Source organism: Flavobacterium sp. GW821-FHT12A05 (genome assembly GCF_058807735.1).
The window spans coordinates 103,627-161,297 of record NZ_JBXAQY010000006.1 but is presented as its reverse complement, the minus strand read 5'-3'; the positions used below and the strand labels follow the sequence as shown (position 1 = coordinate 161,297).

54 protein-coding genes and 1 tRNA gene are annotated in these 57,671 nt (G+C 31.5%); 28 read left to right on the top strand and 27 right to left on the bottom strand.

The features are described from left to right. Positions 1 to 197: 197 nt before the first annotated feature. The 5 genes from AC1RRQ_RS15060 to AC1RRQ_RS15040 form a co-directional block, all read right to left on the bottom strand. Positions 198 to 425, bottom strand: a complete 228-nt coding sequence (locus AC1RRQ_RS15060; protein WP_253786544.1) for an AtpZ/AtpI family protein — start codon at positions 423 to 425, stop codon at positions 198 to 200. Continuing rightward, positions 406 to 834, bottom strand: coding sequence for a bactofilin family protein (locus tag AC1RRQ_RS15055; RefSeq protein WP_493023851.1), 429 nt, complete (start codon positions 832 to 834; stop codon positions 406 to 408). Before AC1RRQ_RS15055 ends, AC1RRQ_RS15060 begins: the two co-directional genes overlap by 20 nt. Positions 835 to 838: 4 nt before the next feature. Beyond that, on the bottom strand, positions 839 to 3,454 hold the full coding sequence (gene porW, locus AC1RRQ_RS15050; RefSeq protein ID WP_493023850.1) for a type IX secretion system periplasmic lipoprotein PorW/SprE: 2,616 nt from the start codon (positions 3,452 to 3,454) through the stop codon (positions 839 to 841). 89 nt (positions 3,455 to 3,543) lie between these two features. Beyond that, the gene (locus AC1RRQ_RS15045) at positions 3,544 to 4,239 is read right to left on the bottom strand and encodes an ABC transporter ATP-binding protein (protein WP_493023849.1); all 696 of its coding nucleotides are present in this window, start codon (positions 4,237 to 4,239) and stop codon (positions 3,544 to 3,546) included. Positions 4,240 to 4,354: 115 nt separating this feature from the next. Next, positions 4,355 to 5,815: a DUF5687 family protein gene (locus AC1RRQ_RS15040; RefSeq protein WP_493023848.1), complete on the bottom strand. Its 1,461-nt coding sequence runs from the start codon at positions 5,813 to 5,815 to the stop codon at positions 4,355 to 4,357. Positions 5,816 to 5,942: 127 nt separating this feature from the next. Between AC1RRQ_RS15040 and AC1RRQ_RS15035 the strand changes: the two genes are divergently transcribed. The 3 genes from AC1RRQ_RS15035 (at position 5,943) to AC1RRQ_RS15025 (ending at position 8,057) form a co-directional block, all read left to right on the top strand. Beyond that, a complete protein-coding gene (locus AC1RRQ_RS15035; RefSeq protein WP_493023847.1) occupies positions 5,943 to 6,995 on the top strand; it encodes a 2Fe-2S iron-sulfur cluster-binding protein in 1,053 nt (350 codons plus the stop codon). A 170-nt stretch (positions 6,996 to 7,165) separates the two neighbouring features. Beyond that, positions 7,166 to 7,474, top strand: coding sequence for a hypothetical protein (locus AC1RRQ_RS15030; RefSeq protein WP_493023846.1), 309 nt, complete (start codon positions 7,166 to 7,168; stop codon positions 7,472 to 7,474). A gap of 148 nt (positions 7,475 to 7,622) precedes the next feature. After that, a complete protein-coding gene (locus tag AC1RRQ_RS15025; RefSeq protein ID WP_493023845.1) occupies positions 7,623 to 8,057 on the top strand; it encodes a hypothetical protein in 435 nt (144 codons plus the stop codon). 49 nt (positions 8,058 to 8,106) lie between these two features. Here the strand turns inward: AC1RRQ_RS15025 and AC1RRQ_RS15020 are convergent, their stop codons facing one another. Next, positions 8,107 to 9,114, bottom strand: a complete 1,008-nt coding sequence (locus tag AC1RRQ_RS15020; RefSeq protein ID WP_493023844.1) for a glycosyltransferase family 9 protein — start codon at positions 9,112 to 9,114, stop codon at positions 8,107 to 8,109. 39 nt (positions 9,115 to 9,153) lie between these two features. Then, positions 9,154 to 9,759 (bottom strand): DUF4254 domain-containing protein, encoded by a 606-nt coding sequence (locus tag AC1RRQ_RS15015; protein WP_493023843.1) that lies wholly within the window; start codon positions 9,757 to 9,759, stop codon positions 9,154 to 9,156. A 112-nt stretch (positions 9,760 to 9,871) separates the two neighbouring features. Between AC1RRQ_RS15015 and upp the strand changes: the two genes are divergently transcribed. Next, entirely contained in the window at positions 9,872 to 10,525 is a 654-nt protein-coding gene (gene upp, locus AC1RRQ_RS15010) for a uracil phosphoribosyltransferase (RefSeq protein WP_493023842.1), read from the top strand. Here upp and AC1RRQ_RS15005 read toward each other — a convergent pair. Continuing rightward, complete coding sequence (locus tag AC1RRQ_RS15005) at positions 10,520 to 11,449, bottom strand: DUF6427 family protein (RefSeq protein WP_493023841.1); 930 nt, start codon at positions 11,447 to 11,449, stop codon at positions 10,520 to 10,522. The two genes, upp and AC1RRQ_RS15005, sit on opposite strands and share 6 nt — an antisense overlap. 136 nt (positions 11,450 to 11,585) lie before the next feature. On the opposite strand from AC1RRQ_RS15005, the gene AC1RRQ_RS15000 reads away from it, so the two are divergent. Next, complete coding sequence (locus AC1RRQ_RS15000; protein WP_041519835.1) at positions 11,586 to 11,816, top strand: DUF6341 family protein; 231 nt, start codon at positions 11,586 to 11,588, stop codon at positions 11,814 to 11,816. On the opposite strand, the gene purD is transcribed toward AC1RRQ_RS15000, so the two are convergent. After that, the gene (purD, locus tag AC1RRQ_RS14995; protein WP_493023840.1) at positions 11,808 to 13,082 is read right to left on the bottom strand and encodes a phosphoribosylamine--glycine ligase; all 1,275 of its coding nucleotides are present in this window, start codon (positions 13,080 to 13,082) and stop codon (positions 11,808 to 11,810) included. The genes AC1RRQ_RS15000 and purD overlap by 9 nt on opposite strands. A gap of 132 nt (positions 13,083 to 13,214) precedes the next feature. Here purD and AC1RRQ_RS14990 point away from each other — a divergent pair, with 132 nt between their 5' ends. The 3 genes from AC1RRQ_RS14990 to AC1RRQ_RS14980 are packed head-to-tail and all read left to right on the top strand — an operon-like array spanning position 13,215 to position 15,089. After that, the gene (locus AC1RRQ_RS14990) at positions 13,215 to 14,525 is read left to right on the top strand and encodes a phenylacetate--CoA ligase family protein (protein ID WP_493023839.1); all 1,311 of its coding nucleotides are present in this window, start codon (positions 13,215 to 13,217) and stop codon (positions 14,523 to 14,525) included. A 41-nt stretch (positions 14,526 to 14,566) separates the two neighbouring features. Then, positions 14,567 to 14,695 (top strand): ORF6N domain-containing protein, encoded by a 129-nt coding sequence (locus AC1RRQ_RS14985; protein ID WP_493023838.1) that lies wholly within the window; start codon positions 14,567 to 14,569, stop codon positions 14,693 to 14,695. 40 nt (positions 14,696 to 14,735) lie between these two features. After that, positions 14,736 to 15,089: an ORF6N domain-containing protein gene (locus AC1RRQ_RS14980; protein ID WP_493023837.1), complete on the top strand. Its 354-nt coding sequence runs from the start codon at positions 14,736 to 14,738 to the stop codon at positions 15,087 to 15,089. Positions 15,090 to 15,158: 69 nt separating this feature from the next. Here AC1RRQ_RS14980 and AC1RRQ_RS14975 read toward each other — a convergent pair whose 3' ends face one another. The 4 genes from AC1RRQ_RS14975 to AC1RRQ_RS14960 all read right to left on the bottom strand — a co-directional run bounded on the left by AC1RRQ_RS14975 (position 15,159) and on the right by AC1RRQ_RS14960 (position 19,213). Next, entirely contained in the window at positions 15,159 to 15,926 is a 768-nt protein-coding gene (locus AC1RRQ_RS14975) for a glycosyltransferase family 2 protein (protein WP_493023836.1), read from the bottom strand. A 33-nt stretch (positions 15,927 to 15,959) separates the two neighbouring features. Beyond that, positions 15,960 to 16,943 carry a UDP-glucuronic acid decarboxylase family protein gene (locus AC1RRQ_RS14970; protein WP_095952830.1) on the bottom strand — a complete coding sequence of 328 codons (984 nt, stop codon included), beginning with the start codon at positions 16,941 to 16,943 and terminating at the stop codon, positions 15,960 to 15,962. Between the two features lie 64 nt (positions 16,944 to 17,007). Next, entirely contained in the window at positions 17,008 to 18,132 is a 1,125-nt protein-coding gene (locus AC1RRQ_RS14965; RefSeq protein WP_493023835.1) for a glycosyltransferase, read from the bottom strand. After that, a complete protein-coding gene (locus AC1RRQ_RS14960; protein ID WP_493023834.1) occupies positions 18,113 to 19,213 on the bottom strand; it encodes a glycosyltransferase family 4 protein in 1,101 nt (366 codons plus the stop codon). The genes AC1RRQ_RS14965 and AC1RRQ_RS14960 overlap by 20 nt, the downstream gene beginning before the upstream one ends. A gap of 118 nt (positions 19,214 to 19,331) precedes the next feature. On the opposite strand from AC1RRQ_RS14960, the gene AC1RRQ_RS14955 reads away from it, so the two are divergent. Genes AC1RRQ_RS14955 through AC1RRQ_RS14940 form a run of 4 tightly spaced genes read left to right on the top strand, consistent with a single transcriptional unit; the run spans position 19,332 to position 22,970 of the window. Next, positions 19,332 to 19,580 (top strand): hypothetical protein, encoded by a 249-nt coding sequence (locus AC1RRQ_RS14955; protein WP_493023833.1) that lies wholly within the window; start codon positions 19,332 to 19,334, stop codon positions 19,578 to 19,580. Between the two features lie 42 nt (positions 19,581 to 19,622). Next, positions 19,623 to 20,861 carry an oligosaccharide flippase family protein gene (locus tag AC1RRQ_RS14950; protein ID WP_493023832.1) on the top strand — a complete coding sequence of 413 codons (1,239 nt, stop codon included), beginning with the start codon at positions 19,623 to 19,625 and terminating at the stop codon, positions 20,859 to 20,861. After that, the gene (locus tag AC1RRQ_RS14945) at positions 20,854 to 21,756 is read left to right on the top strand and encodes a hypothetical protein (RefSeq protein WP_493023831.1); all 903 of its coding nucleotides are present in this window, start codon (positions 20,854 to 20,856) and stop codon (positions 21,754 to 21,756) included. The genes AC1RRQ_RS14950 and AC1RRQ_RS14945 overlap by 8 nt, the downstream gene beginning before the upstream one ends. Further along, positions 21,753 to 22,970, top strand: a complete 1,218-nt coding sequence (locus AC1RRQ_RS14940) for an O-antigen ligase family protein (RefSeq protein WP_493023830.1) — start codon at positions 21,753 to 21,755, stop codon at positions 22,968 to 22,970. Before AC1RRQ_RS14945 ends, AC1RRQ_RS14940 begins: the two co-directional genes overlap by 4 nt. On the opposite strand, the gene AC1RRQ_RS14935 is transcribed toward AC1RRQ_RS14940, so the two are convergent. The 5 genes from AC1RRQ_RS14935 to AC1RRQ_RS14915 form a co-directional block, all read right to left on the bottom strand. Continuing rightward, positions 22,908 to 24,104 (bottom strand): O-antigen ligase family protein, encoded by a 1,197-nt coding sequence (locus AC1RRQ_RS14935; RefSeq protein ID WP_493023829.1) that lies wholly within the window; start codon positions 24,102 to 24,104, stop codon positions 22,908 to 22,910. The genes AC1RRQ_RS14940 and AC1RRQ_RS14935 overlap by 63 nt on opposite strands. 34 nt (positions 24,105 to 24,138) lie before the next feature. After that, a complete protein-coding gene (locus AC1RRQ_RS14930; RefSeq protein WP_493023828.1) occupies positions 24,139 to 25,119 on the bottom strand; it encodes a hypothetical protein in 981 nt (326 codons plus the stop codon). A gap of 7 nt (positions 25,120 to 25,126) precedes the next feature. Further along, on the bottom strand, positions 25,127 to 26,806 hold the full coding sequence (locus AC1RRQ_RS14925) for a DUF6909 family protein (RefSeq protein WP_493023827.1): 1,680 nt from the start codon (positions 26,804 to 26,806) through the stop codon (positions 25,127 to 25,129). A 134-nt stretch (positions 26,807 to 26,940) separates the two neighbouring features. Continuing rightward, positions 26,941 to 28,425: a GH3 auxin-responsive promoter family protein gene (locus AC1RRQ_RS14920; protein ID WP_493023826.1), complete on the bottom strand. Its 1,485-nt coding sequence runs from the start codon at positions 28,423 to 28,425 to the stop codon at positions 26,941 to 26,943. Between the two features lie 11 nt (positions 28,426 to 28,436). Next, positions 28,437 to 28,937 carry a peptidase gene (locus AC1RRQ_RS14915; protein ID WP_493023825.1) on the bottom strand — a complete coding sequence of 167 codons (501 nt, stop codon included), beginning with the start codon at positions 28,935 to 28,937 and terminating at the stop codon, positions 28,437 to 28,439. Between the two features lie 211 nt (positions 28,938 to 29,148). On the opposite strand from AC1RRQ_RS14915, the gene AC1RRQ_RS14910 reads away from it, so the two are divergent. Beyond that, positions 29,149 to 29,325 (top strand): Sec-independent protein translocase subunit TatA/TatB, encoded by a 177-nt coding sequence (locus tag AC1RRQ_RS14910; RefSeq protein ID WP_074660119.1) that lies wholly within the window; start codon positions 29,149 to 29,151, stop codon positions 29,323 to 29,325. 175 nt (positions 29,326 to 29,500) lie between these two features. On the opposite strand, the gene AC1RRQ_RS14905 is transcribed toward AC1RRQ_RS14910, so the two are convergent. After that, entirely contained in the window at positions 29,501 to 31,624 is a 2,124-nt protein-coding gene (locus tag AC1RRQ_RS14905) for a Tex family protein (RefSeq protein ID WP_493023824.1), read from the bottom strand. 116 nt (positions 31,625 to 31,740) lie between these two features. On the opposite strand from AC1RRQ_RS14905, the gene AC1RRQ_RS14900 reads away from it, so the two are divergent. Further along, positions 31,741 to 32,010: a DUF1294 domain-containing protein gene (locus AC1RRQ_RS14900; protein WP_493023823.1), complete on the top strand. Its 270-nt coding sequence runs from the start codon at positions 31,741 to 31,743 to the stop codon at positions 32,008 to 32,010. A gap of 147 nt (positions 32,011 to 32,157) precedes the next feature. Here the strand turns inward: AC1RRQ_RS14900 and rpiB are convergent, their stop codons facing one another. Continuing rightward, positions 32,158 to 32,589 carry a ribose 5-phosphate isomerase B gene (rpiB, locus tag AC1RRQ_RS14895; protein ID WP_493023822.1) on the bottom strand — a complete coding sequence of 144 codons (432 nt, stop codon included), beginning with the start codon at positions 32,587 to 32,589 and terminating at the stop codon, positions 32,158 to 32,160. Between the two features lie 783 nt (positions 32,590 to 33,372). Continuing rightward, positions 33,373 to 33,606, bottom strand: a complete 234-nt coding sequence (locus AC1RRQ_RS14890; RefSeq protein ID WP_493023821.1) for a putative signal transducing protein — start codon at positions 33,604 to 33,606, stop codon at positions 33,373 to 33,375. A 110-nt stretch (positions 33,607 to 33,716) separates the two neighbouring features. Between AC1RRQ_RS14890 and rnr the strand changes: the two genes are divergently transcribed. The 3 genes from rnr to AC1RRQ_RS14875 are packed head-to-tail and all read left to right on the top strand — an operon-like array spanning position 33,717 to position 37,281. Then, a complete protein-coding gene (gene rnr / locus AC1RRQ_RS14885; RefSeq protein WP_493023820.1) occupies positions 33,717 to 35,897 on the top strand; it encodes a ribonuclease R in 2,181 nt (726 codons plus the stop codon). Positions 35,898 to 35,920: 23 nt separating this feature from the next. Beyond that, entirely contained in the window at positions 35,921 to 36,589 is a 669-nt protein-coding gene (locus AC1RRQ_RS14880; RefSeq protein WP_493023819.1) for a head GIN domain-containing protein, read from the top strand. 14 nt (positions 36,590 to 36,603) lie between these two features. Further along, positions 36,604 to 37,281: a LysE family translocator gene (locus tag AC1RRQ_RS14875; RefSeq protein ID WP_493023818.1), complete on the top strand. Its 678-nt coding sequence runs from the start codon at positions 36,604 to 36,606 to the stop codon at positions 37,279 to 37,281. Between the two features lie 286 nt (positions 37,282 to 37,567). Here AC1RRQ_RS14875 and AC1RRQ_RS14870 read toward each other — a convergent pair. From AC1RRQ_RS14870 to AC1RRQ_RS14855, 4 genes are all read right to left on the bottom strand, one after another. After that, a tRNA-Cys gene (locus AC1RRQ_RS14870) sits at positions 37,568 to 37,638 on the bottom strand. Positions 37,639 to 37,732: 94 nt separating this feature from the next. Further along, positions 37,733 to 38,092 carry a dihydroneopterin aldolase gene (folB, locus tag AC1RRQ_RS14865; RefSeq protein WP_493023817.1) on the bottom strand — a complete coding sequence of 120 codons (360 nt, stop codon included), beginning with the start codon at positions 38,090 to 38,092 and terminating at the stop codon, positions 37,733 to 37,735. A gap of 2 nt (positions 38,093 to 38,094) precedes the next feature. After that, a complete protein-coding gene (locus tag AC1RRQ_RS14860; protein ID WP_493023816.1) occupies positions 38,095 to 38,391 on the bottom strand; it encodes a hypothetical protein in 297 nt (98 codons plus the stop codon). 2 nt (positions 38,392 to 38,393) lie between these two features. Continuing rightward, a complete protein-coding gene (locus AC1RRQ_RS14855) occupies positions 38,394 to 38,612 on the bottom strand; it encodes a hypothetical protein (RefSeq protein WP_493023815.1) in 219 nt (72 codons plus the stop codon). Positions 38,613 to 38,754: 142 nt separating this feature from the next. On the opposite strand from AC1RRQ_RS14855, the gene AC1RRQ_RS14850 reads away from it, so the two are divergent. The 5 genes from AC1RRQ_RS14850 (at position 38,755) to AC1RRQ_RS14830 (ending at position 43,560) form a co-directional block, all read left to right on the top strand. Continuing rightward, positions 38,755 to 40,872: a glutamine--tRNA ligase/YqeY domain fusion protein gene (locus AC1RRQ_RS14850; protein ID WP_493023814.1), complete on the top strand. Its 2,118-nt coding sequence runs from the start codon at positions 38,755 to 38,757 to the stop codon at positions 40,870 to 40,872. A gap of 1,116 nt (positions 40,873 to 41,988) precedes the next feature. Continuing rightward, positions 41,989 to 42,468, top strand: coding sequence for a hypothetical protein (locus AC1RRQ_RS14845; protein ID WP_493023813.1), 480 nt, complete (start codon positions 41,989 to 41,991; stop codon positions 42,466 to 42,468). A 78-nt stretch (positions 42,469 to 42,546) separates the two neighbouring features. Next, positions 42,547 to 42,873: a YtxH domain-containing protein gene (locus AC1RRQ_RS14840; protein WP_493023812.1), complete on the top strand. Its 327-nt coding sequence runs from the start codon at positions 42,547 to 42,549 to the stop codon at positions 42,871 to 42,873. 76 nt (positions 42,874 to 42,949) lie between these two features. After that, positions 42,950 to 43,300, top strand: coding sequence for a competence protein (locus AC1RRQ_RS14835; protein WP_493023811.1), 351 nt, complete (start codon positions 42,950 to 42,952; stop codon positions 43,298 to 43,300). 5 nt (positions 43,301 to 43,305) lie between these two features. Then, positions 43,306 to 43,560, top strand: coding sequence for a DUF6327 family protein (locus tag AC1RRQ_RS14830; RefSeq protein ID WP_493023810.1), 255 nt, complete (start codon positions 43,306 to 43,308; stop codon positions 43,558 to 43,560). Positions 43,561 to 43,579: 19 nt separating this feature from the next. On the opposite strand, the gene AC1RRQ_RS14825 is transcribed toward AC1RRQ_RS14830, so the two are convergent. Then, a complete protein-coding gene (locus tag AC1RRQ_RS14825) occupies positions 43,580 to 44,563 on the bottom strand; it encodes an SPFH domain-containing protein (protein ID WP_071635742.1) in 984 nt (327 codons plus the stop codon). Positions 44,564 to 44,696: 133 nt separating this feature from the next. Next, a complete protein-coding gene (gene gltX, locus AC1RRQ_RS14820; RefSeq protein ID WP_493023809.1) occupies positions 44,697 to 46,202 on the bottom strand; it encodes a glutamate--tRNA ligase in 1,506 nt (501 codons plus the stop codon). A 163-nt stretch (positions 46,203 to 46,365) separates the two neighbouring features. On the opposite strand from gltX, the gene AC1RRQ_RS14815 reads away from it, so the two are divergent. From AC1RRQ_RS14815 to AC1RRQ_RS14790, 6 genes are all read left to right on the top strand, one after another. Further along, positions 46,366 to 49,791 carry a coiled-coil domain-containing protein gene (locus tag AC1RRQ_RS14815; protein ID WP_493023808.1) on the top strand — a complete coding sequence of 1,142 codons (3,426 nt, stop codon included), beginning with the start codon at positions 46,366 to 46,368 and terminating at the stop codon, positions 49,789 to 49,791. Next, positions 49,788 to 50,207: an rRNA maturation RNase YbeY gene (gene ybeY / locus AC1RRQ_RS14810; protein ID WP_493023807.1), complete on the top strand. Its 420-nt coding sequence runs from the start codon at positions 49,788 to 49,790 to the stop codon at positions 50,205 to 50,207. Before AC1RRQ_RS14815 ends, ybeY begins: the two co-directional genes overlap by 4 nt. Before the next feature lie 654 nt (positions 50,208 to 50,861). Continuing rightward, on the top strand, positions 50,862 to 52,733 hold the full coding sequence (mnmG, locus tag AC1RRQ_RS14805) for a tRNA uridine-5-carboxymethylaminomethyl(34) synthesis enzyme MnmG (RefSeq protein WP_493023806.1): 1,872 nt from the start codon (positions 50,862 to 50,864) through the stop codon (positions 52,731 to 52,733). Between the two features lie 271 nt (positions 52,734 to 53,004). Then, positions 53,005 to 53,853, top strand: a complete 849-nt coding sequence (locus AC1RRQ_RS14800) for a class I SAM-dependent methyltransferase (RefSeq protein ID WP_493023805.1) — start codon at positions 53,005 to 53,007, stop codon at positions 53,851 to 53,853. A 687-nt stretch (positions 53,854 to 54,540) separates the two neighbouring features. Beyond that, positions 54,541 to 55,116, top strand: a complete 576-nt coding sequence (locus tag AC1RRQ_RS14795; RefSeq protein ID WP_493023803.1) for an OmpH/Skp family outer membrane protein — start codon at positions 54,541 to 54,543, stop codon at positions 55,114 to 55,116. A 105-nt stretch (positions 55,117 to 55,221) separates the two neighbouring features. Then, the gene (locus AC1RRQ_RS14790) at positions 55,222 to 57,501 is read left to right on the top strand and encodes a helix-turn-helix domain-containing protein (RefSeq protein WP_493023802.1); all 2,280 of its coding nucleotides are present in this window, start codon (positions 55,222 to 55,224) and stop codon (positions 57,499 to 57,501) included. The last annotated feature ends 170 nt before the right edge of the window (positions 57,502 to 57,671 follow it).

Here is a 57,671-nt window from a genome sequence, read left to right as displayed (position 1 = left end):
TTAAATACAAAAATTCTATACTGTAGTGGAATTTATGAACATCAATTTTTAAAAAATAGAAAATCACTTTATGCAGTACACAAGCTGCTAAAGCGAAATAAAATAAATGAAGAACAGGTTTGTAGTTTTTTAAAAGCATTTGAAATAATTTTATGCAAAGATGCAACTTTTATCTAAAGCTGCTTTCATTGCTAAAATTACTTTGTTTTATTAATATCATTAACCTGACGAATGACATTATATAAGGCAAGGCCAACGCCAAGCATTACAAAAATAGTATTGTAATACACCTTAGGACTTGGATGGTTTTCGTCTAGCCAGGTTCCAAAATAAGAGAAAAGAAAAATAATAACCCCCATTTGAAAGGGGATATTAATAAGAGCGAGCCATTTATTTCTTCTGTTATTATTCGGCTCCTTTTCCATCTTTTACATCTTTTCCTTTTAAATCTTTTGTCTCTTTTACAACTGCTTCTTTATTATTAGTAAGCATCGTACATGTTGCTGTAAAATCTGCTCCAGGTTCTATAGAGAGTTTTCCAACGGCAACTTCACCATGAATTTGTGCTGTTGCTTTAATATTAAGGATTTCAAGAACTTTAATTTTTCCGTGAAACTGGCCTTCAATATCGGCATTATTGCATATAATTTCACCTTTTACAATACCAGATGCGCCTATTACTAATTTTCCTTGCGATGTGAAGTTTCCAATTAATTCTCCATCCAGTCTAAAATCTGCTTTTGAGACTATGTCTCCAACAATAGAAGTTCCTTCAACAATTCGATTTGTTTTTCCTAAGAGCTCTGTTCCGTTTTTTTTTACTTTGTCAAACATTATATTATGGGGTTTTTGGGGCAAGGTAGGCGTCTAGGTTCTTTTTAATTTGAACCACTTTATAATTATTGGTAGATATGATTATGGCTGGATGTGCAATTTTATATTTTTTGTCATCTCTTAAAACTCCCGCAACATCTTTGGCATAAGCCTCAGATTTCAAACCATGAATAGCCACAAAACTTTGTGTTCTGTTGTATTTATCAAAGGAAGTTGTTAATCTTTCGTAATTTTCGACTAACAAGAATACTCTAATCGCTTCTTCAATTTGTTTACGCGTTTTAGAATCGTTATTCGGAACTAAATATAAAATTTTCCAGCTTTTATTGTCATCTGTTGTAAAGTTTAATCTTTCTAAAACAGGCACTTGTTTTTCAAGAAGTTCTCTGGCATTTTTGCCTTCCTCACTATTTGGATAGTTATCAGCTACTGTTTCTAAACCTTTTTTATAAGCGTCTAGTCCATTTACTTTTCCTAAAGTGTTTGCTTTTAGCAATTCAAATTTAGAAACTATCTCATCTCCAGAATATTGATTGATTAGATTATCAATATTATCTAAGACAGTATCAAATTGTTCATCCTGAAAAAGCTTATACCATTTTTGATATTCTTTTTCCGGCGACGGCATATCGTCTGTATTGGTATTGTTTAGAATTTGAGCGTATCTCGAATTTGGATAATTTGCTGTTATATCTGATTTTATTCTTTCGGCCTTTGCAGGATTTGTAATTTGATAAATTTTATACAAATTATACATCGATGGCAAAATCAGTTTTTCTTCCGGCTTATTTTTTAATAATTGCTCAAGCTTATCGCTGGCCAAAGTGTATTCTTTAAATTTTTCTTTATAAATAAGTCCTAACTGATAGTAGGCAAAATTTCGTTCTGTGCCTATACTATCAATAGCTGCTTTAGTTTTTGGAAGCTGTTTTTCGTAAAACTCCGTTGTATATTTTTCTACAACAACGGTATCTTTTAATTTATTTGCAGCCTCTTCTTCCTGTATACTATCATTACGCATTGCAGCGTCATTAGCCGCTTTTATTGCAGATAATCTCCAGTTACCGCCAAGATTTCGATTACCCCACATTTTCTTGAACTGCAGTTTTCCGTAGGCAACCGTTGTTGGATTATAAAAATAAAATGTACTTACAGGATCATTTCCTGAAGGGGGTTTAATTCCATCTGAAGGAACATCAGCAGGTTTTCCTAATGAATTTGGATTAATTGCTGTTGGCCCGCTCGAAGCGCTGTTGTTACGTTCTATATTGGCTAACTTTTCTTTTTCTTTTTCTTCCAGAATACGTTTTGCCTCGTCTTTCTTTTTAAGTTCTGCGATATAACTTTCAAAGTAAATTTTTCTTTCAGAATCCGGCAGTCCGTAAACTTTAATGATACTGTCATTTCGTTTGGCAATTGCCTCGTATTTAATTACGTTATCAAGATTTTTTCTGTTTTTTTCGATGAAAGCATATTCTCTTGTCTTCGGATTTAGTTTTGTCAATGTACTGTCGTAATATTTGGCAGCCATTGTATAATCTGTATTTTTAAAATACATGTTTCCGATGTTTCGATATGCTGATGCTGATAAATAAGGATCTTTAGATTTTCTTCCTAAAGATTTATTGTAGAATTTTAGTGCATTTTCTTTGTCTTTCCTTTTATCATAGAAAGCTCCCATTTCATAAAAAAGTACATCATAATAAGGACGGTTCTCTCTATCTGCGACTAGCTTATTATATGTTTTTAAGAAAATGGTGTCGTTGCCGTTTTCATAATCATACATCTGCGCTTTTTTGGCATAAGCGTGCATCATGTATTTTCTGTCGGCTTTACGGTTCATGTCTATAACTCCGTCATAATAATAAGCGGCGCTGTCCTTCATTCCGGCTTCCTGATACATTTGTCCTAAAATAAAACGATATCTGGCGCGGTCTTCGTTTACACGCGAAAATTCTTCGGCAATTCTTAATTTAACAACTGCGCTGTCTCTTTCTTCTAAATTTAAAAAAGCTTCGGCCAATAAAGCATTTGCGTCCGAAAAAGTCTGCTTGTTTAAATCTGTTTTCTTTAGTAGAAGATTAATATTTTTTACCACAATAGCATCATTTCCTAAACGCATATTGGTTTTTTCGCGCCAGATTTTTGCTGTATAAATATTACTGCTGTTTGGGTATTTGTAAAGAATATAATTGAAAGCTTCTAATGCCGGGATAAAACGCTGATCGTAATATCTGGCTTTTCCAAGCATTAAATACGCTTCATCTATTTGATAGTTTTTTTCTCTTCCTCCAATATTCATGGAGTGTTTTTGAATTGCTTTTGTAGCCTTTGTTTCTGCTTTTTCAAAATCAGGATTTTTTGTTTTTTCCCCTTCCGAAAAATTTTCATCAAACTGCATTTTCTCAATTGGCAGAATACTCCAGAAATCATCCTGGTTATTTGCCTGAATTGATTTTAAGCCTTTTTCAAGACCTAATCCGCCATTATACAAAATGTTATACTTTGTACTTAATGCATGCGAATTCCTGTTTATAAACGTATTGTTCTTGGTAGAACACGCTATCAAAAGGAATAAAAAAATGAGAAAAAAACTATATTTAAGAGTATTCTTTTTCAATAGAACTGATTTTAAAGCATTAACTTCTAAAAAGCATTTTTAGTATAATGACTTGTAAAAATACACTTCTTTTTTGAAATTATTGAATCTTAAACCGCAAAAAACGATTCGAGTTCTTGTAAGGTTTCTCTTGAAGTTTGAATGTCTTTTACAATCTCCCCTTTATTAAGTGCCACAATTCGGTCGCAAACCTCTACAGTATGTTGTAAATCATGGCTTGAAACCAAAACGGTAACATTAGGATTTTCGGCTAATTCTTTAATAATTTTCTTTAAACGGCTTACTGTTGTTGGATCTAAATTTGCAAATGGCTCGTCTAAAATAACCACTTCGGGATTGCCAATTAATGTGGCAATAATTCCCACTTTTTTTTGATTTCCTTTGGATAAATCTCGAAGGTATTTTTTGTTGTTTAAAATTTCGCCGTTGAAAAATTCTTCGTGCTTTGCTAACAAGGCATCAATATCGGCTTTGTTTTGGTGGCGCAAATCTCCAATAAAATAAAAATATTCCTCAGGAGTTAAATATCCTATGAGGAAACTTTCATCTAAAAAAGATCCTGTAAACGATTTCCAGTTTTCGCTTGTATTAACTTGAATATCATTACTTTTTATATATCCTGTAGAAGGCTGAATTAAATCTAAAAGCAAACTGAAAAATGTTGTTTTTCCTGCTCCGTTATTACCTACTAATCCAAAACTCTGTCCTTTTGGAATTTCAAGATTGTTAATGTTTAAAACTGTAGTTCCGTTATATTTTTTTGAAAGTTGATTTACTTGTATCATGGTGTAATTTTAGATTGTTGATTTTAGATTTTAGATAAAAAAATCTGTTAATTAATATTCAATGTTGATCAGATAAAAATTATCTCATTATCAAATTGACTCATTTCTAATTATTCTAACTCTTTTGTTTATAGGCGCTTATTGTGCTGTACTTTTCGATTTTATATCTTTTTTCAATTAAAGAAAAAACTTTGTCTTTAAAAATAAAACCTAAAACTCCTGCTCCCGCAACAAGCGACAATGCAATTGCTTTGTTTCCAAAATGCAGTCCCAACCAATAAATTATAAGCGGCAGAAATATTTTAGGAAGAGATAATAGCATAGAATTTACATTAAAGGCTTTTTTATCTCCAAAAGCGCCTCCGGCACTGCTTAAATCGATTGGAGTTTTAGTAAAAGCGCCTCCTAAAAGAACCAAATGCGAATTTACTCCAATGTTGTAAATGGCTCCAACCACGATCGTTAAGTAAACTTCCCACCCGTAAAACAAATAAAATGATGCTAGTATTGTCGAAAAGAAAGTAACAATAACAATAAGCCACCATTTTGAAGTTATATAACCTCTATACGGAATATTTTGTGTCATCATTAATTGATAATACGAACTGTCCCAGCTTGGTACAAACTGTCCAAAGACAAATAAAAAGCCGCCGGAAACAAATATGCCGGCAAAAATCTGCATTACTTCAGGTTGTTGTGAGTTTCCAAAAAAGATCAATCCGTAAAACAAAAAGATAACACTCATAACAATAGTAGTCTTTGATCTTTTGTTTCTCTTTATCAATTTGATATCATTTTTAAGGAAAGTTCCCAAAGTTCCAAATTGATTCAGCCACGAAAGATTTTCTGTTGTTGCAACATCATGTTTTACCGAAAGACCTGCATCGAGATATAAATTGTTTTTGAAATATTTGAAAGTGAAAGCATACAGCCCAATTAATACCAAAATTGGAATTAAAAATACACCTTCTATATCATAAAAACTCTGAAAAAACGGAGTTGTAAATGTTGTAATATCAAATACTTTATAATATTGTGCACCTGCCAAGGCCAGAATTAAGACCACAAATACAACAAACAATTTGTCGATGTTGCTTAAAATAATATTCAGAAAATTGTTGATGTAGATAAGAGCCATTGCTCCTAAATACCAAAAAAGAATGCCAACAACATCGTATCCTTCTAAAATTAATACAACCGAAAACGGAACAAAAAATAAAGCATGTACCCAGTTGAAAAATGATAGAACTGTTTTGCCCAGTGAAAAGTGTACAATAACAGGTTTCTTAAATGGTAAAACCAATAATGGTTTAATATTTAAAACCGGAATTGACTGCAGTAACAATCGAATTACTAAATCGAACAAAAAATAATAGATTAAAAATCTATTAACGGTAACTAATGGTTCGAGATTCATTTTTTTAAGAATGTAAAATGCGCCTACGCCCATCCCGATAAAAATTAGTGAAAAATAGATCATTAATAAACCCAGTACAATTTTCATTGCCAGGTTTTTACCAAATGATGCCGATCTTATGAAGGCTTTCCATTCGAGGTAAATAAACTTTTTAATCATGGTTAATTGGTTTTGATTTTTGTAGTAAGAGATCAAATGTAGGAAAACGTTACAAAAAAAGTTAAAAAAAATATTTTAGTAAGTGTCAATTACTTATGGTTTGCTACTTTTGCAAAAAATTTAAATCATGCCTTCATTCTTAAAACTTATAATTAAAGAGGTTAAACGCGAAACTGCCGATGCTGTTTCGGTGCTTTTTAATGTTCCTGAAGAACTTAAACAAGACTATAAATTTATAGCCGGACAATACATAAACTTAAAATTAACTCTTGATAATCAAGAAATCCGTCGTGCTTACTCAATTTGTTCTGCGCCAGACAGCGGTGAATTACGCATTGCGGTTAAGGCAGTAAAAAATGGTCTTTTTTCTCAATTTGCCAACACAAAATTAAAAACCGGAGATGTTCTTGAAGTGGGTCAGCCGGAAGGAAAATTTACTTTTGAACCAGATGCTGACAGACAAAAAAATTATGTAGCATTTGTTGCCGGAAGTGGTATTACTCCTGTACTTTCTATTTTGAAGTCTGTTTTAAAGAATGAGCCAAAAAGTTCATTTGTATTGGTTTACGGAAACAGAACTCCCGAAGAAACTATTTTTCATCAGGAATTACATGATTTGCAATTGCAATATGTAGGTCGTCTTTTCGTGCATTCTGTATACAGCCAGGCGAAAGTTGAAAATGCATTATTTGGAAGAATTGAGAAATCGACAGTAAATTTTGTTTTAAATAACAAACACAAAGAACTTGAGTTTGATAAGTTCTATTTGTGCGGACCAGAAGAAATGATCAATACTGTTTCGACTGTTTTGAAAGAGAAAAACGTAAAAGAATCAGCTATTAAATTTGAGCTTTTTACTACTTCTTCTGAAGAACACGAAATTCAAGGTTCTCAGGAAGGGCATACTAAAATTACGGTTTTAGTTGATGATGAAGAAGTTACTTTTGAAATGTCTAAAAAACAAACGATTCTGGACGCCGCTTTAAAACATGGCGTTGATGCTCCATATTCTTGCCAAGGCGGTATTTGCAGCAGCTGTTTAGGACGCGTTACAGCGGGAACTGCAGAAATGACTAAAAATTCTATTTTAACTGATAGTGAAATTGCTGAAGGTTTGATTTTAACTTGTCAGGCTCACCCAACATCAGAGACTATTTATGTTGATTATGATGATGTTTAATTGGTAAAATTCTAAAAAAGAAATTACAATGCATAAATTCCAAATCCCACAACTTTCAATTGGGATTTGGAATTTTTTTTGTTTAATTGCGTTATTTCTAATCTTTGACAAAGATCTAGCTTGGTCCCGAGGCTTCGGGATGGGATTTAAAAATTGAAAATTAATTGAATATGAAATCGGTACGAGAAATTTTTAAGACAAAAGAATATCTTTTAGACGAACCTGAGGTTGTTAAACTTATTGATTATTGCGAAGAACTGCAAGATGAAATTGTAGAATTCAAATTTCAGAAAACCAATAATAAAGAACTTGCTATGCTTGATATGCTCAAGGAAGTTATAAAAGGATGCAATGCCATTGAAAAAGAACAAATGGAACATGAACGATTTGGTTATGAAGCACCTGATTATGAAACTACGATTTCAAACCTAAAAAATTATATTTACAGCCGATGCCGTGACGAGAAAATCTGGCTATAGTTGAATTACAATAAAAACAAAATTTTGCTAAAATATTGCTGAATTTTTATTATATTAGAGGTGAAATTATGGTAATCGCAATCTCATCGTTTTATGTAGATTGGTAGAGCCAAATCAAATTTGTCAACGCATATAAAAATTAAATATCATGACAACTCACGTACAACACTTTCATCTTTATCTCTTTATTATGTTCGTTGTAACTGCTTCATTATGCATTTTGGCAGTTATTCTAAAAATGAAAAACAAAAAAGGTCCAAAGTTGCTCGAAAGAGAAAAATACAATTCAACTATGACTGAAAAAATGACAGAAGTAACAAAGACAGATTCGAATATTTTTAACATCTGGCCTTATGTAAGCAGACTAAAATCTGCTAAAATTTTATCTAAAAAAATTAAAGACCACGACTTAATTTATAAAATTTACAGAGATTCATCAGAAAAATTCGAGCATATTCTATTATCAACCGAAGACAAAAATAACTTTGTCACCATTATAGTAAATAAAAAAAGAAGAAAAACAATAGGATATTCTTTCCTGGACGCTAACGAAAAATATGTTTTAAATAAAAATATTGCTTAAAGAATAAAAAAAAACTTCTCTTGATTGAGAAGTTTTTTTTTATTCTTTATCAAAGCTGTTCTACAACTTTGTCAATAACCTGCTGTGGTAAAATTGTCCTCATAGCATCTTGATAACCTTCAACAATTTTATTTCCGTAAACTGATGTTGGCAGTTTTGGATATTGATTTCTATCTGAAGTTAAAGCGTTTTCTAAACTTTGGTTAAACGGCAAAAATCCAGCATACGGATGCGTGGCGCCCCAAAGTGTAATGACTTTTACCCCCAGCATTGCGGCAATATGTGCATTTCCAGAATCCATAGAAAGCATTACATCCAGATTGCTTATTAATTGTAATTCCTGCTGAAACTTGATTTTTCCAGCCATATTAATGACATTTTCATACGGCTTTGAGAGTGAATCCAGAATTTCAATTTCTTTTTTTCCTCCGCCAAAAAGCAAAATTTTATAGGATGAATTTTGGGCCAGTTTCGCAATAACTTCTGTCATTAAATCTAAAGGATAGACCTTAGAATCGTATTGTGCAAAAGGAGCAATCCCAATTAGTTTTTGATTTTGATTGCCGATAATGTCCAATAAATCAGCGCTTAAAACTTCTTTTTTAGGAAATATTGGGTTCGATAAATTTAAAGAGAATCCTAATGTTTCAAACACTTTTGCATGTCTTTCGAACATGGTTGGCAATTGTTTAAAAACTTTATTTTCGGCTCTTGTTAATTCTTTTTTTCCATCTCGGCCTTTGTCAACAGTCGCTCTTTTTTTTCCGCTTAAAGCAAAAAGTAAACTCACAACTTTAGATCGCAGCACATTATGAAGATCTGCAAAAGCATCAATTTTTAGTTTTTTTACGTCTTTATACAAACGTACCAGTCCTAAAAATCCTTTGTGTCTTTCTTTTTCATCAAAAGAAAAAAACTCCAGATTTGGAATTCCTTCAAAAAATGGCTTAAAAAAAGGACGCGAAATAACCGTTAATTTTACCTCTGGATACTGTTTTACAAAAGCGCGTAAAACAGGAACCGTCATGGCGACATCTCCCATTGCGGATAGTCTCATGACGGCTATATGCTTAATTTTACTGGACAAGTCTGCCAATTATTTTTTATTTTGATATAAAACAGGATTCAATTCATCGTCGTTGTACATTTTCATTTGTTTGTACACTTTCATGAATTTGTCACCATTTTCAATGTCTGTCAATAAATCGTCAATTGCGGTAGACAAATCTGTTCTTTGTTCTAAAAGTACATTTAATTTTTCCTGACATTTATCTCTATGCTCCTGAGTCGCCTCTGCACGAGTTGCTTCTTCATGCATGTGATAAATTTTTAAAGCCAAAATAGACAATCTGTCAAATGCCCAAGCTGGACTTTCAGAATTGATTTTTGCTCCGTCTTTTGCTTTTACGTCGCTGTATTTTTGCAAAAAGTAACTATCGATATATTCAACCATATCAGTACGTTCCTGGTTTGAAGCGTCGATTCGTCTTTTTAAAGTCAAAGCAGCAACCGGATCAATTTGCGGATCACGAATGATATCTTCAAAATGCCATTGAACAGTATCGATCCAGTTTTTTAGATATAATAAATGTTCAAATTTATCTTTTGGATATGGATTGTTTATAGGCTGATCAACATTATCAAATTGGTGATAATCTTTAATACTTTGTTCGAAAACCGAATATGCTAATTTTGAAAACATGTCTTTATTTTTTTAGAGTTACAAAGATACTTTTTATACTTTTATGCTGCGAATAAAACGAATGTTTTTTCGTTATGGTACATTAACCCATTGATAATTCTAAAATTTTATTATGAAAATCCATTATATATCCGAAAATAATAGCGTATTAAATCACTTTTTGGGTCAAATTAGGAATATTAACGTGCAAAACGACAGCATGCGGTTTAGACGAAATATTGAACGCATTGGAGAAATTATGGCTTATGAACTGAGCAAAATTTTACCTTATAAAACTGTTGAAATTCAAACCCCGCTTGGCATTAAAAAAACAACCGAAATTGAAACTGATTTGGTTTTATGTCCAATTTTAAGAGCCGGATTACCGCTTCATAACGGTTTTTTAAATTATTTTGACCATGCCGAGAACAGCTTCGTTTCTGCTTGCAGGCATCATCCAAATAATGATGATGAATTCGAAATTTTAGTTGAATATCAGGCGATTTCGAACTTAAATAATAAAACCGTTTTACTTCTTGACCCCATGCTGGCAACTGGGCAGTCTATTGTAGCAGTTCATAAAAAATTAATCGAAAACGCGGCTCCAACAGAATTTCATATTGTAGTTGTTATTGCTGCACCTGAAGGAATAGCTTTTCTAGAAAAAAATCTTCCAGAAAATTGTCATTTATGGGTCGCTTCTTTAGATGAAAAACTAAACGAGAAAAATTACATTGTTCCTGGTCTTGGCGATGCCGGTGATCTTGCTTACGGAAGTAAATTATAATTGAGAGAAAAAAGTAAATAAACTACACAAAATCAGTACGTAAAATACAATTTCATTATTGAGTTTTTGCTGCATATATTCAACATGACTTGCTGCCATTATAGCCAGCGGCGCAATGCTGAACAATAATAAATCATTGCTTTTATCTGTAGAAATAACAAATACAAGAATTGCAATAAAGAAACAAGCAACAACCTTTTTGTATGAAGTATGTACAATTTGAGGTCTGTTTGATAATGTAGTTAACATTGAAAACAGGAAAAATACAACAACAGCGGCGTAAATTGAAAGTGCGCCGTTTTCGTAATTATTCTTAAAATAATCTATTCTAAAATCGATTACAGCACGTTCTTGAAAAAATGCAACCACATCAATATGGAACATTAATGAGATCATATAAAAAACTATAGCCACGGCCAAAAGTGCTACAAAAGGCAAAACCCAGTTTCTATAATCTCTTGAAACGTGAAAAACAATAGATATAAAAACCAAAATTAAAAAGAGAACGCTCCAAAATTGAAATAAAGAAGCTACAAAAATCCAAAAAGAAGCATCGAATATTTTTTCTTTTGATGCTTTTAATGATTGTAACGAAATCAATCTTCGCAACGCCAATAAAATAAAGAAATTGGCATAAACCACATTTGGATTATTAAATATCGTGGGAAAAAATAAAAGAAATAATAAATAGAAAAATATGGCGTAGCCATTGTCTTTACTGAGTCCATTCTTCTTTACGATAAAATTTACCATGAAAAAAGAAGCAAAAATAAAGCACAATAAACTTACTTTTTGAAATATTGTAAAATAAGAATTTATCCAAGACGTTTCTCGAATTTGAAACATGAAAAAGAAAACCAGTATCAAAATTACAACCAACGAATAATTTAATGGCGTAGATTTTTTAAAAACACTTGTTATCATAAGGATATTTTATACTTTTGTGATTGTAAATATAATACTTGTTTAAAAAGGAAAACCAACAAGTTGAAAAAAGATTCTAGTTTGAATTTTACTTCAATGCGTTAAAAACAATAATAACATATAATTTTATAAAATTATGACAGCTTTTTTTGAAGGAATACAATACTTATTCGTTAACATTTTGTTTGCTCCTCTTGACTTTTTACGTCATTTAGAACTTATTACTTGGTTTGGTGCAAACACGATCAACTGGATTTTTATGATCATCTGCGCATGCGCAATCGTTTATTGGATTAAACAATTACGCATTTTTGATGACGCCGGAACTGAAAACCAAGATACTACAGCTCACTCTTTCTTAAAGTAAGTCGAAGCCGATATCTTTTCTAAAATACATCTTATCAAAATTTAGTTTATCTATGTTTTGGTAAGATTTTTTTATGGCCTGTTGAAAATCGTCTCCGTATGATGTTACAGTCAAAACACGTCCTCCATTACTAACGACATTTTCGTTATCTAATTTTGTTCCTGCATGAAAAACTATCGAATCCGTGATATTTTCTAAACCGGTAATTACTTTTCCTTTTTCGAAATCTTCAGGATATCCGCCAGAAACCACCATAATTGTTGTAGCGCTTCTTGGATCAACTTTTAATTCGAAAGTATCTAATTTTTGATTTGAAACTGCCAAAAACAACTCAACCAAATCAGATTCTAATCTCGGAACCACAACTTCTGTTTCCGGATCTCCCATTCTTACGTTGTACTCAATAACGATTGGTTCGTTTTTTACATTGATTAAACCAATAAATACAAAACCTTTGTATTCGATTCCGTCTTTTTGGAAACCTTCAATTGTTGGTTTTACGATACGAGTTTCGATTTTTTCCATCAAAACAGCATCAACATAAGGAACTGGAGAAACCGCTCCCATTCCGCCTGTATTTAATCCTGTGTCTCCTTCACCAATTCTTTTATAATCTTTTGCGGTTGGAAGAATTTTATAACTTTTCCCATCTGTTAAAACGAAACAGCTTAATTCAATTCCATCCAAAAATTCTTCAATAACCACTTTTGAACTTGCTGCTCCAAATTTCTCGTGAACTAACATGTTTCTAAGTTCAGTTTTAGCTTCTTCAAGATCCTGAATAATCAAAACCCCTTTCCCTGCTGCTAAACCGTCTGCTTTTAAAACGAATGGAGGCTGCAATGTTTCCAGAAATTTACATCCTTCTTCTACTGTTTCGGCAGTAAAACTGTCATAAGCTGCAGTTGGAATATTATGTTTCATCAAGAATTCCTTTGCAAATTCTTTACTTCCTTCTAATTGTGCCCCTAATTTTGATGGTCCAATTACCGGAATATGATTTAAACTTTCGTCGTTTTTAAAATAGTCATAAATCCCTTTTACCAATGGATCTTCCGGACCAACCACAACCATACTTACTTTTTCCTGAAGTACAAATGCTTTTATCGCATCAAAATCGGTTGGAGACATTGCAACATTTGTGGCGATGCCGGCAGTTCCTGCATTTCCTGGTGCAACAAAAAGTTTTTCGCAAAGCGGACTCTGAATCATTTTCCATGCAAAAGCATGCTCTCTTCCGCCTGATCCCAATAATAAAATTGTCATGTGTTGTTGTATTTAGTTGTGGTGCAAAAATAATTGCTTTTGCACGTAAAAAATAATTAAATCTTAAAAACTTGTTCAATCTTCGTTGTTAGTAATTGGTAAATATTATTTTTGACGAAAATTATCCTGAAAATGATTCGTCTTTTTGATCTTTCCCTTCAATTAAATGGTTTTCCCATAAAGAAAGCCAAAGCCGAATTGGATAAAATCATTCATTTTTCTGAAGAAGAATATGATTCTTTTCTTCAGAATAAGAAAAAAGAAATTGTTGATTTTCATTTAAAAAACAATTCCTTTTATAAGGAATTCGTTGGAAAATCAACTGTAGAAAATTGGGAAGATTTACCCATTTTGAACAAACAAAATCTTCAAAAACCACTTGAAGAAAGACTATCAAACGGTTATTCAAAAAGCAATATTTACCTCAACAAAACTTCCGGATCAAGCGGAACACCGTTTGTTTTTGCCAAAGATAAATATTCACACGCCTTAACCTGGGCATCCAATATAATGCGTTTTGGATGGTTTGGGATCGATTTTAATCATTCCTATCAAGCGCGTTTTTATGGCATTCCGATGAATTTTGTTGGATATCAAAAAGAACGTTTCAAAGATTTTTTGACACACCGTTTTCGATTTCCTGTTTTTGATTTATCGGATGAGATTTTGGAAAAATTTCTGCAGAAATTCAAAACGAAAAAATTCGATTATATCAATGGTTACACGAGTTCTATTGTATTATTTGCTAAATATTTAGAACAGAAAAATATCATTTTAATTGAAATTTGCCCAACTTTAAAAGCTTGTTTTGTTACTTCGGAAATGCTTTTTGAAACGGATAAAAAACTGCTGGAAAAACAATTTGGCATTCCCATTATTAGCGAATACGGCGCATCTGAACTTGATTTGATTGCTTTTGAAAATCCTGAAGGCAAATGGCAAGTAAATGCAGAAACCCTTTTTGTTGAGATTTTAGACGAAAACAATAATACTGTTCCACATGGAACTGAGGGGAAAATTGTGATTACTTCGTTATTCAATAAAGCTAATCCTTTTATTAGATATGAAATTGGAGACATTGGAATTCTCGATGAAAAAAGCACACTACAAAAACCAATTTTAAAAAAATTAATTGGCAGAACAAATGATATTGCGATTCTGCCAAGCGGAAAAAAATCTCCTGGTTTGACCTTTTATTATGTAACTAAAAGCATTATTGAAGACGATGGAAACGTAAAAGAATTTATCATCAAACAAACCCAATTAGATACTTTTGAAGTTGAATATGTAGCTGAAAAAGAATTGGTTTCTGCACAAATTCAAAAAATAAAAGAAGCAATAGATTTGTACCTAGAACCGAATTTAAACTTCACCTTTACTCGAAAAACTGTTTTAGAAAGAACCAATCGAGGTAAATTAAAACAGTTTAAATCTTATTTATAAATATAAATAAAATCTTACATTTGTTTTTTTATTAAAAACTTATGGACTATAAATCTTTACTCTCTGAAGAAACAATTTCTAATAAAATATATTTTATCCGTGGTCAAAAAGTGCTGCTCGATTTTGATTTAGCAAATCTTTATGGAGTAGAAACTAGAAGATTAAAATGAACAAGTAAAACGAAATTTATCTCGATTTCCTTCAGATTTTATGTTTCAACTCACAGAAATCGAATTAGAAAACTTGATGTCGCAAATTGCGACATCAAGTTGGGGAGGAATTAGAAAATTACCTTTTGCTTTTACTGAACATGGTGTTCTGATGCTTTCAAGCGTTCTAAAAAGCGACAAAGCCATTCAAACTAATATTCAAATCATGCGTATTTTCACAAAAGTGAGGCAAATGCTTTTGGATACAACAGAAATTAAAGTTGATATTCTGCAGATTCAAAAGAAGTTAGAGAATCATGATAAAAATATCGGATTGGTTTTTTCTTATTTAGATGAATTGACTGAAAAAAAGGAAAATGAAGTTGAAAGAGTGAAGATTGGTTATAAAAAATAATTAATTCTTTAAGGTCGCAAATTGCGACCTTGAAACTTGAGGTCACAATTTGTGACTTCAAGTTGAATTTCAAGCTTTCTTTATATATTTTGGTTTGATTATCAATTGAGTAAACAAAAACCTCATCATCAACAAAACAGAAAAAAAGAGATTATAACCATGAAAATCTCGATAAACACCAAAATTGTGCTTAATCAATTTGAATTTTGATGACGAAATAGAATCTTTTCTAATTCTGTAAAAAGCTAAAGGCTCTGGAACTGGTTTGGTTTCTTTGATTTGTTTTAAAATTGTAAGCCACAAGCGCCAATCTTGTCTTTTTTGAGCAGCTTTGATTACGATTTTTCCAAAATAATCTGCATCATAAACAGCCGTTAAATTGCCAACATAATTACAAAAGAACAATTGATTGTAAGTTAACGTTAAAGGTGCTTCTACTCTTCTGTTTAAAATATTTCCGTCTTCGTCAATACAATCATAAAAACTAAAAGTAAAAGGCAGTTTGTTTGTTTTTAAAAACTGAATCTGTTTTTCTAATTTCGTTGGAAACCACAAATCATCGGCATCAAGAAAAGCAATATATTTTCCCGACGCTTTTTCTAAGGCAGCGTTTCTGGCAAAACCATTTCCGGAATTTTCAGCTAATTTAAAAAACTTTATTCTTTTATCTTTTTCAGCAAAATCAGAAATAATTTTAACTGTTTGATCTGTTGAAGCATCATCAGCCAAAATCACTTCCCAGTTTTGATAGGTTTGATTTTGAACTGATTCTATAGTAGCTCTAATGAACTTTTCAGTATTATATGTTGGTATTAAAATAGATACTAAATCACTCATTAGATTTATATTACTTCAGAAATTTAGATCCTATTATTTGATATAACTAGAGAAATCTTTATGCTCTTCTTTAGAAAGTTCTTCTGGAGATAATGATCTAAAATAATCATACGTAATCTTCATTCCTTCAGAACGGCTTACTTTTGCTTCCCACCCTAACAATTCTTTTGCTTTTGTAGTGTCTGGCTGACGCTGTAATGGATCGTTTATTGGTAATGGATGATAGACTACCTTTTGATTGGTTCCTGTTAGTTTAATGATCTCTTCTGCAAAATCTTTAATTGTGATTTCGTCAGGGTTTCCAATGTTTACCGGATATACATAATCAGAATGCAGTAATCTGAAAATACCTTCCACCTGATCGTCTACATAACAGAAAGAACGCGTCTGCATTCCATCACCAAAAATAGTTAAGTCTTCGCCACGTAAAGCCTGACCAATAAATGCAGGAATTACACGTCCGTCGTTTAATCGCATTCTTGGGCCGTATGTATTAAAAATACGTACGATTCTGGTTTCTACACCGTGAAAAGTATGATACGCCATAGTTATCGATTCCTGAAAACGTTTAGCCTCGTCATAAACACCACGCGGACCTATTGTATTTACGTTTCCGTAATATTCTTCGGTTTGTGGGTGAACCAAAGGATCTCCATAAACTTCAGAAGTTGAAGCAATCAGAATTCTGGCTTTTTTTACTCTTGCCAAACCTAATAAATTGTGTGTTCCTAAAGACCCAACTTTTAAGGTTTGAATAGGAATTTTTAGATAATCAATAGGACTTGCCGGCGAAGCAAAGTGTAAGATATAGTCTAGATCGCCAGGAATATGTACAAACTTGGTGATATCATGATGATAAAATTCGAAGTTTTCTAATTTGAATAAATGTTCAATATTTTTAAGATCTCCCGTAATCAGATTATCCATCCCAATAACAAAATATCCTTCTTTGATAAATCTGTCACACAAATGTGATCCTAAAAATCCTGCCGCTCCGGTTATAAGTATTCTTTTCATGATAGTTGTTTATACACCGCAAATGTAACTGATTTGAAAATTATTTTTCGGTTATCTTTTCAATTTATCTTGTTTTTAAAGACTTTTGATGTTCTTTAAATCTTGTTTCTACAAATACTTGCATTTCATTTTCAAATCTTTGCTTTGAAAATGAAACAGCGTGTTCCCGTATTAGTTTAGGGTCAAAAATTTTTGTTTCGAAGTTTATTACCGCTTGTTTAATTTCTTCAACAGATTGTTCTTTAAAAAAAACTCCCGTTTTGTTTTCAATAACGGTTTCAAGCGTTCCTCCTTTTGCTAACGCAATTACCGGAGTTCCACACGCTTGTGCTTCGACGGGAATAATTCCAAAATCTTCTTCGGCGGCAAAAACAAATGCTTTTGCTTTTTGCATCAAGACTTTTAATTTTTCGTTTGTAATAAAACCAACAAATTCAATATTGCTTTTTGCAATTTGTTGAAGTTTTTCTAATTCTGGCCCATCGCCGGCAACAATTAGTTTTAAATGAGGTAACTCATTAAAGGCTTCGACAATTAATTGCGTTTTTTTATACGAAACCATTCTAGAGGCCGTAAAATAGTAATCTTCTTTTTTTTCTTCTAAACTAAAGAAATCAACATCTACTGGTGGATAAATTACTGTCGATTCTTTGTTGTAACTCTTCTTTATCCTTTGAGCAATATGATTAGAATTTGCAATAAAAAAATCTACATTTTCTGAATTTGAAAGATCCCATTTTTTGATTTTTTTTAAAACCGATTTTGCATAAATCCCTTTTAAACCTTTATCTAATCCCGAATCTTTTAAATACTGATCTTTTAAATCCCAGGCATAACGCATTGGAGAATGGCAGTAACAAATATGCAATTGATCTTTATGGGTCTTAATTCCTTTTGCAACAGCTGAGGAAGAACTGATAATAAGATCGTAATCACTTAAATCAAATTGTTCAATGGCAATTGGAAATAATTGTAAAAATTTGCGGTGATTTTTTTTTGCTGTTGGCAATTTCTGAATGAAGCTGGTTTTAACTTTTTTTCCATTTAAAATAAAGTTACGGTCTTCATCATTCAAAAAATCTATTAATGCAAAATGATCAAAATCATCCCAAACTGAATTTATAGAATGAATTACTTTCTCTGCACCTCCATTTACATAATACCAATCGCTAATTAGAGCTTTTTTCATTGTTGTTTAAAATTTTACTAAACGCTTCTAAATGATTTTTAATAGATTTTTCCCAAGTAAATTTATCTAATTGGATTTTTCTTTTTTCTGTATCAACAATTACTTTATTTTCTAAACATTCTTTTATTTTTTGAGATAATTCGACATCATTCTTCGGATCAAAATAAATAACAGCCTCTCCTCCTATTTCGGACAAACTTGCAGCATTAGAGCTAATAACTACTGTATTAGCTGCTAATGCTTCTAAAACTGGTAATCCAAAACCCTCGTAAAGAGACGGAAATATAAACAAAGAAGCCTTTTGATAATACATAGGCAAATCATAATCTGTAATATGTCCTGTGAAAATAATGTTTTCTTCTAATTTTTTTATCTTAATGAATTCATCAATTTCATAATCCTCAGTAATAAACCCGTCTTTTTTACCTACAATTAAGAGTTTATATTTTGCTTTTAACTGATCTGATAAAGCATCGTAAGCTTTTAATAAAACAATTAAATTTTTATGTGGCTTTACATTTCCAATGTATAAAATAAAATCTTGTGGCAAAGTAGCATTATTTTCTTTTGTCTCTTCAAAAAATGGCACATTTACTCCACAGTAAACTACTTTTATCTTTTCAAATTCAACATTGGTGTATTTTAGAATTTCACTTTTTGAAAACTCTGAAACCGTAAAAATAATAGCTGCTTTTTTAACTGCATTATTATATAAAATAGCGGCATATTTTTTCTTGAGGAAAGAAATTGGAGAAACTCCCGCAAGATGATTGACATCGTGAATTGTTACAACCTTTTTCTTTGCAAGAGTTGCAAAAATTGGAAAATTAAAATGCGGACACCAAAAAACATCACATTTAGGTATTTTAAAAGGGTATAAAAATTGTTCTTTTAAAGAATACATTTTAGAATTAAATTCTACAACCTCAACTTTATTACTCCAATCAAATTTTGCAATTTCATTTTTATTGCCCAAAACTGTAACTGTATCAAATTCTGAAATTATACCTGGTATTACATTTTTTATGTAAGTACCAATTCCAGAAGCATTTATAGAGCGAACATCAATTACTAATTTCATTTATATTAATTGGTTATAATCCTTTCAAAAATAGTTCTTAAAAATTTAATGACGTTTATTTTTTATTTAAAACACATTTAACTTTAATAAAAAAAATTACTTTTGAAAAAAAATCCAAATGAAAAAAATAGCCTTTTTAATCAGTGTATCTTTATTAATTATTTCTTGTCAGGAACCTCAAAAAAAAGAAGAGGAAAAAACTCAAATAGGTAAATATCAAATGACTGTTATTCAAAGGGCCGATACAGGAGAAGTTTGCTTATTTGTATTAGATACCGAAACGGGAACAGTTACAATGCGAAATGATAAATCAGGTTCATGGGCACCTCAAGGAAATCCAGATGATTCTGTAGATAAATCACTTTAATAATACGGCTCCAAGCATTTTGGAGCCTTTATTTCTAGAATTGTGATTAAAAACATCTTCTATAGTTTTAGCATTAATTTTATAAATTTTCTATTTCCGCTAATTCTAATTCCATTTTATATTCATGTATTTGGAATTACGAATTATGGTCTTATTGCTATTTCTTTGTCTTTAATTAATTACATTTCTGTTATTAATGACTATTCCTGGAATGCTTTAGGCCCCATTAAAATTGGCAGATTAAATTCTGATATTAATGCCATTAGCAAATACATTTCAACAGTAATAAATACTAAGTTTCTGTTAACTATTCCTTCTTTTTTATTATTGTTTTTACTTGCTCAGTTATACAATAATATTAGCAGCAATTCTTTATTTTTTCTTTCTTTATTTTTAATGCTTTTCTCGCGTACGCAGAATGCTCACTGGATTTTTATTGGTTTAAACAAAGTCAATGTGTACTGCATAATTAATTCAGTATTTAAGATAAGCTGCCTTTTATCTATATTGTTTTGTGTAAAAAGCAAAGATTCTTTTCAAATTTTATTTTTTATACTCGGTATATTTGACAGCCTGATTTTTATAACCTCTTACATTTATTTGTTTTTAAAAGAAAACTTTGTTTACTCAAAAACCTCTATTAAAGATATTTATATTGAATTACAAGGCGGTTTTAAAATGTTTCTAACTAATTTGACTGTTTGTTCTATCTTAAATTCCGGTACTCTTATTTTAGGTGTTTTTTTCGATTCTAAACTTGTTGGTATTTATAGTGTTTCTGAAAAAGTTATTATGCTTGGTAAACATTGTATAGGAGTTTTATTTCAGGGAGTTTTTCCTAAGATTTGCAACATTGGCATCGCTTCAATTTCTGAATTAAACAAAACCCTGCGTCAAATTTTTCAGTCTTATTTACTTCTTTTTTCTGTTGGAACCGTCATTTTAATTGTATTTTCTGAGCAAATTATTTCTGTTTTAAGCAATGAATATATTTTAGAATCCAGTCGATATTTAATTTTGCTTTCGCCAATTCCTTTAATTGCATCTCTTAATCAATCAGCATATATGTCTTTATTGATGCATGAAAAGAAAAACATTTACTTTAGCGGTTATTTTATTGGTTTAGTAATTAATGTTTCTCTTTCATTTCTGTTGTCTTTTTTCTTTAAAGTCGAAGGAATGATCTCAGCACTTATTATAACCGAATTATTTATTACATTGTTTCTTAATTATAAAGTACTTCGTGATAAGAGTTTAAATTTCTTTAGAAAAAATGATTAAAGTTGGATTTCTTGTTTCTTACGATTTCAAATATTTATACAAATCAATTCCGCTTGTGTATGATGCTTCAGATTTGATCGTACTTGCTGTAGATAAAGATCGTTTAACCTGGAGCGGAAATCCGTTATTTATTGATCCATCATTTTTTGAATGGGTAAAAAAATTCGATACTTTAAACAAAATTGTAATCTACGAAGACACGTTTTATATTCCTGAAAATTCTCCGTCCGAAAATGATACACGAGAGCGCAACTTGCTTGCAAAAGCAATGGGAGATGGCGGATGGCATATTCAAATAGACAGTGATGAATATTTTAATGATTTTAAAAATTTTGCCTCCTTTTTAAAAGAAAAAAAACAATATTTAAAAAACCCGGAAAAACATCCAGTAGAAATTCATGTACAGTGGATTACGTTATTTAAAAAAGTTGAAGGGGGATTTTTATACATCAAAGATTCATTAGATGCTATAGAAGTTGCTACTAATTATCCCAAATATAAGTATATGAGGGCCACAAGGCACTCAAAAAAAATAATAACTAAATTTATCTTATTACATCAATCCTGGGCAAGAGACGATGAAGAAATTTATACCAAAATAACGAACTGGTCTCACAGGGATGATTCTGATAATGCTGCATTTTATAAATTTTGGAAAAACATCACTCTTGATAATTATAAAGAGTTTACTAATTTTCATGATAATGACCCAACAAAATGGAAATCGCTGGAGTTTATTGCCGAAAATGACATTGATTCTTTAAAAATAGAGATCAGCCGTTTTCAATTATTTAAGTTAAAAACTAAAAAATATTTAGTTCAGTTTATGCGCGAAAAACTGCCAATATCTATTCAGAAAAAAATTGAAAATATTTTTAAAAGGTTAGCTAAATGACAGAAACTAAAATAAATAAAACTACCGTTTATTTCTTATACCTTTTGGCATTTGCTTCCTCCTTATATATGTTTGAAGCTGTTCAGGCAATTATAATGTCTGTTGCAAGTCTCTTTTTATTACTTCAATACAATTCTAAAAAACGTTTATTATCGATTAAAACAGCACCGTTTGTTTTGTCTTTTTTTATTCTGCTTGGCTTTAATATTTTTTATTACAATTCTAAAAGTCTGCAGATTATCGCTAACAGTTTTTTAATATTTATTGTACCGCTGTTTAGTACATTTCTTTACGACTCTTCTTTTTTTAAGCAACATAGAGAAAAGATTCTCTTGGTTTATTCTTTTTGTGTTGCCTTAATCAGTACGTATATTATCATTTTTTATATAAATGATATTCCAAATCATCATTTTAATTGGTACTATGCTCGTTTTAATCTAGAGAATAATATCCACATTCATGGTACTTATATTAGTCTGTGGATTGCAATTTCATTGCTTTTTGTTTTTAATTTTCTAGTTAAAAATCAAAATATAGTCTTTAAATTTAAAATACTTTTAATAGTTATTTCTATTGTTTTATTAGCAAGTTTAGTAATCGTTAATACCAGAATGATTCTTTTTTCGACTTTGTTTTTAATTGGATTAAACTGTTATTTTTTCTTTTATAAAAAGGGTAAATTAAATACTAAACTGATTCTTTTACCACTAGTTCTGTTATTTCTGGGAGTTATTTTTTTATCACAGCGGTACAAAGATGATATTCAGTTTTTAAATAAAAATAAGATTGAAAATTCAAGTCGATATACTATTTGTTTTTGTTCATTAAAAGTAATCACTGATTCACGTTTTTTAGGAACAGACAATGGCTCTATACAGCCAAAACTAAATACATGTTATGATGAATATGGGTTTGATGATTTATCAAAAGAGAATTTAAATTCTCATAATCAATACCTTGATTTTTTTATGAAAGGCGGATTTTTACTTTTTATCGCCTTTATTTCAACTCTTTTTATAAAACTTAGATTTGCTTTAAAGAGCAAGAATTATTTCTATTTTTCGATTTGCTTGTTGTTTACTTTTTCTTTTTTGACAGAAAACATTCTGGTTCGTCAATACGGAATTTACATTTTTCTTCTCTGCGATGTTCTATTCCTCGGTTCCATTTTGACGAATAAAAGCCATAGTACAAATGAAATAGAAAAAAACTAGTGTAGGTATTAAAAGCATACATCCGTCGCTTAAACAAACAAATAAATACGTTAGTATTCCTAATAAGTAAACTTGGTTGTTATTTTTAGTTTGCAAAAAGATATATACGGGAGCAAAAAAGGAAATACAAAATAAAAATAAACCAACAATACCAAATTGTCTAAATATAGATAAGTACACAATTTCGTCAATTATAGTATAAGGTCCGTTTCCAAATAATGAAATTTCGTTTACTTTTCTAATTTGTAAAATTCTTCCGCCCAGATTTGAGTCAAGAATAAATCCTTCTAAAGATCCATATTGGAAATATCTCGTCATAAGAACTGATCCAATAACAAAAAGTAAAAATCCTCCAATTAGATATACTTTGGCTAATTGCTGGAGTTTGTTTCTGTAAATAATTAAAAAGAAGAAAATTAAACCTATCCAAACTGTTCTTGATAAGGTTAAGGTTAAAGCTAGAATGACAATGAAAATTTTAAACTTCGATGTCGTTTTTTTATAAAAAATAGGAAACAGCATTAAAGTACATACTCCAAAAATATTTCCGTTATTGTATGTCGAGATTAATTTAGCAATAGATCCTCTTTGATTAAATTTAGACCGTGCCAGTTCTCCTACATCATCGGCATTAATCGTTATATAAGGGATTTCTAAAAAATACCCATAAATTTGTTTGTATGAAAACAAAAAAACTCCGTAAACAGAGATTATAAAAACTGCATTTGCTATTAATTTTTCAATGTAATCCTGATCTATTTTAGTTAGAAAATACCCTAAAATGATATAAAACAAAAAAGGCAGGAAAACAAAGCTGATGTAAAACGCAATAAAATTACCTGCTGATCCTTCGTAACCAAAAATTAATAAATGAACTGAAAAATAAACCACAAATGGTAAAGTCGCTACAAAACACATAAAATGTCTGCTATTAACAGGAAATCTGTATTTGCTGACTATAACAACTGCCGAAAGAATTAGTAGAAATCCTAAATATAAATATCCCCAAGTCAAAGGAATTCCAGCAATTTTAATACCTCCTTTTGGAATTATAACTAATAATAAAACTCCTAAAAAAAATAAAATCTCTCTTAGTCTTTCATTATTTAATTTAAGTAATAAAATGTTTTTCATCTTAAAAATAAGAAATGACTATTAAGATAATATACTAGACTTGTAATGCCTTTTGTTTATTATAAAATCTCTTTAAAAATACTACGCTAATAAAAGCAAACAAAAACAAAATAGGTAATACCAATCTCATTTTTCCTTTTATAGATTGTGAGTTTTCAATATTTGTAACAACTGAACTTTCTTTTATAATCTTACTAGAAGTAATTAATTCTACTTTTAAGCTTCCATTTTCTCTAATAAGGCCCTCTTTTGTTTTTAGGATATCGTTGAGCTGCACATTTTCATTATAATAAACCAGTTTATCATTTTTTACTGCGCCTAACGATTCTGAATTAGAGAACTTGTTTAAAATATTATCAATCTGTAAAAGAATTTGATCATTTGCTTTAATCTTTTGTTTGATATTATCTACAGATACTTTTTGTACCTCAGCATAATAATCACTTGCATTAAAGTAATTCAACAATGCTTTCACCGTATTTTCATCTTTCAATGCAAAGTTGGTTGAAAAAGTAATAATGTAAAAAGGGTAATTTTTACTTGTGGTTGTTTCCTTTATAATAGATTTTAAATCTCCGTTTGCGGTCATTAATTTTAAAACCTCTAAGTTTTGTTCATTGTTATTGACAAACTTAAAAACATCTACAATGGGTTCTATTTTTATATTGGATATTCTTGAAGTCTCTGATAATCCCATTTTGTTAAAAAAGGACTTATCATCTGTTATAATCTTTGATTGAATTAAATCAACCTTAGCGTATAAATAATCTACACTGCCAAAATTTGGCGTTACAATTATTTGATTATAATATGTCTTTTGAGTCTTATCTAAAAATAACCCAAGTCCAAATCCAACAACAACTAAAATTAAGACAATCAGCCAATTTCGTATAAAGAACTGAATGCTTCTAAAGATAGAAGCATTAATTCTTTCAAAGAAGTTACTTATTTTTTTCGAAATCAAAACCAAATCAATTTCTTGATCTGTATTATTCTGCGGTACTTTTGTACTCATTTAGGATTTATTTGATGTTGAAAATCTGTTCTAGAATTTTAATTGTAATTAAGTATGTTGGTTTTACACCCGTTGTTCCTAATCCGCCGGAAGCTAATGTACTTCCTGTTTCTAAAGGGTTATCTGAAGCATAATAAGCATAACGAACTTTAATGTCGTGAGGTACGCTTTTTCTAATTTTTGATGCCGACTGAATTGCTTTTTGGTAATAAGATCCTTCCATTTCCAGACCAATTACTCCCCAAGTCGATTCGTGGAAAAATTTCAACAAATCTCTGTTTTGTAATGATGTTCCAAGAACGGTAACCATCGCGCCTTCATAAATGTCGATGTCGTTTCCTTCAAACATGGCGCCTGTTAATTCATTTTCGAAGAAATAATTATCGGCAGTTCCTTCGTTTATATGCGCCGTTGGGATCATGATATCTCCTTTTCCGCCTTCCAAAATTCCGGCTTTACCCATAATCGAAACCGATTTTACGTTTAGTAAAGTTTCTTTTTTAAAGGGTTTTAAAAGCTCGTCGATTGTTTCATAAGCCTGTTCTCCAAAAGCATAATCCATTACAATAATTACCGGTTTATCTTCGCCGAAATTAGCATTGGCAAATGCCGTTTTTGACAAGTCAATTTTGGCTGTATCAAAAATCTGAACGTCTATATTGGTTCCAGAAGTATCCGGAAGCGAAATCATTCCGTTTTTTAAAGCTAATTCTTCAACCTGGCTTCTAATTTCTTTTGAGCCCGAACTGCTTAATTCTTCATAAATAAAGAAATCTGTTTTACCTTTAAATTTTGATGTTAATAAAGGCGTTGCAAAAATCGAGTTCATTACACTATGCATGTTTGCACTTATTACGTGAATGGGTCTCTTTAAAAGATTGTTTGCTTTTAAAACTTCTTTGATATTGGTTGCCCAGATTTCTCCGTGAATATGATGTCCCAGACGTTCACGTAAAACCGGACTAAAAGTAATCGTACGTTTGTTGTTTTCTACAATTTCTTCGATCGCTAATTTTCCTAACCAGTAAATAACATGCAGGAAACGATCTGGAGCATTTTCTGAACCAAAAGCGTCGTAAATATCCAAAACCTCTTCAAAAGTTCTGGCTAAAATATTAGCAGCGTGCGAAATCGCTTTTTCTTTTTCAACCAGCGAAAGTTTTTTTGTCTGCGTTACAGCTTGTTCTAATTTTAGCCAATCACGCGAAACTTCTCCACCATCATCTAATAAAACACGATTTTTGATTTTATGAGATTCAATAAAGATAAATGTCAAATGCGTTAGAATATCATAAATATCAGAACGTCCGCGAGTGATTTCAACATTCATTTGTTCTTCGTCAATTCTATAACAGTTTCTTCTTCTTTTTGGAGGAACAATGGCTTGAAAATGCGATTTAGAATATCCTTCGTCTGAAGTTAAATTAATGAATCTACATTGTTCAATTCCTATAGGAAGACGTTCTATAACGTATAAAAGCCCGTTTAGTTCTACTTTTTCTTCGGCAATATTTCCATAAATTTCTGGACGTAAGGCTAATAATGATTCGCGTAAACTGTCGCCAGAAACTCCCATTGGTTTGTAAAAACCACGGTTGAATAAATGGCGCATTGTAATGTACATTTTTTCTATGGCTGCAGATGATTCCTGAGCTCTTGATCTTGATATATGTTTAGTTTCTTTCATGCTATTTTATTTTAAAAATCTTCTCTTAGAGAAGGTAATTCTATTTTCGAGAAACGAAAGTAGGAATTATAAATGTAAGTTTAATAAAACTGTTTTTAACAAATTGTTAGAATAACCAATAATTATTGGTGTTTCTATTTCAAATTATCTGCAATATCTCTATTATTTGACAATCTCGGAATTTTATTCTGTCCGCCCAGTTTTCCCTGCGATTTCATGTATTCCTGAAATCCGTTTTTTGAAACCTTGCTTACTACCACTTTTCGCAAAACGTTTCCGGTAATTAAATCGTCGTAGTAAATATTTTGTTTTCGCATAGAATTGTCTATTGCTTCTGCAAAAGTATCTATGCTTTCTGGTTCATTTTCGAATTCTATCAGCCATTCGTGATAAGGTAATCCCGTAGCTGGCGTAATTTGCGGTGCAACGGTAAATTCGTTAATCACAATATTGGTTCCTGCTGTTGCTTCTTTCATTGCATTTTCTACTTCATTTGCAATAACGTGCTCGCCAAAAGCCGAAATGTAATGTTTGATACGTCCAGAAACTATAACACGATACGGAGCCAAAGATGTAAACTGAACGGTGTCACCAATGTTATAACCCCAAAGTCCGGCATTTGTAGAAACGATTAAAGCATAATTTACTCCCAATTCTACTTCGCTAATTGTATATCTTTTTGGGTTTTCGGTAAAAAATTCATCGGCTTTAATGAATTCGTAGAAAATTCCTGAATTCAATAACAAAAGCATTCCTTTTTCTTTTTGAGAATCCTGATAGGCAAAAAAACCTTCCGAAGCCGGAAACAACTCAATGCTGTCTACTTTTTTACCAATCATTTGCTCAAATTTGGCGCGGTAAGGTTCGTAATTAACACCGCCGTAAATAAACAAATTAAAGTTTTTGAAAATTTCGCTTATCTTTTTTCCACCGCTTTTTTCCTGTAAACGCTCAAAATACATTTGAACCCAAGATGGAATTCCGGAAATAACCGACATATCTTCTTTAATAGTCTCACCAACAATTGCATTTACCTTTGTATCCCAGTCTTCGATACAATTGGTTTCCCAAGTCGGCATTCGATTTTTCTGTAAATATTTAGGAACAAAATGAGCCACAATTCCAGAAAGTCTTCCAAATTTAATTCCGTGTTTCTCTGTCAAAATTGGACTTCCCTGCAAAAAGATCATTTTTCCATCAACAAAATCAGCATTTCTTGTTTCGTTAATATAATGCAGAATAGCGTTTCGGGCCGCATTTACATGCGTTGGCATCGACTCTTTGGTAAGCGGAATATATTTAGCCCCGGATGTTGTTCCGGATGTTTTGGCAAAATAAAGCGGTTTTCCTTTCCAGAGAATGTTTTCCTGGCCAATTTTTACCTTTTCTATATAGCTTTTTAAATCTTCGTAATCGCGAATAGGAACATTCTTCTGAAAATCTTCAAATGTTTTTATTTTGTCAAAATGATGATCTTTTCCAAATTCGGTTTCTTTGGCGCTTTCGATTAAACTTTTAAAAACTTCAAATTGCGTTTCGACTGGTTTATTAGCCCACGAAAGTGTTTGATTGTATATTTTACGGGCAAATATTCTCGCCGCTATAGATTTAATTGACATTTTTTATGGTATTATTTTTTGCCGCTTTTACTTTTTTTGCCCTTATTTTCAACCGAATCCTTTTCCATTTTGGCAACTTCCTCTCTAAGTTTAATTTCTTCTTCTGTCGCTTTCATATTCAAATCAGAAGGAGCATCGGCTTCAGCCACAATAGAATCTTTATTGAATTTAGCATATTCCAATTCGCCTTTTAAAACTTTTTGTATTCCTTTTATATAGGCTTCATTTTTCTTAAGCGCTGTTTCTAATGAATCTGATTTTATTGCCAGCTGGGTTGCATTTCTTTTTAATTGAGAAGAAGAGTAACCTGGAATAAATTCGCGTAAAGGAGTAAAAGCAATTATAAAAGTAGTAACTAAAATAAGAAATATCCCGCCTAAAGTAAACGTTACAAACACGTTCATTAAAGTAAGACGAAAAGAAAAAATCTCTTCAAAAGTGTCTTCATTCAAAATTACCAATCGGTTTTTAATGAATAATTTTTTCCTGAGGTTCCTTTTTTTCTTCGTCATTTTGCTTAATTATACGAGCAAATATAGTAATTAATCGCATTGTTGATGCCCGATAAAAATGCGTAAAACTATTAATTTAATGATTTTATAAAATATTTAACGCACTTAAAAAGAAATTTTTTAATCCAAAAACCATTCTTGTTCGTATATTCTATATACCTTTGCGGTGAAAATAAAAAATCAATTTGCTTCGGCATTAAATATAATAGTCATGGGAAGATTAGGTCTTACAGAAATCCTTGTTATCGTAGGTATTGTGATATTACTTTTTGGAGGTAAAAAAATTCCAGAATTAATGAAAGGTTTAGGAAGTGGAATTAAGGAATTTAAAAACGCTGCTAAAGACGATCAACCTGCTGTGAAAAAAGAGGAAGAAGAAGTAAAGTAATAATTACAACTTTTTAAAAAATTAAAAATCCCAAGTTATAATTGTAGCTTGGGATTTTTTGTTTTTATATCTCTTTTAAAATAAAAACTTTACGCAATCTTGTCATTTCGAGTCTCGTTTCTCGAAATAACAAGATTATGGAAGGCTGGAATTTGGAATTTATTTTTTGGAATTTCTACAAAACCATTGTCAGTTGAATTCTCTTTCTATCTTCATCAACTTCAGTTACTTTAACATCAACATGCTGATGCAGTTTTACCACTTCGTTTACATCGCTGACAAATCCCGCTTTCAACTGTGAAATGTGAACTAATCCGCTTTCTTTGATTCCGATGTCAACAAAACAGCCAAAATTGGTAATGTTATTCACAATTCCAGGTAAAATCATTCCGGTTTTTAAATCTTTAATCGATTTTACATTGGCATCAAATTCAAAAACCTTAGCCGACTTTCTTGGGTCTAATCCAGGCTTTTCAAGCTCTTTTATGATGTCTTTCAGTGTTAGTAAACCAATTTCAGGTGTAATATAGTTTTCGGCCTTAATTAGGGCTGTTTTCTCTTTGTTAGCAATTAAGTCGTTTACCGAAAGTTTCAAATCTTTTGCCATCTTTTCAACAACCGGATAAGCCTCCGGATGCACTGCCGAATTATCCAGCGGATTTTTAGCATTTGTAATTCTAATGAACGCTGCTCCCTGCTGATAGGCCTTATCGCCCAAACGAGGTACTTTCTTCAATTGTTTTCTATCTTCAAACGGACCATTTTCTGAACGGTACTGTACAATGTTTTCAGCCAGCTTCTCTCCTATTCCACTCACATAACTCAATAAATGTTTACTCGCGGTGTTAATATTAATTCCAACCGAGTTTACGCAGCGAATTACGGTATTATCTAGTTCTTCTTTTAATTTAGTCTGGTCAACATCGTGTTGGTATTGCCCTACTCCAATTGCTTTTGGGTCAATTTTTACCAATTCGGCCAAAGGATCTGAAAGTCTTCTTCCGATAGAAACTGAACCACGAACCGTAACATCATAATTTGGGAATTCTTCTCTCGCAATTTTTGATGCCGAATAAACCGAAGCTCCAGCTTCAGAAACAATAAAAACCTGTACCGGTTTGTCGAACGCGATTTTTTTGATGAAAAATTCGGTTTCTCTTGAAGCCGTTCCATTACCAATAGAAATGGCATCTATTTGATAGGCATTTACCATCGAACGGATTTTCTTGATCGCCATTGATTCCTCATTTTGAGGTGCGTGCGGATAAATGGTTTCGTTGTATAACAAATCTCCTTTTTCATCCAGACAAACTACTTTACAACCGCTTCTAAATCCCGGATCGATTGCCAAAATTCGTTTTTCTCCCAATGGTGGCGCTAATAATAACTGCCCTAAATTGTTGGCAAAAACCTGAATAGAATTGGCATCAGCTTTTGCTTTTGCTTCCTGCAGCGTTTCGTTTCCAATTGCCGGATTCAGTAAACGTTTATAACTGTCTTCAATTGCTAATTGCAAATGAGCTGTTGTACTGTTTTGCTTTTTAATGACAATTTCATCAATAATATCGTAAGCATCATCAATATCAACATCAATTTTCATCTTAACAAAACCTTCGTTTTCAGCACGAAGCATTGCTAATAATCGGTGTGATGGTGTTTTTGTTAACGGTTCTTCCCAATCAAAATATTGACTGAATTTTTGTGCTCCTTCTTCTTCGGCTTTCTTTTTTACAACTTTAGTTCCAATAGTTGCTTTTCGCTGAAATAATCTACGAAGCTGTTTACGAACATAAATGTTTTCGTTAATCCATTCGGCCACAATATCTCGTGCGCCTTGCATTGCCGCTTCTTCATTAATAACATTATCATTAATGTATTGTGTCGAAATAAAATCAACATCAACATCACTTTCTGACATAATAATTTTTGCCAAAGGTTCTAAACCAAATTCGCGAGCCACATCGGCTTTTGTTTTTTTCTTCTTTTTATACGGCAGATAAAAATCCTCTATTTCTTGTAAATCAAAGCTTTCTTCAATCTTTTTCTTCAATTCCGGCGTAAGCGCTTTTTGCTCTTCAATAGATTTTAAAACAGCTTCTTTACGTTTTACAACCGTTTCATAATCTTTTTGCAATTTTGCAATCTGCTCAATTATAGTTTCATCTAGATTTCCGGTGGTATCTTTTCGGTAACGCGAAATAAACGGAATTGTACAGTCTTCTTCTAGTAATTTTACAGTGTTTTGAATGTTGATTGCTGCAGTTTGAACAGTCTTGGCAATGAATTGAATATTAGTCATACTTTTAATGAAATAAATTCTTAATTATAAATTGATATAATTTACTTGTTAAATATAATAAGTAGATTCATCAATCGTTCGGCTAAAATAATATCTTTGTTTTTAATATTAAGCCAATGGAAATTTTTTTACTTTATTTTTTATTTATAAACATCATCGTTTTTATTCTTGCCGGATATGACAAATATTTGGCTCGAAAAAATAAACGAAGAATCCCGGAAAACACCTTATTCTTTCTTGAAGCAATTGGCGGAACAATAGGTTTATTAACAGCTATGTTTTTGTTTAGACATAAAACGAGTAAAACTTCATTTATTGTCAAATTCTCATTAATATTTTTGATTCAGCTGGTTTTGATTTATCTTAAATTAAACCATAAAATATAGATATTAACAATGTTAATAACCTTAAAATACAATAATAATTAACTGATTTTAAATACATTAAATAAATAAAAAACCGGATGAATTATAAAAATCCGCCCGGTGTGTTTATTCTTTATAGGTGCGAAGCACCCGATTTTTTTTGAAGTTTTACGAACAAGCAATCTTGTTTACTCTGTTTTGGTGTCTTCCGCCTTCAAATGCTGTAGCCAAAAAGGTTTCAACAATTTCAACTGCTTGAGGAATAGAAGTAAAGCGCGCCGGAATACTTACAATATTAGCATCGTTATGTAAACGCGTTAAATAAGCAATTTCTTTAGTCCAGCATAAGCCGGCTCTCACTTTAGGATGTTTATTAACAGTCATTGCAATTCCGTTTCCGCTTCCGCAGATTACGATCCCAAAATCGGCTTTACCTTCAGATACATCATTAGCAACAGGATGCCCAAAATCTGGATAATCAACAGAAGCATCAGTATCAGTTCCGTAATTCGTTACTTCATATCCTTTTGCCTGCAGCATTTCAACAATTGCTTTTTTATATTCTGGTCCTGCGTGGTCGTTTCCTATCGAAATTTTCATCTTTTCTATACTATTAAGTTGTGTAATGCAAATTTACTCAATTAATAAATGTTTGTCACGAATTACACCAATTTTCACAAATTATTTTCTTTATAGATACAATCTCAACAATACAATAGAAATTAAAATATATTTGTTTAATTCGTGACCAAAAAACATCATTTTACAACTATCTTACTTTCAAAAACTTAACAGTTATCAACATTTTTAATAACTCTATAAGTTACTCATAATCAATAAAGAATAAACAGAATATTTGTTAAAATTTTGAGGTGTTCATATCAATTCCTAATTCGTTGATATTCAGTTAACTTTAAGTTAACATAATTTGTTAATAAGTTCGAAAAGAAAATTAGAAGTTTTTTTTGGTTGTATCGAAAAAAAGCCTAATCCAAAATTGGAATTAAAAATCCTAATAAAGTTTCATGAATTTTTAGAAAAGTTATCAATACCAAAAATACCATTTTCAACAAAAATCAACAGGTGAACTTATCTACAAAATCAATTCATTTTTGGTTGTCAACCGTTGTTAATTAAAATACAAAAAGTCTTATAAATTAATCTTTTAGCTCAAGATAACTATGTTGATAACTCCCAATAACTAAGAGAAACTTCATTTCAATACTTTTAAAAATAAATTTATTCGACATATTAACACACTATAATAACCAACAATTTTTTTTAAATTTTTAAAAATCTTTTTTGTTGTATTTAATATATGTTGAAAACTAAAAAAGTTGAAAATGAAAAAAAATGATTTTTAGTTTGAAAAAAGAAAGTTGTTTAAACGATTTTGAGAGGATTGTTTAAGTTGTCAAGGATTTCCTGAACTTGTTCGAAATCGTTTGGATGAACTTTAAGTTTGATGCCTCCCACGGTATTTGAGTACAATGGCATAACAGAGAGTGTCATTTCGTTTTCGAAAAAATACGGGATTTCTTCCTGTTCTAGTAAGTGTTTGAGAACCACAGTTTCGTGCTGATAATTGAATACGGCAATCGTTTGAAAGCTTTCCATATTAGGTCTTTTTGTAAATGTACGAAAAGTTATATTTTTAATAATTCTAATTGTTAAAAAGAATTATCTAATATCTTATTTGTAATTTTAAGCCTTATAAGAAAAGATATATGAGTAAGAAAATTAGAAAGCCGATAAAGAGTGAGAAAGATTTCTCAGGAAAAATATTAAAGATTTTATCGCAAAATGCTAATAAACCATTCAATTATAAACAAATAGGAGCAAAGCTTGAACTTGATGATACAAAAAGCAGAAACCAGATTATAAAAGATTTAAAAATTCTGGCAGCTCAAAAGAAGATTGTAGAAACAGAACCTGGAAAATATTTAGTTAAAGCTATAAGTCAGGATTATTACGAAGGAACAATAGATATGACGAGCAGAAAAACGGCATATTTTATTTGTGATGAGTTTGAAGAAGATGTTTTTATTCCGACTAATAATTTGAATCGTGCATTAGACAAAGACAAAGTAAAAGTTTACGTTTATAACAGAAGAAAAGGTAAAAGACCTGAAGGTGAAGTAATTGAAGTTATAGAAAGAGATAAAACAGAGTTTGTAGGAGTAATTGATATTCAAGCCAATTTTGCTTTTGTTTCGACTGCAAATCCTAAAATGTATACCGATATTTTTATTGCAAAAGATAAAATTGGTGAAGCAGAAAACGGAGATGTGGTTTTAGTTAAAATTGATGAATGGCCTAAGAGAGCTGATAGTCCTTTTGGAACTGTAATTCGTGTTTTAGGAAAACCAGGAGAACACAATACAGAGATTCACGCTATTTTAGCCGAATATGGACTTCCATCAGATTTTCCGGTAGAAGTAGAGGTTTTTGCACAAAAGCTGGATACTTCAATTCAGGAAGCTGAAATAGCAAAGCGTCGTGATATGCGCGATACGCTTACATTTACGATAGATCCAAAAGATGCAAAAGATTTTGATGATGCATTGTCTTTCAAAAAGTTAGATAATGGAAACTTCGAAATTGGAATACATATTGCCGATGTTTCGTATTATCTAGAAGAAGGAACAATCCTGGATGATGAAGCGTATCAAAGAGCAACTTCGGTTTATTTGGTCGATAGAGTAGTGCCAATGCTTCCGGAAGTTTTATCTAATTTTGCGTGTTCATTACGTCCAAATGAAGAGAAATATACGTTTTCTGCCGTATTTGAAGTTTCTCCAACTGCACAAGTTATTAACCAATGGTTTGGTAGAACTGTAATTTATTCAGATCAGCGTTTTGCTTACGAAGAAGCACAATATATCATTGAAACAAAAGATAATACAATTCCGGTTGATGTTTCTATTACTGGTGAATCTTATGTAGTTTCAGATGAAATTACAGAGGCAACTTTAAAACTAGATGAATTAGCGAAGATTTTGCGACAAAAAAGAATGCAGAATGGTGCTATTTCTTTTGATAAAGTTGAAGTAAAATTTAATTTGGATGCCGAAGGAGAACCTGAAGGAGTTTATTTCAAAGTTTCTAAAGACGCCAATCATTTAATTGAAGAATTCATGCTTTTAGCCAATAGAAAAGTGGCTGAATACATTGGAAAACAAAAGAAAACATTTGTTTACAGGATTCACGACGAACCAAACGAAGACAAATTAATTGCAATGCAATCTGTAATTGCTAAATTTGGTTATAAAATAGATTTCCGTAACAAAGGCGATATATCTAAGTCTTTGAATGCATTGATGGAAGAAGTAAATGGTAAAAAAGAGCAAAATTTAATTGATACTCTTGCTATTAGAAGTATGAGTAAAGCCAAATATTCGACAGAGAATATTGGACATTATGGTTTAGCTTTTGATTATTACAGCCATTTTACATCGCCAATTCGTCGTTATCCAGACGTTATGGTACACCGTTTGCTGCAGTATTATTTAGATAATGGCGCTTCGGTAGATGAAGAAGTTTACGAAACAAAATGTCTGCATTGTTCTAATATGGAAAGTTTAGCGACTAATGCTGAACGTGATAGTATTAAATACATGCAGGTTAAATACATGCAGGATCATCAGGATGAAGAATTCCTTGGAGTTATTTCTGGTGTTACCGAATGGGGAATTTATGTTGAAATCGTTTCTAATAAATGCGAAGGAATGGTAAGAATCAGAGAAATAAAAGATGATTATTATACTTTCGATGAAAAACAATATGCCTTGGTTGGAGCAACTTCAAACAGCATTTTGCAATTAGGAGACGAAATTTATGTAAAAGTTAAAAATGCCGATTTAGTTAAAAAACAACTTGATTTTCATTTTTTAAGGCGAGCAGAATAGAGGTTTAATTATAAAATAAAAGTATGAAAAAGTTAATTATAGGAGCGGCAATTTTATTTGTTCAAATGTCTTTTGGTCAGGTTACCAAAGAATTAGGAGATTTTGATACCGTAAAAGTTTACGATAAATTAAGTGTAAAATTAGTTCCTTCATCTGAAAATAAAGTTGTTATAAAAGGAACAAGAGAAGCAGAGTTAGAAGCTGTTAATAAAAACGGAATTTTAAAATTAAGAATGCCTTTTCCTAAACTTTTGTCAGGAAACGATCTTCAGGTAACTTTGTATTATAAACATATAGAACTAATTGATGCTAATGAAGGTGCAGTTGTTACAAGCACAGAAGCTATAAAAGCGACTTCGTTTAAAGTTAGTGCACAAGAAGGTGCTAAAATTAATGTAGATTTGAATGTTGATAAACTAAAAGTAAGTTCAGTTTCGGGCGGAGAAATCACTGCAACTGGTAAAGCAGATAACCTTGATGCAAGTCTTGGAGCAGGCGGTTACTTCCTTGGAAGTAAATTAGCCACTTCTCAGACCAAAGTAAGCGTTTCTGCGGGCGGAAAAGCAGATGTTAATGCTTCTACCCTTGTAGATGCAAAAGTTAGCGCAGGAGGCTCTATTTACATTTATGGGAAACCAAAGCAAATTAATCAGAAAACAGTTTTTGGAGGTAAAATCGAAGAAGTAAAATAACAAGTCGTATTTTGATGATAAATGATATTTTGGCTGGACTGCCGTGGGGACTTTTCTTAAGTTTTATGGTAGGTCCAGTATTTTTTATACTATTAGAAACCAGTATTACAAAAGGATTCAGAGCAGCAATTGTCTTTGATTTTGGTGTAGTTCTAGGTGATATTTTTTTTATAGCAATTGCTTATTTAGGAAGTTACAGATTAATTCAGAGTTTAAAAGACAAACCTGCATTGTTTATTTTTGGCGGTATTATAATGCTGGCTTACGGTATAATTTCTTTCGTAAGATTAAGAAATGAAGAAAAGATCGATGATGAAGAAATTGATCGCGATATTATTAAAAGAAATTACGGAAGTTTATTCATAAAAGGCTTTTTACTCAACGTTATCAACATTGGTGTTTTAGGTTTTTGGTTAGCCGTAATTATTTCCGTAGGACCAAAATTAGAAATGCAAAACTCAAGAATGTTTACTTTTTTTACTTCGGTAATTATTACTTATTTAGCAGTTGACTGTCTTAAAATATTATTAGCCAAACAATTAAAATCTAAAATGACTCCAACTAATATCTTGAAAATTAAAAAAGGAATTAGTATTGTTTTAATGGTTTTTGGATTGGTGTTGATAACCCAAGGCTGGTTTCCAAAAGAAAAAGAAATGGTTAAAAACGCTTTCGAAAAGATAGAAAAGTAAGTTGTTAATAACTCAAAAAGATAAAATTAAACCTCTGAATTTCAGAGGTTTTTTTGTGTTTATAAGTCATTGCGAGGAACGAAGCAATCTCACTACTATGAGTTTACAAATGCTGATGCACCTAGTGTGATTGCTTCGTTCCTCGCAAAGACAAGACATAAAAAAAACCTTCAAAGCAATTTGAAGGTTTTTGATACATGTATCCGGATTCAAACCAATATTTTTAATTAATTTTTTCTAAAAATTAAGCACAAAAAAAAGAGACACATTTCTGTATCTCTTTTTGAGGCATCGTCCGGATTCGAACCGGAGTAGGAGCTTTTGCAGAGCCCAGCCTAGCCGCTCGGCCACGACGCCATTGCTTGAACGGATGGCAAAAGTAACTAAAATCTTTAAATTTCAAAAGTTTCATATCAACTATTTTGAAAAAATACGATTTTGGATTAAAAAATTACTTTCTAATTTCCGTCATTTTTATAGTAACTGATTCAACATCACCACCAATAGGTGGATTTATTTTAGAAACCCAAACTGTTGTTTTTTCTACTGTTAAAATCTCTGCAAGTACACGATTGTTGATTCTTTTAGCCACATGTTCTAATAAATGCGAACGAATTGCCATTTCTTCGGCCACAATTTTATTCAAATGAACATAATCTACAGTATCTAAAAGATGATCAGTTTCTGCTGATTTCTGTAAATTAGTTTTAATTTTTAAATCTACTGTATAGTCAGATCCTATTTTTCCTTCTTCAATTAAACATCCGTGGTAAGAAAAAGTGCGGATATTTTTTAGTTTAATTACTCCCATTTTTATAATTTTATTCTTGTAGTATTTGGATCTTGATAATTGGATGTTACAGCATATACAGTAACCATTTTGTTAACTTCATCAACTGTAAAATGAATGGTGTAGGGGAATTTCTTCAAAGGCAGAGTTCGAATAATATTGTATTTCTCTTCAAAAAAAGGAAAAGTATGTAAAGTTTCTACGTAATCTTGATACTCATTGAAGAATTTTGTTCCTAGTCCATTTGAAATAGATTCATAGTATTCTGAAATTTCATCTACTTCTAAATCAGCGCGTAAGAGAATATTTATTTCAAACATTATTATTTATTCCATTTAGCGTTGAGTCTTTTTTTAGATTCCTCCCAGCTGATAAAATCCTCTGGTTTGGCATTTTTTATACGATCTAGAACCATTTCTTGCTGCCATAATGGAATTTCATTCTCAACATTTTCATTTATAGAAACATCAGGAACATGTTTAAAAAAACTAATAAAAGTTTCGTAAAAATCGTCTGGAATTGTTACAGTTAATTGTCTCATAATTCTTAATATTTATGCAAAAATACTAATTAAATCAATTTCGAGTTTCAGGTTTAACGTTTCATGTTTTGCGCCACTTAAATAACTTTAAACCTGAAACCTGAAACCTTTTTTTTATCTTTGCTAAAATTACTATAAAATAATGGCATCAGAAGAGAAATCACTCAATTTTATTGAACAAATCATAGAGGAAGATTTAAAATCAGGTCTTTCACAAACTAAACTTCATTTTCGTTTTCCACCAGAACCAAATGGTTATTTACACATTGGGCACGCGAGTTCTATTGCGTTAAACTTTGGTTTAGGAATTGATTATCAATCACCTGTAAACTTACGTTTCGATGATACAAACCCAGAAAAAGAAGAGCAGGAATTTGTTGACGCTATTAAAAAGGATGTAGAATGGCTGGGTTACAAATGGGCCGAAGAACGTTACGCATCTGATTATTTCCAGCAATTATACGATTGGGCAGTTTTATTAATTAAAAAAGATAAAGCGTATGTTGACAGCCAGTCTTCTGAAGATATGGCGATTCAAAAAGGAACTCCGTCTACAACCGGAACGGACAGCCCATACAGAAATCGTTCTGTTGAAGAAAACTTAGATTTATTCGAAAGAATGAAAAACGGTGAATTTGAGGCTGGTACACATATTCTTCGTGCGAAAATTGACATGAAATCAACAAACATGTTGATGCGTGACCCTATCATGTACAGGATTTTACACAAACATCACCATAGAACCGGGGATGCCTGGAAAATATATCCAATGTACGACTGGGCACACGGGCAAAGTGATTACTTAGAGGAGATTTCACACTCGTTTTGTACGCTGGAATTTTTGCCTCACCGTGAATTATACGATTGGTTTTTAGATCAAATTTTAGAGGATAATAAATTGCGTCCAAAGCAAAGAGAATTTGCTAGACGTAACTTATCACATACTGTTGTTAGTAAAAGAAAATTACAGCAACTAGTTAAAGAAAAGCATGTTAATGGTTGGGATGATCCTAGAATGTCAACAATTTCAGGATTAAGAAGACGTGGTTATACAGCTGCATCTTTACGTAATTTTGCCAATACAATAGGTATTGCAAAACGTGATAATTTGATCAATGTATCGGTTTTAGAGTTTTGTATTCGTGAAGATTTAAACAAAATTGCACCTCGTGTAATGGCTGTTTTAGATCCTGTAAAACTGGTAATTACCAATTATCCGGAAGGAAAAGAGGAGTGGTTGGAAGCCGAAAATAATCAGGAAGATGAAAATGCAGGTTTCAGAAAAGTACCTTTTTCTCGTGAATTATACATCGAAAGAGAAGACTTTTTAGAAGAAGCTCCAGCTAAGTTTTTCCGTTTGACTTTAGGAAAAGAAGTGCGTCTTAAAAATGCTTATATTATTAAAGGTGAATCTGTTATAAAAGATTCAGAAGGTAATATTACAGAGATTCACGTAACATACGACACTGATTCTTTAAGCGGAAGCGGAACTGAAGCAAGCCAAAGAAAAGTATCTGGAACATTGCATTGGGTTTCAATCCAGCATGCTCTTGAAGCCGAAGTTCGTTTGTACGATCGTTTGTTTACAGATGAAGCTCCGGACAGTTATAAAGAGAAAAATTTCTTAGATTTTGTGAATCCAAATTCATTAGAAATTGTAACCGGATTTGTTGAACCAAGTTTATCAACAGTTCAAAATGAAGACAAATTTCAGTTTCAACGTTTAGGTTATTTTACTGTTGATAAAGACTCAACTGCTTCAAAATTAGTATTTAACAAAACTGTTGGACTTAAAGATGCCTGGGAAGAAAAAGGTAAAAAAGAAGAAAATAATCTGAATAATTCTTTAAAAGAAATCAACAAATATTTTAAAGTTGAGACTAAACCAGAACGTATTGCAATTGAAAGTGCAATAGGGGAGAACATCAAAAATGTGTCTAGTTTTTCACTTTTACAAAATTCATTAAAGAAGAATATCAACAATAATAAAGCTTCATTGTTATTTTCTCAGTTTATTTTGAAATATTCAAGCTGGAAATCTTCAGATTTTGAAGAAGATGATGTAAAAAAATTATATTCAATGTCTTTAAAAAGTGAATCAACTTATGTTAGATCAAAAGCACTTTTAAATTTAAGAGATATTGAAAATGAAAGTTTCAAAAATCAATTTGATGACGAAATTTTGAAATTATATTCAAATCCTTCAAAAAATGCATCAGAAAGAGAAATTGAAATTCTTGCTGAGATGGTAAGGAAATAAAATAATTATAATCTATGAAAAAGCGCTTTTTAAAAGCGCTTTTTTATTATATATACAATCTATTGTTTCTGTAAAATTATAAATTTTATAGATTAAAAACGGCTTTCATAAATTGATTTTAAGCTATTTTTTTAATTCTTTTAAGTCATTTATCCTATTTTAAAAGATCGTTTAAAATTTGTTTTTATTTTCATTTTCGACTTTTTTTTGCCCAATTTTAGAAATTTTAGCCGATTTTAATTTCAAAGAATTGATTTTTCATTTTTGAATTTTTGTTTGAGTATGAATTTGATTAAATATAAATTTAATTGATTTTAATTTTATAATTAATAGTTTAGTTATATTATTTATAAAATCGATTTATTTTAATTTTTTGATAAATTTTACTAATTAAAAGTGACTTTCATAAATTAATTTTAAAGCAGTTTTTTATTTTTTGTATCTGTTGAATCCTAAATTTTAAAATGGTTTTTTAAAAGTCTTTAATTTAAGTTTTGCTATTTTTTAGTTATTTTTCATTTTCACAAGAACAAATTTTGCCTTTTTTAAATATTATTTTTAATTATATGAAATATATTTTCATTAATTTTAATTATTATTTATATAATCTATTATAAATTAATTTTTAATAGTCAAGTTATATTGATTTTAACCTTCATAAATTGATTTTAAAGCTGTTTTTTATTCTTGTTGATAGATAACTCGTTTTTTGAATTATTGTTTATTTATAGTCTTAATTTTAAGTTTAGCTGTTATTTTTGTCAGTTTAACGGGTTATTAACATACAATTGTTTATAAAGTTGTTATTTTTATCACTATACCAAAAGTCAGAGATGATTTTATAAAAATTAATATTTCCGAGTAGATTCTAAATTGAATTTCTTTAAACTAAAAAAGACGTTTTTTTAGCTTAAGATTATTTCTAATTTGAATTCTAAAAAAGACAAATTTTATGTTCTAATTTTTATTGTGATTTAGTTTTGATAATATTTCGCGTAAAAGGTATTTTTCAAATTAGGTTGTAATAATGAAATTTCCATAGCATTAGTTTTAGGTTATTATTGTTTTTGTATTTCAATCTGACAAATTTTAATATTAAACTTAAAAATCAATATCATGAAAATTTTATATTTTACGCTGGCGATGTTATTTGCAAATATTGCAATTTCTCAAACACATCAAATTACAAAACACAACGGAGAACAACTTGATGTTAATTTCATTAAAAACGAAAATGGTTTAATTTATTATTCATTAGAGGGAAGTTCTGAAGAAGTAAAAATTAGCAAATATGCTGTTTCTCAAATCACTAATAAACAATCAAAACAAACTCAGAAAATTTCTGATAAAATAATAGTAGATTCAAAAGACGATTATAAAATGGTAACTGTTCTGCCTCACGAAAAGACAATAGGACTGAAGCAAGCAGCCAGCTTTACAGGAGTCTCGACAAGGACAAAAGGTGAACCGCCAATTGCAAACCAAAATCAAACTGCAATGAGAATCAAAACTAAGTCAGCTTCAAGCGGTTATCCTTTTGTAAGCATTGTTCAAAAAGCTGATGGAAAGTATGAAGCAGTTGCTTATGCATATTAAGTTTAGGTAAATTAGTTTTTGTCAGTAATTTATTATTCAAAAAAGAGTATCTTTATTAATCACTTAAATAAGAATATTATGTCAAATAATTCAAAGACAATTGCAGCAATTTTAGCTGGTGCTGCAGTAGGAGCGGCAATCGGAATTTTATTTGCTCCAGATAAAGGATCTAAAACTCGTGCTAAAATTAAAGAAGGTATTGATGATGCAAAACATAATTTGAAGGATTCTTTTGAAGCAAGTTCTGAGGTTCTTCGTGAAAAATTTTCGAGTGCAACACAAAATCTTGACGGAACATTAAATGATTTACTTTCAAATGTAAGTCATAAAACAGAAGAAGTGATCACTTTTTTAGAAACTAAATTGGCTGATTTAAAAGCTCAAAACGCTAAACTTCAAAAATAATATCTATACAAAAAGTGCATAACCTGCTTATTTTATAAGTGGGTTTTGTGCTTTTTTTTATTTTAAAAAATTAATTATGGCATTTGAAGAGTTAAGAGAGAACACTGAAAAAATTCAGGATCAAACTAAAGTTTACATAGACAGTCATTTAGCATACTATAAACTTTGGGGTTTTAAAGTGGCAATGAAATCAACAACTTTAATATTGAAGTTTATTTTAATATTATTATGTTTTAGTATGGTTTTACTTTTTGGATCTTTTGCTGCAGCCTACGCTTTTGGATCTTTATTTGAAAGTACCGCTTTGGGATTTTTGGCAGTAGGAGGGATCTATCTTTTGTTTACAATTTTACTTTTCTTTATTAAAGATAAGATTGTAGAAGGTCCGATTTTAGAAAAGTTTTCAGAAATATTTTTTAATGATTAAGAATTATGGAAAAGAAAAAATACTCCTCTTATGCTGAAATAGACAGGGATTTGGAAGTTCTAAAACTAGAAAAAGAGATTAATTATCAGAAATTAATTTTAAGTTTTCAGAAAACTAAAGAAAGCATAACACCGCAAAATATAGTAAACGGATTTGTTTCATCGTATACAGATTACTTTTCAAATTCATATGTAAAAATAATTCAGACCATTTTACCATACGTAATTGGTTGGTTTATAAATAAAAAAAGAGGCGATTAAGCCTCTTTTTCGTTTAAAATTATATTTGAACATCTGGTTGAATGTCGTCTTCGTAACCAGATTGAGGCTGAATTGGTTTTGGTTTCTCTACTTTTTTATTGTGCTTTTTCATCATTTCACCAACTTGGTTTGATGCTGAAAATGAAGCAACCATATTGTTTAACATGTCACTTCCGGCTTGTGGAGAATTTGGCAGCAATATTAAATTAGAATTAGCATCAGCTCCAATTGCTTGTAAAGTATCATAATGTTGTGTAACCACAATTAGGGCAGAAGCTTCCTGAGAATTAATACCAACATTGTTTAAAACTTCAACACTTTCTACAAGACCTCTTGCAATTTCACGACGTTGATCTGCAATACCTTGACCTTGTAAACGTTTACTTTCAGCTTCGGCTTTTGCTTTTGCCACAATTCTAATCCTTGAACTTTCAGCTTCAAATTCGGCAGCTGTTTTTTCTCTGTCAGCAGCGTTAATTCTGTTCATTGCATTTTTTACCTGAATGTCCGGGTCAATATCAGTAACTAATGTATTGATGATATCATAACCGTAAGTAGTCATTGCTTCATTCAATTCTCTTTTTACTGCAATTGCGATATCGTCTTTTCTTTCAAAAACATCATCTAATTTTAGTTTAGGAACTTCGGCACGAACTACGTCAAATACATACGCCGTAATCTGATCGTGTGGATATTCTAGTTTGTAAAAGGCATCGTAAACTTTGTCCTGGATAACTTTAAACTGTACCGAAACTTTCATTTTAATGAAAACATTGTCTCTTGTTTTGGTTTCGATGATAACATCTAACTGTTGAATTTTAAGATTTACACGTCCGGCCAATCTATCAACCAAAGGAATTTTTAACTGTAATCCTGAATTTCTAACACTATGAAATTTACCAAATCTTTCTATAATTACAGAACTTTGTTGTTTTACTGTAAAGAAAGAAGACATGAAAATAAAGAATGCTAGTACTAATAAGATAATAAATGCTGTACTCATGGTTATAAGGTTTATATTTTTGATTCTGGTAAATTACGAAAATTCCTCTAAATTAAAATTTTAAAACATTAAAAAAACGCTAAGAACATTTGGTAGATGTTTCTTAGCGTTTCTATTTTGAATTGAATTTTAATTATAATGTTTCAATTGCTTTGTGAATTCTCGAAATAGTTTCTTCTTTCCCAATGATTTCAACAATGTCAAATAGGTGAGGACCTTTAAGAGCTCCAACCAAACTTAAACGGAAAGGCTGCATCACTTTACCCATTCCAATTTCGTTTTTAGTTAACCAATCTTTTACGATAGTTTCAATATTTGCAGAAGTAAAATCTTCTATATTTTCAAGAACCGAAATTAATTCCTGCATTAAAGCCGGAGTTTCTTCCTTCCAGTTTTTGCTTGCTTTTTCATCATAAGATGTTGGAGCCTGGAAAAAGAAATCAGTTAAATCCCAAAATTCTGAAACAAAATTAGCACGTTCTTTTACTAATGAAACGATTTTTGTTGTCACTTCGAGCGGAGTCGAGAAGCCTTTTTCTTCTAAAATAGGAGAGAAGCTCTTTGCTAAATCGGCATCATTTTGTTGAATTAAATGCTGGTGATTGAACCATTTGTTCTTTTCAGGATCAAATTTTGCTCCTGCTTTATGAACTCTGTTCAAGTCAAAAGCTTCTACTAATTCTTCTAAAGAATATAATTCTTTATCCGTTCCATCATTCCAGCCTAACAAAGCAAGGAAGTTTACAACTGCTTCAGGGAAAAATCCTTTCTCTCTATAACCAGATGAAACGCCTTCTTCAGTTTTCCATTCTAATGGAAACACAGGAAATCCTAATTTATCACCATCTCTTTTAGATAATTTTCCGTTTCCAACAGGTTTCAAAATCAAAGGTAAATGTGCAAATTCCGGAGCATCCCAGCCAAAAGCTCTATATAATAAAACATGAAGAGGCATAGATGGCAGCCATTCTTCACCACGAATTACATGCGAAGTTTCCATCAAATGATCATCCACAATATTGGCTAAATGATACGTTGGCATTCCGTCACTTTTAAACAATACTTTGTCATCAAGTAAATTGGTTTCAAACTTAACATCACCACGAATGATATCTTTTAAATGTAAAGTTTCATCAACCGGAGTTTTAAAACGAATCACATAATGTTCTCCATTAGCAATTCTTTTAGAAACTTCCTCAGCAGAAATTACTAAAGATGTATCTAACTTTTCACGGTTATGATGATTGTAAATAAATGTTTTTCCTTCTGCTTCATGTTGTTTTCTGTGTGCATCTAAAGCTTCAGGAGTATCAAAAGCATAATATGCCCAGTCTGAATTGATCAGCTGATCTGCATATTTTTGGTATAAATCCTTACGATCACTTTGTCTGTATGGACCAAATTTTTCATTTTTTCCAACCGTTTCTTCAGGAGAAATTCCTAACCATTCCAGCGCTTCCATAATATAAGCTTCGGCACCTGGAACAAAACGAGTCTGATCTGTATCTTCAATTCTCAGATAAAAAACACCGTTATGTTTTTTTGCAAATAAATAATTAAATAGGGCAGTACGAACTCCGCCAATATGTAATGGTCCAGTCGGACTTGGTGCAAAACGCACTCGAACTTGCTTTGACATTTGTATAAATTTTGATGCAAAGATACGTTTTATGATTTTAGATTTCAGAATGTTGATTTTAGATTTTTACTCTTAGAACCTTAGCATCTAAGTAACTTAGAATCTTAAAAAGGTATTATTATAATTACTACTTTTATGGGTTATAATTAAAAGAGATTTTATTTTGAAAACATCATCTGCAATATATCAGAAGTTAGAAGGATTTATAAAGAAATATTATATGAATGAATTGATAAAAGGAGCACTTCTTTTTATCGGATTCGGACTTTTGTATTTCCTGTTTACGCTTTTTATAGAGTATTTTCTTTGGCTGAAACCATTAGGAAGAACTCTTTTATTCTGGATATTTATTGCAGTAGAAGTTTTTCTATTGTTTCGTTTTATCTTATTTCCAATTTTTAAGTTGTTCAAACTTCAAAAAGGAATCGATTATAATCAGGCTTCGGCCATTATTGGGAATCATTTTACAGAGGTAAGTGATAAACTAACGAACTTTTTACAGCTTTCTTCAAACGAGAATTCGGCTGAAAGTTCAGAATTAATGTTGGCTTCGATTGAACAAAAAGCAAATTCATTGCAGCCAATTCCGTTTGGAAATGCCATCAATTACAAATCAAATAAAAAGTATTTGCCATTAGCTTTAATTCCGGTTTTGCTTTTTGCAGTGTTTTTTGTTTCAGGAAACAGCAATATAATATCTCAGAGTTTTAATAGAGTGGTACATTTTAATGCTTCGTTTTTACCACCGGCACCTTTCAAATTTGTGGTTTTAAATAACAATCTGCAGACAGAACAAAACAAAGATTTTATTGTAAAATTAGAAACTGAGGGAAACGTTGTTCCGGAAAATGTCATGATTCATATTGGTAATGAAAGTTATTTTATGGAATCTTCTCAAACTGGAAAGTTCGAATTTAAGATTGAAAAACCAACAACAGATGTTCCATTTTCTTTTGAAGGAAATTCAGTTTCATCAAATGAATATGAATTAAAAGTTATTACAGTTCCATCAATTGCCAACTTCGAAATGGTTTTGAATTTCCCATCTTACTTAAAAAAGAAATCAGAAACGATTCAAGGAACCGGAAATGCAATCGTACCAGAAGGAACAATTGTAACCTGGAAAATGAAAACGCAATCCACTCAAGAGGTAGTTTGGAAAGATGAAAACTCGTTTTTTAAGTTTAATAAAGCCGAAAATGAGTTTAAATTGGCTAAAAACATCAGTCAAAATACAGAATATCAAATTCTTACTTCGAATAATAAGGTTAAAAACTACGAGAAATTAGACTATCAGCTGTCAGTTATCAAAGATCAGCACCCAACAATTACAGTTTCGCCAGCTCCGGATAGTTTAAAGTTAGATAAGAATTATGTTTTAGGAAGACTAGGAGATGACTATGGTTTATCAAAATTACAGATTGTTTATTACGAACATGGAAAACCTCAAACGGCAAAGCGTGGAACTATTCCTGTAAAGCAGGCCGTATTCGATCAGTTTGTTTTTAACTTCCCAAGTAATCTTGCAGTAGAAGAAGGAGTATCTTATGAATACTATTTTGAAGTTTTTGATAACGATGCATTACATGGATTTAAGAGTACAAAGTCTTCTACATTTTCAGATAGAGTTTCTACTACAGATGAAATTCAGGATGCAGAATTACAACAGCAAAATGCTAATATTAATAGTTTATCTAAATCATTAAAGAATCAGGAAAAGCAATTTTCTGAAATGGATAAACTTAAAAATACCGGAAAAGAAAAAGACAATTTAGAGTTTAAAGATCAGCAAAAGATTAATGATTTTATCAAACGTCAGAAACAACAAGACGAAATGATGAAACAGTTTGCTGAAAAAATGAATAAGAATTTAGATAAATTTCAATCTGAAAAGAAAGATAAAACAGCCGATGATTTACAAAAGCGTTTAGATAATGCCGAGAAAGATTTAGAGAAAAATCAAAAATTGATGGATGAGTTAAAGAACCTAAACGATAAATTAAACAGCGAAGAGTTGTTTGATAAAATGGATAAGTTCAAACAAATTAGTAAAAATCAATCTCGTAATTTAGAACAATTAGTTGAATTAACGAAACGTTTTTATGTAGAAAAGAAAGCAGAACAAGTTGCAGAAAAGCTAAATAAGTTAGCCGAAAAACAAGAACAGCTTTCTAATAAAGACAGTGAAAATACAAAAGAGAAGCAGGACGATATCAATAAAGCATTTGATAAAATTCAGGAAGACCTTAAAGATTTGAAACAAGAAAACAATAGTTTGAAATCTCCTTTGGATATTCCTAAAGATGCTTCTAAAGAAAAAGATGTAGAAAATGATTTGAATAAAGCTTCGGAAGAATTAAATAAAAAGAATACTTCTTCGGCTAAGCCAAAACAAAAAAGCGCTTCTAAGAAAATGAAGTCCATGGCAGAGCAAATGAGTTCGAGTATGGAAGGTGGAGAACAAGAACAATTAGAAGAAGATGTTGCCATGCTTCGTCAAATATTGGATAACCTTTTAGCTTTCTCATTATCTCAGGAAGATGTAATGAAACAATTTAAATCGATGAAATTAGGTTCTTCTGCTTATACGAAGAACATAAAAATTCAACAGAATTTAAAACAACAGTTCCGTCATGTCGATGATAGTTTGTTTGCAATGTCTCTTAGAAATCCAAAAATTGCAGAAGATGTTACCAAAGAAATTGGAAACGTACAATATAATATGGACAAAGCAATTGAAGTTTTAACCGATGTTCAAATACCAAAAGGAGTTTCGCATCAGCAATACGCAGTTTCATCAGCAAACAAATTAGCCGATTTTTTAAGTGATCTTTTAAATAATATGCAGATGCAAATGTCTAAACCGGGAACTGGAAAACCAAAACCAGGAGACGGACAAGGGATGCAGCTTCCGGATATTATTCAAAAACAAAAAGGTTTGGCTGATAAAATGAAAGAGGGAATGAAACCTGGAGACAAACCTGGAAGTGGTCAAGATGGAAAAAGCGGAGAAGGAAAACAAGGTAAAGAGGGTCAGGGAAAACAAAGCGGTCAAGGTAAAGAAGGCAATGGAAAGGACGGAAAAGAAGGTAAAGATGGAAAGAGCGGTCAGGGTAAAAATGGACAAGGAAGCAAAGAAGGCGGAAATGGAAAGGATGGAAATGATGGTGAAGATGGAGAAGGAGATGCTGAAAAGATAATGGAGATTTACAAAGAGCAGGTTAAACTTCGTGAAGCATTACAAAAAGAGTTAGCAAAAAAAGGATTAGACTCACAAGGTAAATCTGTAATAGATCAGATGAAAGCTTCAGAAAAGCAGATTTTAAATAAAGGATTTAAGAATGAGAACTTACAGAGAATTTTAAATATTCAGCAGGAATTATTAAAATTAAACAATGCAGTTCAGGAACAAGGCCAAGATACGAAGCGTCAATCTGAAACAAATAAGGCTGAATTTTCTAATCGTTCAAATGCTTTACCAAGTTCATTAACTGAATATTTAAACAGTGTAGAGATTTTAAATAGACAATCGCTACCTTTGCGCTCGAATTTTAATCAAAAGGTTCAAGAATATTTTAATACAAAATGATAAACTTTAATTACGAAACCGAATTTTCTTTAGACAATGAACAAGCTTTTACAGATTGGTTAAGCGCTGTTATTGTTTCTGAAGAGAAGACAGAAGGAGAAATAAATTATATTTTTTGTGATGATGAATACCTGCATAAAATAAATGTAGAATATTTAGACCACGATACACTGACAGATATTATCAGTTTTGATTACACTGTTGGTAACCAATTAAACGGAGATATTTTTGTTTCTGTTGAAAGGGTAGAGGATAACGCAAAAGATTTTAATGTTTCTTTTGAAGAAGAATTGAAACGTGTTCTTGCTCACGGTATATTACATTACTGTGGATACAAAGATAAAAGTGATGCAGATGCAGAACTTATGCGTTCAAAAGAAGATGAAAAGATTGCAATGTTTCACGTGAAACAGTAATTAAACATCTAAAAAAAATCTAATATGTTTCACGTGAAACATATATTTAAAGAAATGATTTTTATGTTCCACGTGAAACGTTTTCGAAAACTTATTTAAAAGGATAAATTTAGTTCCACGTGGAATATATAAAAAGTAATTCAGAATTTAAATTTTGACACCAATTCGTTCCACGTGAAACAGTTGTTGAAAAAGAATTTTTAAGGTTTGAATTTTTGAAGAGACAAGAAATTGTTGTTCCACGTGAAACAGTGTGTATATAGATATGTTTGAGTAACGCAAAACTGAAAAAGGAATTTTGATATTTCGTTCCACGTGAAACATGTTTTTTAGGTTTTGATATTTGAGTTTTTTGGGATTTAATCGTTTCGGGGTTTGAAGTTTTGGTTTAACGAGAGTTTTTGAAATTGAGGATCTACATCTGGAAGTTTTTATTTTGGTTCCACGTGGAATCAAAATTGATTAGTCTTTGTGCTTTTCTTTTTTGAGTCGATTTCCGAGAAGAAGTTGTAAAGAGAATTGAAAGTGCTTTCAAAGCGTTCCGAAACCTGAAACTTGAAACAAAAAAGAATAACAGTTCCACGTGGAACAAAAGAAAAATAAAGTTAATTCTGAAAACCGCCTTAAACGGTTTGCAGAGAATAATAAAACAAAATGTTTTTAGAAGAATACGATGTTATTGTAGTTGGTGCTGGTCATGCTGGATCTGAAGCCGCGGCAGCGGCCGCAAATTTAGGATCTAAAACTTTATTGGTTACAATGAGTTTGCAGAACATAGCCCAGATGTCTTGCAATCCTGCAATGGGAGGAATTGCAAAAGGACAAATTGTTCGTGAGATCGATGCACTTGGTGGATACTCCGGAATTGTTTCAGATCGAACTGCAATTCAGTTTAAGATGTTGAATAAATCGAAAGGACCAGCAATGTGGTCGCCGAGAGTTCAAAGTGATCGAATGCGTTTTGCAGAAGAATGGAGAATGATGTTGGAGGGAACTCCAAATTTAGATTTTTACCAAGAAATGGTAAAAGGGCTCATTATCGAGAATGGAAAGATAAAAGGAATTAGAACTTCACTTGGAGTTGAGATTCGATCCAAATCGGTTGTGTTGACAAACGGAACTTTTTTGAACGGATTAATTCATATTGGAGAAAAACAATTTGGTGGAGGAAGAGCAGGCGAAAGTGCTGCAACCGGAATTACCGAAGATTTGATCAAAGCAGGATTTGAAGCCGGAAGAATGAAAACAGGAACACCGCCGCGAGTTGATGGTCGTTCTTTGGATTATTCGAAAATGAATGAAGAAAAAGGAGATGCAAAACCGGATAAGTTTTCTTATTCGGATTTAACCGTTCCGTTAACGCATCAAAGATCTTGTCACATGACATACACTTCGCTCGAAGTTCATGATATTTTGAGAGAAGGTTTTGATCGTTCGCCAATGTTTAATGGTAGGATAAAAAGTTTGGGTCCGAGATATTGCCCTTCGATCGAAGATAAGATTAATCGTTTTGCAGATAAAGAACGTCACCAGCTTTTTGTTGAACCGGAAGGATGGAATACTTGCGAAGTTTATGTAAACGGATTTTCGACTTCGCTTCCGGAGGATATTCAGTTTAAAGCGTTGAGTTCTGTTGCCGGTTTTGAGAAAGTGAAATTCTTTCGTCCGGGTTATGCAATCGAATATGATTATTTCCCGCCAACGCAATTGAAACATACTTTGGAAACAAAGTTGGTTGAAGGTTTATATTTTGCCGGACAGATTAACGGAACGACAGGATATGAAGAAGCTGCTTCGCAAGGTTTGATGGCTGGAATAAATGCGCATTTAAAAGTGCACGAAAAAGCGCCGTTAATTTTAAAACGTGATGAAGCGTATATTGGAGTTTTGATTGATGACTTGATTACGAAAGGAACAGAAGAGCCATATCGTATGTTTACATCGAGAGCAGAATATAGAACATTGTTGCGTCAAGACAATGCCGATTTCAGATTGACACCAATGTCATACGAAATTGGTCTTGCTTCTGAAAAACGTTTACGCCGAATGGAGCAAAAATTAAACGAGTCGGAAAAGATGGTTGCCTTCTTCAGAGAAACTAGTGTTTCGGTTGCGGAAACAAATCCAATTTTAGAAGCGAAAGAAACGGCTCCAATTACACAAGGCGATAAAATGTTTAAAGTTTTTTCTCGTCCGCAAATTGATTTGGAGGATATGCTGAAATTTGAAAAAGTAAAAGCGTATGTAGAAGAAAATAATCTGGATAAAGAAATTTTAGAACAAGCCGAAATCCAGGTGAAATATTCTGGCTATATCGAAAAGGAAAGAAATAACGCCGATAAGCTGACTCGTTTAGAAGAAGTGAAAATTCCAGAGAATTTCGATTACAATAAAATTAAATCAATGTCGATTGAAGCAAAACAAAAATTAAGCAAAATCCGACCAGTTACAATTTCTCAAGCATCAAGAATCAGCGGTGTATCACCAAGTGATATTTCAGTGCTTTTGATTTATATGGGAAGATAAAATAAGTTTGCAGTCTCAGTCTGCAGTTTTCAGTTTTTGTAATTGAGACTGAAAACTGAGACTGAAAACTAAAAATGTTCCACGTGAAACTTTTTAAAAAGTACAGTGTTGGATTATTTAGAAATAAATAAAAATCATAATCGTAGAGATGGACAGTTGTCCATCTTTTACGGTTTGATTAAAAAATAAAAAAGTAAATGTTGAGAAGAACTTTAGTTGATCTCTGCATAAATTCAAACCCGAATTCTATTAAATAACTATTAATTAAAAAATGGACGTTTTAAATAAAAAACATTTTCTTACCGTAAAAGACCATTCTGTTTCAAAAGAAATTTTCGATTTGTATTATGATGAAAATCTGGATATGCTGATAACTTCTCCGCAGCCAGATTTAGAAAATTTAGGAAGATATTACGAAAGTGAAGATTACATTTCGCATACAGATAACAAACGTTCAATTTTTGAAAAAGCATATCATTTTGTAAAAAGTATTGCTTTAAAAAATAAACTGAATTTAATTAATTCTGAACAATCTCAAAAAGGAAAAATTTTAGACATTGGTGCCGGAACCGGTGATTTTTTATTAACGGCAAAAAATGATGGTTGGGAAACAATTGGAGTAGAACCAAGCGACCGGGCAAAAAATATTGCTAAGCAAAAAGGAATTCCGTTTGTTGAAGAAATCAGCGAGCTCGAAAATAATTCTTTTGACGTCATTACGATGTGGCACGTTTTAGAACACGTTCCAAATTTAGAACTTCAAATTCAGGAATTGAAGCGATTGTTAAAACCAACTGGAACTTTAATTGTTGCGGTTCCAAATTTTAAATCGTTCGACGCAAAACATTACGGAGAATTTTGGGCAGCTTTTGATGTGCCAATTCATTTTTGGCATTTTTCTAAAAAAGCCATAAAATCACTTTTTGAAAAAGTAGATATGAAACTCGAAAAAGTTTTACCAATGAAATTTGATTCGTTTTATGTGAGTTTACTTTCTGAAAAATATAAAACCGGAAAAATGAATTTTATTAAAGCATTTTTTATTGGTTTACGTTCGAATTTAAAAGCATCGAGTACAAAAGAGTATTCGTCTCACATTTATGTCTTAAAAAACAGCTAAAACGCAAAATAAGCACGTTTAAAGTGTTTTCTAGGATAAAACGAGGGTTTGTGTTCTCTTTTTTTAGAAAAGGCTTTAAATAAAGGCTATGAAGGCCACTTTTAATAGTGATATTTTATAGTAAAATCACGCTTCATAAATAAAAACAATATCAAAAAAACAGCCGGATTTTTCGAAAATTTGAGCTGTTTTTTTGTGTTTTGAAATTTTTGATGTGATCGAAAGAAATTGAGAAAATTTTAATTTTTTCAATTTTATTTTTTTTCCATTTTTTGAAAATGATGCCGACTGCATTTTTATTTCAATTTGAGTTTTTGAAAAAAATTAAAAAGTAGAGCAATGAACTTTTTGTTTCTTCTTTTTTGTTTTTTGTTCCAATTTTTATCGGTTCGATTGTAAAGATGCATTTACCGCTCATTTTAGGCTTAAAGAGCATCCAAAACTTAAAATAAGCGCGTTTAAAGCGTTTTCTTAGGTAAAACGAGGGTTTGTATTGTCTTTTTTTAGAAGATGTCTTAAATAAAAGCTGTGAAAGCCAGTTTTGATAATGTTATTTTATGGTAAAAAAATGATCCATAAATAAAACTAATATCATAAAATTTGGGCATTTTTTAAAGTTTATGTCGATGCTATTTATTTTTTTATATTTTTGTCTTTCATACAATAAAAAAAATAGAAATTTAGAAAATGAAAAAAGCATTAGTAATTATCGCACTTTCAATTTTGGTTGTTTCGTGTAATAAAGCAACAGAAGTTAAGGAAGTAAAAACAGCTTACGTAGATACTTCAGTTTTAATGAAAGAGTACACTGAAGCAAAAGACCTTGAAGCTAAATACAAAGCTCAAGCGGAAGAAAAAGGAAGACAACTGCAAGCTGAAATTACTCGTTTTAAACAAGACGCTGCTAATTTTCAAAGTCAAGCACAAGCAAATGGACAAGCTTGGGCACAACAAAGAGGAGCTGAATTGCAAAAAAGAGAGCAGCAATTAGGTTATGCTCAACAAGCTTTATCACAGCAATTACAGCAGGAAAGTGGTGTTGAAATGGATTCTCTGGTAAGCGGAGTTAAAAAATTCATCAAAGATTACGGAAAGAAAAATGGATATTCTTATATCTACGGAACAGGTGATGCTGCTACAGTTTTATACGCTGAAGACAAGTACGATATCACTAAAGTTATTATTAAAGAATTGAACGATAAGTACAAAGCAACTCCAAAAGCAGAAGAAAAACCAGCTGCAAAAGAAGAGGCTAAAAAATAATAAACTGCCAAACTAACTAATCGAAATGAAAAACCTAAATCTCTTACAGATTTAGGTTTTTTTCTTTTATAAAAGTCCGATATTTGGGCCTTTAATACCTGCCGAATGCAAAACGTTACAGAAGCTGCAGCTTACACATTACAATTCATAAATCAAACGCAAAAATCAATCTTCCTAACCGGTAAAGCCGGTACAGGAAAAACGACTTTATTGCGCGAAATCATTGCGACTACGCACAAGAATACCGTGGTTGTAGCACCAACGGGAATCGCAGCATTAAATGCCGGCGGCGTAACAATACATTCGATGTTTCAGCTGCCATTTTCGGCATTTTTACCTACTTACGACGAAAGTTCTCAGTTTACAGAGACTGTAAAATTCGAAAATAAAGAATCGCTTCGCAGGCATTTCAAAATGAATAATGTAAAGCGAAACGTAATTCGCAATATGGAACTGCTGATCATAGACGAAGTCAGTATGCTTCGTGCTGATTTGCTGGATGCCATAGATTTTATGATGCAGACAGTACGCAGAAATACAAAAGCTTTTGGCGGTGTTCAGGTGCTTTTTATTGGCGATTTACTACAGCTGCCACCCGTAATTCGGGACGAAGAATGGCGTACATTACGCAATTATTACAAAGGAAAATTCTTCTTTCATTCGCATGTAATGCAGCATAATCCGCCGTTGTATATCGAATTATCTAAGATTTACCGCCAGAGCGATGATGTTTTTATTTCGGTATTAAACAACCTTCGAAATAATCAAATTACAAAAGAAGATATAGAGGTTTTAAACCAATACGTGCAGCCGGATTTCGACTTAAAAAACAATCCTGGTTATATCACATTAACGACCCATAACGCAAAAGCCGATGCTATAAACGAACAGGCAATCAGCGATTTATCTGGAAATGAATTTTCATTTCAGCCCTTTGTTGTGGGAGACTTTCCAGAGAAAATTTTTCCGGTTGAAGAAAATCTGAAGCTAAAAGTGGGTGCTCAGGTTATGTTTGTAAAGAACGATTTGTCTTTTGAAAAGAGATATTTTAACGGAAAAATGGGCGTAATAAAATCACTTTCGCCCGAAGAAATCTTCGTTCATTTTCCGGAAGAAAACAAAACAATTGAAGTTGAAAAGTACGAATGGAAAAACATTCGCTACAAAGTAAACGAACTCACAAAAGAGATCGAAGAAGAAGTTTTAGGAACATTTGCGCATTATCCGCTAAAATTGGCTTGGGCCATTACGGTTCATAAAAGCCAGGGATTAACTTTTGAGAAAGCAGCGCTCGATGTATCGCAAGTTTTTCTGCCCGGACAGGCCTATGTAGCATTATCACGTTTAACTTCCTTAAATGGGCTTATTTTGCTTTCTCAGATACAAATGAATGGTCTGTCGAACGATCAGGATGTAATGGACTACGCTTTGAACAAAGCAACCGAAGAAGTCTTAAAAAATTCATTGCATTTTGAAACCAAAAATTTTATTCATAACTATTTGATTAACAGTTTTAACTGGACAGATTTAGCACAAGAATGGCGCAATCATCGATTTAGTTATAATGAAAATGCCGTTGCTTCCGAAAAATCGAAGCATTCTGCCTGGGCACACAAACGTCTAGAAATTATTGACGGCCTTGTAGATCCTTCGCAGAAATTCATTCAACAGCTTAATAAAATTTTCAATAAAGAAACTGTTGATATGTATTTTGTTCAGGAAAGAGTAGAGGCGGCCTACGATTATTTCTTTAAGCCAATGGACAAATTGGTGACGGATCTTTTGAATAAAATGGCTGAAATTCAGAAATTTAAAAAAGTAAAAGAATTCTACGAAGAATTGGCTTTGCTGGATGATTTTCAGACAAAAGCCGTTTTGCGTTTGATGAAAGCCAAACTGCTTATTGAAATTGTAGTTTCCCGTGAAACAATTTCGAAAGAAAAATTAACCTCTCCGGCTATTAAAAATTATAAAACGGATAAGATTTCTAAGATCAGAGAGGAGCATAAAATGACGAATACCGACATGTTTCAGGTCGATGAGCCTGTTACGCGTTATACGGCGAGAAAAGTGGATAAAACGGAACAAAAAGGCGAAAAAAAGACCACTGTTGAAGAAACATACGAGTTGTGGCTTGCAAAAAATTCGATTGAAGATATTGCCCGAATGAGAAAACTGACTGTTCAAACGGTTGAAACACATTTGATAAAACTAATTCAGGCCAAAAAAATTGATATTTCTGATGTGCTTCCGTACGACAAAATTCTCGCACTTCGTGATGCTTTTGAGTTTTATCAGGAAGAATCCCTAAGTCCGTTAAAGGAAAAATACGGCGATGAATTTACGTGGGATGAACTTAAGATGTTCAAAGCCAGTATTAATTGATTTTAGATTTTAGATTTTAGATTTTAGATTTTAGATTTTTGAGTTTAGATTTTAGAGTTTAGAGTTTAGATTTTGTAACTTAGGTCTTTGGAATTTGGAATTTGGAATTTGGAATTTGGAATTTGGAATTTGGAATTTGGAATTTGGAATTTGGAATTTGGAATTTGGAA

Excerpts from the sequence above, each read along its gene's own strand:
- AC1RRQ_RS14840 (WP_493023812.1), top strand. The coding sequence starts at position 42,547 with ATGTCAAATAATTCAAAGACAATTGCAGCAATTTTAGCTGGTGCTGCA.
- AC1RRQ_RS15060 (WP_253786544.1), bottom strand. The coding sequence starts at position 425 with ATGGAAAAGGAGCCGAATAATAACAGAAGAAATAAATGGCTCGCTCTT.
- AC1RRQ_RS15025 (WP_493023845.1), top strand. The coding sequence starts at position 7,623 with ATGACAACTCACGTACAACACTTTCATCTTTATCTCTTTATTATGTTC.
- AC1RRQ_RS14985 (WP_493023838.1), top strand. The coding sequence starts at position 14,567 with ATGGACTATAAATCTTTACTCTCTGAAGAAACAATTTCTAATAAAATA.
- AC1RRQ_RS15035 (WP_493023847.1), top strand. The coding sequence starts at position 5,943 with ATGCCTTCATTCTTAAAACTTATAATTAAAGAGGTTAAACGCGAAACT.
- AC1RRQ_RS14890 (WP_493023821.1), bottom strand. The coding sequence starts at position 33,606 with ATGGAAAGCTTTCAAACGATTGCCGTATTCAATTATCAGCACGAAACT.
- rnr (WP_493023820.1), top strand. The coding sequence starts at position 33,717 with ATGAGTAAGAAAATTAGAAAGCCGATAAAGAGTGAGAAAGATTTCTCA.
- folB (WP_493023817.1), bottom strand. The coding sequence starts at position 38,092 with ATGGGAGTAATTAAACTAAAAAATATCCGCACTTTTTCTTACCACGGA.
- AC1RRQ_RS15005 (WP_493023841.1), bottom strand. The coding sequence starts at position 11,449 with ATGATAACAAGTGTTTTTAAAAAATCTACGCCATTAAATTATTCGTTG.
- AC1RRQ_RS14855 (WP_493023815.1), bottom strand. The coding sequence starts at position 38,612 with ATGAGACAATTAACTGTAACAATTCCAGACGATTTTTACGAAACTTTT.
- AC1RRQ_RS14970 (WP_095952830.1), bottom strand. The coding sequence starts at position 16,943 with ATGAAAAGAATACTTATAACCGGAGCGGCAGGATTTTTAGGATCACAT.
- gltX (WP_493023809.1), bottom strand. The coding sequence starts at position 46,202 with ATGTCAAAGCAAGTTCGAGTGCGTTTTGCACCAAGTCCGACTGGACCA.
- AC1RRQ_RS14965 (WP_493023835.1), bottom strand. The coding sequence starts at position 18,132 with ATGAAAAAAGCTCTAATTAGCGATTGGTATTATGTAAATGGAGGTGCA.
- AC1RRQ_RS14900 (WP_493023823.1), top strand. The coding sequence starts at position 31,741 with ATGGAAATTTTTTTACTTTATTTTTTATTTATAAACATCATCGTTTTT.
- AC1RRQ_RS15045 (WP_493023849.1), bottom strand. The coding sequence starts at position 4,239 with ATGATACAAGTAAATCAACTTTCAAAAAAATATAACGGAACTACAGTT.
- AC1RRQ_RS14880 (WP_493023819.1), top strand. The coding sequence starts at position 35,921 with ATGAAAAAGTTAATTATAGGAGCGGCAATTTTATTTGTTCAAATGTCT.
- AC1RRQ_RS14915 (WP_493023825.1), bottom strand. The coding sequence starts at position 28,937 with ATGACGAAGAAAAAAAGGAACCTCAGGAAAAAATTATTCATTAAAAAC.
- AC1RRQ_RS14930 (WP_493023828.1), bottom strand. The coding sequence starts at position 25,119 with ATGAGTACAAAAGTACCGCAGAATAATACAGATCAAGAAATTGATTTG.
- AC1RRQ_RS14910 (WP_074660119.1), top strand. The coding sequence starts at position 29,149 with ATGGGAAGATTAGGTCTTACAGAAATCCTTGTTATCGTAGGTATTGTG.
- rpiB (WP_493023822.1), bottom strand. The coding sequence starts at position 32,589 with ATGAAAATTTCGATAGGAAACGACCACGCAGGACCAGAATATAAAAAA.
- mnmG (WP_493023806.1), top strand. The coding sequence starts at position 50,862 with ATGTTTTTAGAAGAATACGATGTTATTGTAGTTGGTGCTGGTCATGCT.
- AC1RRQ_RS14835 (WP_493023811.1), top strand. The coding sequence starts at position 42,950 with ATGGCATTTGAAGAGTTAAGAGAGAACACTGAAAAAATTCAGGATCAA.
- AC1RRQ_RS14920 (WP_493023826.1), bottom strand. The coding sequence starts at position 28,425 with ATGTCAATTAAATCTATAGCGGCGAGAATATTTGCCCGTAAAATATAC.
- AC1RRQ_RS14980 (WP_493023837.1), top strand. The coding sequence starts at position 14,736 with ATGTTTCAACTCACAGAAATCGAATTAGAAAACTTGATGTCGCAAATT.
- AC1RRQ_RS14875 (WP_493023818.1), top strand. The coding sequence starts at position 36,604 with ATGATAAATGATATTTTGGCTGGACTGCCGTGGGGACTTTTCTTAAGT.
- AC1RRQ_RS14925 (WP_493023827.1), bottom strand. The coding sequence starts at position 26,806 with ATGAAAGAAACTAAACATATATCAAGATCAAGAGCTCAGGAATCATCT.
- AC1RRQ_RS14825 (WP_071635742.1), bottom strand. The coding sequence starts at position 44,563 with ATGAGTACAGCATTTATTATCTTATTAGTACTAGCATTCTTTATTTTC.
- AC1RRQ_RS14790 (WP_493023802.1), top strand. The coding sequence starts at position 55,222 with ATGCAAAACGTTACAGAAGCTGCAGCTTACACATTACAATTCATAAAT.
- upp (WP_493023842.1), top strand. The coding sequence starts at position 9,872 with ATGAAAATCCATTATATATCCGAAAATAATAGCGTATTAAATCACTTT.
- AC1RRQ_RS15020 (WP_493023844.1), bottom strand. The coding sequence starts at position 9,114 with ATGAGACTATCCGCAATGGGAGATGTCGCCATGACGGTTCCTGTTTTA.
- AC1RRQ_RS14800 (WP_493023805.1), top strand. The coding sequence starts at position 53,005 with ATGGACGTTTTAAATAAAAAACATTTTCTTACCGTAAAAGACCATTCT.
- AC1RRQ_RS15030 (WP_493023846.1), top strand. The coding sequence starts at position 7,166 with ATGAAATCGGTACGAGAAATTTTTAAGACAAAAGAATATCTTTTAGAC.
- AC1RRQ_RS14975 (WP_493023836.1), bottom strand. The coding sequence starts at position 15,926 with ATGAGTGATTTAGTATCTATTTTAATACCAACATATAATACTGAAAAG.
- AC1RRQ_RS14905 (WP_493023824.1), bottom strand. The coding sequence starts at position 31,624 with ATGACTAATATTCAATTCATTGCCAAGACTGTTCAAACTGCAGCAATC.
- AC1RRQ_RS15015 (WP_493023843.1), bottom strand. The coding sequence starts at position 9,759 with ATGTTTTCAAAATTAGCATATTCGGTTTTCGAACAAAGTATTAAAGAT.
- AC1RRQ_RS14830 (WP_493023810.1), top strand. The coding sequence starts at position 43,306 with ATGGAAAAGAAAAAATACTCCTCTTATGCTGAAATAGACAGGGATTTG.
- AC1RRQ_RS14960 (WP_493023834.1), bottom strand. The coding sequence starts at position 19,213 with ATGAAATTAGTAATTGATGTTCGCTCTATAAATGCTTCTGGAATTGGT.
- AC1RRQ_RS14795 (WP_493023803.1), top strand. The coding sequence starts at position 54,541 with ATGAAAAAAGCATTAGTAATTATCGCACTTTCAATTTTGGTTGTTTCG.
- AC1RRQ_RS15040 (WP_493023848.1), bottom strand. The coding sequence starts at position 5,815 with ATGATTAAAAAGTTTATTTACCTCGAATGGAAAGCCTTCATAAGATCG.
- purD (WP_493023840.1), bottom strand. The coding sequence starts at position 13,082 with ATGACAATTTTATTATTGGGATCAGGCGGAAGAGAGCATGCTTTTGCA.
- AC1RRQ_RS14845 (WP_493023813.1), top strand. The coding sequence starts at position 41,989 with ATGAAAATTTTATATTTTACGCTGGCGATGTTATTTGCAAATATTGCA.
- AC1RRQ_RS14850 (WP_493023814.1), top strand. The coding sequence starts at position 38,755 with ATGGCATCAGAAGAGAAATCACTCAATTTTATTGAACAAATCATAGAG.
- AC1RRQ_RS14860 (WP_493023816.1), bottom strand. The coding sequence starts at position 38,391 with ATGTTTGAAATAAATATTCTCTTACGCGCTGATTTAGAAGTAGATGAA.
- AC1RRQ_RS14940 (WP_493023830.1), top strand. The coding sequence starts at position 21,753 with ATGACAGAAACTAAAATAAATAAAACTACCGTTTATTTCTTATACCTT.
- AC1RRQ_RS14955 (WP_493023833.1), top strand. The coding sequence starts at position 19,332 with ATGAAAAAAATAGCCTTTTTAATCAGTGTATCTTTATTAATTATTTCT.
- AC1RRQ_RS14990 (WP_493023839.1), top strand. The coding sequence starts at position 13,215 with ATGATTCGTCTTTTTGATCTTTCCCTTCAATTAAATGGTTTTCCCATA.
- AC1RRQ_RS15000 (WP_041519835.1), top strand. The coding sequence starts at position 11,586 with ATGACAGCTTTTTTTGAAGGAATACAATACTTATTCGTTAACATTTTG.
- ybeY (WP_493023807.1), top strand. The coding sequence starts at position 49,788 with ATGATAAACTTTAATTACGAAACCGAATTTTCTTTAGACAATGAACAA.
- AC1RRQ_RS15055 (WP_493023851.1), bottom strand. The coding sequence starts at position 834 with ATGTTTGACAAAGTAAAAAAAAACGGAACAGAGCTCTTAGGAAAAACA.
- AC1RRQ_RS14945 (WP_493023831.1), top strand. The coding sequence starts at position 20,854 with ATGATTAAAGTTGGATTTCTTGTTTCTTACGATTTCAAATATTTATAC.
- AC1RRQ_RS14935 (WP_493023829.1), bottom strand. The coding sequence starts at position 24,104 with ATGAAAAACATTTTATTACTTAAATTAAATAATGAAAGACTAAGAGAG.